Raw genomic sequence first — 57,671 nt, forward strand, 5'->3', positions numbered from 1 at the left:
ATTGGTCGTTGCGGACTAAAATGGAAAAAACTGGACGATTATAATGATGATAATAAATATCTTTTTCAAAATGTTTGAACGTTTTTGAGCGCTTGGTAATTCTTTACCTTACAAACTTTTGTTGCTACATTAAAGTACTGAAAATATTTGGCTAGACTCATGTCACTATATCAGCTCAAAACTCAGTTTCAAAATCAACTACGCCCGATGAGTAATGCGCTGGTTGAGCAAAATATTACTGCTAATCAAGTGACGGTATCCGCTGTTTTATTAAGTATCGGTACTGCCTATATTATTGCTAAACCAGCAGCTGAACAGCAGCGGCTATGGCTTTTATTACCATCATCATTGTTTGTACGTATGGCACTCAATGCTATCGATGGCATGATGGCGCGTGAGCATGGGCAGGCATCAAGGCTAGGAGCTGTGTTAAATGAAGTAGGTGATATAGTTGCTGATACGGTGCTATTAGCAAGTCTGACCCATCATATCAATGATAAAGAACAGCAAACGTTAATAGCCAACTTGCCAACGAATATATCAACTTCTCAGCATCATATCACTGCTCTGATCGCCCTTAGTATTGGCACCGAGCTGTTGGGCGTTACTAGTAATACCACGTTAGGTGTTCGTGCTAACCAAGGGCCTTTGGGCAAAAGCGACCGTGCCTTCTTATTAGGTATGCTTGGTGCCTTGATGGGTAGCAGAGCCAAAGTGCCAGTAAGTATTAAAGGACAGGTGGCTTCACCTGCTATCAGAATGAGTCAATTATTTATATTAACAGAGATAATGTTATTAAAGACCTGTCTCAATCGACTACGTTATATGACAGAGTTATACTTAATGCGTAACCCACCTGAGCTGCGATCCGTACTGGGTGAGTCAACAAACAACTCATTATCTCTTACTGTTGTTTTGCCAAATACTTCTACTGATAACGCTCGCCCATTGGAGTTCAAAGAAATGCCAACCACAACCGTTGATAGTCAAAAATTCGAAGAACAGGCCAGTGTTGGTTTTGACCTGCCTGCATCTAAAATCATCAATGGTGAAAGCTGCTATAACGCTTATGATGGTACGGCTATTTATTATCGCTATTGGCTAACGAGGGCTTTAGAAGATATTAAGCAAGCCAGTCAGCCGTCTCGCCAAGTTATCTTATTGCATCGAGGGCATGAGCATTCGGGGCGATTGGCAGAGCTAGGAGAGCAGTTTGCAACAGCTGGCTATCAAGTGTTTGCTTGGGATGCGCGCGGCAATGGGCGCTCAGGGGGCATTAAAGACCATGCTGAGAGCGTTACCGAGCTTGAGCGAGATTTAGAAGGTTTTGTACAACTGGTGATTGGGCAAACAGGCATTGCTATTGAAGATACATTGATTGTCGCTAGCAGTATTGGCGCGGTATTGGCAGCAGCATGGGTACACGATTATGCGCCTAATATTCGCGGCATGATACTTGGCACGCCTGCGCTCAGTATTCGTCTATATCTGCCCTTTGCTATACCATCGCTAAAGGTGGCACGTACGCTAGGTCTGATGTCACGTGTCAGCAGCTATGTTAAAGCACAAGTACTGACCCATGATAAAGACGCGCAGCAGGCTTACAATGCCGATCCATTGATATCGAATAGTATCTCGACTGATTTACTCATTGATACCCATGCAACGGGGCAGCGTCTACTCGATGATGCTGGTGCTATCACCGTACCGACGTTTGTCTTATGCGCGGGTAAGGATTATGTGGTCGATAAGCAGGCTGAGCGAACATTTTATGAAGCGATTAACACACCGATGAAACGCTGGCAGTTGTATCCAGACAGCTATCACGCAATCTTTCATGAGACCAATAAAGCCGATGTATTTGCCGACTGTATTGAGTTTGCTGAGGAAATATTTAGCACACCAGTCCAAGCCCCTGATTTGAGTACGGCTCACTTAAACAGTGCCAGTAAGGATAAAGTAGACCGTTTGGCGATTAAACCATTCAATCCAAACTTTGCAATTACCCGTTTTGCGATGCAGAAATTTGGTCATGTCAGCGATGCGATTGCCACAGGACTTGAGCATGGATTTGATTCAGGTCATTCACTGGATCATGTCTATTACAATAAGCCTAGCGGTCAGAATAAGTTTGGACAGGCGGTCGATAAGTTTTATTTAAATAATATCGGCTGGCAAGGTATTCGTATTCGCCGTGAGCACATATTGGAGTTGGCACGCGTAGCACTTGCAGATATCGAAGATAAAAATCAAAGCAGCAATAAACCATACCAACCAAAACTGTTAGATATCGCTAGTGGACATGGTTTTTATGCATTTGATCTGCTGACAGAGTTTGCAGATTTGTATGCTGAGCTGCGTGATTATGAGATGCATAATATACAGGCATTGCAAGCAAAGGCACAGCAGTTAGCCATGAGCAATCGAATAATGATCAGTCAAAAGGACGCCTTTTATCCTACTAGTTATATCGATGCAGATACGAATGACACTAGCACCGATACTAAAAAAGCAGATCTTGCTATTGCCTCTGGGTTATTTGAATTATTCTCTGATAATACGCTACCAGCGACGGCTTTGGCAGGTATTTATGACAGTTTAAAATCGGGCGGTTATCTGATTTATACCAATCAACCGTGGCACCCTGAACAGGAATTTATCAGTAAAACACTAAACAATCACCGTGGCAGTAGTTGGGTGATGCGTTGCCGTTCGCAGGCGGAAATGGATCAACTGGTTGAGCGGGCAGGCTTTAAGAAAGTCAAAATGCGTATCGATCGCTTTGGTATCTTTACCGTCTCGTTAGCGATTAAAACTGTATCAACTGATGACGAGTAATAGATGAGCAATGAGCAGGTTAAACCTTATGAGCGTGTTCAGATTTTCTCAGGGGGAGGGTCACGTTTTGGTTATTATTTGGGCAGTTATGCAGCACTAGCAGCGCATGATTTGACGCCAGACATTATCGTTGGTACTTGCGGTGGTAGTTTGTCTGCTTACTTAGTACAACTTGCGCCTGACCCTAAAGATTTGCAAGCGTTGATGTGCAGCCGTGAGTTGTATCGTGTCATCACTGCCATCAGACATGTCGCGCCAGATGAAGCCAATAAACGTCTAAAGCTGCGTTATATGACCCATGCACTCAAACGTTGGCGATTATCAAAGCAAAGGGATAACGGACAAGGACAATGGCAAGCAGACAGCTACGAGCGACTGTTAAATGAGCTACAGCAGTTGGCAATGTTTCGTATTGATAACGAGCAGTACTGGCTAGATGAGCTGTCGCAGTTTGCTGCTAGTGATAATGGTAGCGCTGTCGATAAAGCAACGCCAGAGATAGCTATCATTGCTAGCCGCCTGTATCAATCACCTACTGATGGCTTATGTAATAAAAAACCTGTACTGCAGGAGTTGTTATTTGCGCCGCCGCGCTTAGCAAATTTGTCAAACCTTGTATCAGGTCTGGCTGACGAGCAAATAACGTCACCAGCGCATATATTTGCAAACGGACGCATACACCCGTCTGTAAAGGTACAGACGCAATGGGATTTTTCCCCAGTGATTCGTGCGTCTATGGCTGATATGTACTATCTACCGCCAACACATATCACAGAGCTTGGCTGGTGTTTGGGAGGGGTGATCAATCTGACACCTATCGAACTAGCCTGTCAGTTGGGTGACAGCGTATTTGCAGAGACCAAGGCAGGTTATGATGCATGGCTTGCCGCCCCAGCGATTCAGCGCGTCTTTGGTTTCGATCCCAATGAGCGCTTGGCAGCAGTACACGGTTATCAACCAATCAGCGTGTCGCCTCGCACTGACACCGCTAATAAAAACCGTCAGCTACATTGGTTACCATTTGCCGATAATGAACAGCAGTTAGCAGGTCAAAATGTGCAAAAGCGGTTTAACCTAAAGCAAATGACTGTTGAGCTAATACACAGCGACTATGACGGCTTTGTGCAGCAAATGCAGACGCAATGGCAATATGGCTATCAGCGTACGGTCGACTATATACAGCAGCATAAATTATGAAAAACCTTACAAAAGATACCACTGGAAACCATACACCGCATATTATTATCGTTGGTGGTACGAGCGGCATTGGCTTAGCTTTGGCGTTGCATCATCAGACGCTTGGCTGGCAAGTAAGCGTTGTCGGAAGTAGCGCAGCAAAGATAGCCGATATCAACAGCCATTATCCTGCTATTGTGACTTATGTATGCGACTTAACTGAACCAAATCAAATGCGAACGTTATTAGACAATTTGTCAGGTATTCCATTTCAAAGACTGATCTATAGTGCTGGTAGCTATACCAATGAGCGTATCCATCACTTAAATCAAACAGATAGCGACCAAATGCTAGCGATCAATTTACAGGCGTTTGAGCAAGCTTTTAGATGGGCAAGCAGTCAGTTAAAGCAGCAGTTAAAAAAGCAATATCAGTCATTGGACGTTAGCAAAGGCGATAGACCAAGCCTTGTCTGTATTGCCTCTATCGCAGGCACGATAGATTATCCTTATGCCAGCCTTTATGCAAAAAGCAAGCGCGCAATGATTGCGATTGCCAGCGCTTATCGGGCAGCACTTGTACCTTATGATATCCAAGTGAACTGTATTGCCTCGGGCTATATTGATACTCAAGCATTACGTGATTTAAACGATGGTGATGCTAGCCATAAGCCATTTATTATGAGCACGCAAGCGGCGGTTAATCATATTATGCAAGCGATTGACGATGATGTAGAACTGGCTATATTTCCACGCTCGATGCGCTATATCACGAGTGCTTTAAATCATTTACCAAAGCCTGTGCTCAATTGGATATTGCACAGTAAACTGGATAAAGCCAAATGACTCTGCTATCTGTGCTTTGATTGTATTTAGCCAAATAACCAGTAGAGTAGAGTAAATGCTGGCACTCCAATCAGTAAACTGTCTATCCGATCTAACACCCCACCATGACCAGCGAGCATCGTTCCAGTGTCTTTTACCCCGTGCTGGCGCTTAAAGGCTGATTCTAATAAGTCTCCAAATATACCGCTTACAGCCAAGCCATAGGCAGCTAATAGACAGATCCACCAATCAAAAGGGGTGAGCCAAAGACCTAATACTGCTGCCAACATTGCCGCAACTAAACTGCCAAAGATAGCACCTTCAATGCTTTTATTCGGGCTAATAGTCGGCGCTAGACCTCGTTTAAACAGCTTGCGTCCAAGCAGTCGCCCACATAGATATTGGGCAATATCATTAAACTGACTGGCGAATAACACGAAGAGTAAAACGCCATATTGTTGTCGTTGCCAGGTCAATTGCTGTAAGACAATAAGGCTAATGATGAGTGAGAGGAAAGTAACACTCAGTAGCAGGTCTAAGTAATTAAGCCGCGTATAATGTTGTGTCGAGTTGAGAGAGTTCTTCGGTAGCAGGGGAGTACTTGGCTGTAAACTTTGCGCTTGGAGTTTATGAATGAGTACGGCTTTACTGCGTAAACACCATAGGCGTTTAATCTCGTAGCTGCCGCGTAGACCAATTAATATAAAAAATAAAATGAGCAGCCATTGATAGGGATATGCTTGCAAATGAGAACCTTGCGTATCGTTTGTTATTTTTGCAATCACATAGCAAGTGCAGAGCGCGGCGAGCATCAACCACCACGAGCGGGCTATCAGGTAGATTTTTGGCAAGCGTTTGCGCAGACGAGGTACGGCAAGTACACTCCAAGCCAAGCTGACGATTATCATCAGGGCAATCACAAACATAATATCAGAAGCCATACTATGGACACTCAAAGAAGAGGTAATATTTTAAGCCTATCCATAATGATAGCTTAAATGCTTCTTTAACTATAGTGTTAGATATCGTCCTTGATGGGTTTGGCTATTATCTGTCGTACGCTTAAATATGGTCAGTAATAGGTATCGGATAACGCTCGTTTTCTATAATGTGAGAAAAGGAGTTAAACGTAGTTTTTCTTAATGGCAAAATGATACTGGTTAAAGGTATTTCAGCTAAGTCAGGATAATCTTCACGGTAATGCCCACCGCGACTCTCAAAACGTTGATAAGCCGATTGAACAATCATCGTTGCTAACGCTAATTGCCTCACCAATTGAAAAATGGCAAGCTTACTGTAAGTAGTAGGGGCTTTACTGCTCATATCAGATAGCATGGTTTTATTATGTTCGATTGACTCTTGCCACTGCTCAATTTGTCGCAATGCTTGCTCTAATTGTTTGGCACTACGTGTGATGCCCATATTGGCTGTCAAAAGAGCTTTCAACGCTATAGTTATCTCTGCAATATCTACGTCAGAATGAAGCGCTTTATCGACCTTATAAGTTGGATACGATGACTGCTTAGAAGAGGGCAAGATGACAAATTGAGTGTTTTCTAATGTCGGATATTGCCAAATACCGGCAGCTAACTGATGCAGTTCATAGTAGGCAGTCGTATGTGGCTGTGGCATTTTTTCTAAAGCTTCAGCCGTTTTCTCTAAAGCTTCTAAGTTCTTTAAGCGATCCAATTTTGTTAAGTAACGTGGCAAATTAGCGGCAATGTTGCGACCAACCACCACACACTCCAACAATGAATTGCTTGCTAAACGATTGGCTCCATGCAGCCCTGTATAAGCAACTTCACCTGCTGCATACAGCCCTGCAATATCGGTCAATCCATTGGCATCAGTCACCACGCCGCCACAACTGTAGTGGGCAGTCGGAGCGACTGGAATAGGGTCTGTGGTCATATCGATGCCGAGTGCTAGCAGCGTCCGATAAATCTGCGGAAAATGTGCCTGTATAAATGCGGCTGGCAAGTGACTGACATCAAGGTGCACGTAGCCAAGTCCGTTACTACTAATCTGATTGGCTATTGCCCGAGCGACGATATCGCGTGGCGCCAATTCAGCGCGCTCATCAATATCTAACATAAAGCGCGTACCAGTCTTTGGGCAATACAGTCGTCCACCTTCACCGCGTAACGCTTCAGATATCAAAAAACTGCTGTCATCTAATGCCAGACCCGTTGGGTGAAATTGAATAAATTCCAAATTTGCCAAGTGGCAGCCTGCTTGCCATGCCATCATGACGCCATCACCAACACAGACATTAGGCGCGCTGGCACGCTTGAATAGTTGACCTAAGCCACCACTAGCGAGTACAACAGCCGCACTATGAATGGTGAGTTGGCGCTCATTGATATGATCAAAGACCAGCGCCCCTCGGCAATGTTTAATCTCGCTAGCGTCCATGCTAAAAGAAGAGCTGCTAATCATAGGTGGAGTCAGTAGCTCTAATGCTTCATGATAAGGCAAGATAGTGATATTGGTTGCAGTCTGTGCTTTGGTAATTAATGCATCCATCACGTGCCGACCCGTTGCATCATCCGCATGAGCCACACGTCTACAGCCATGACCGCCTTCTTTGGTCAAGTGTAAGTCACTGGTTTTTAAGACTGCAAAATCAGGTGCATTATCATTTTCTTTAGTTAAATTAGATTGAGTAAATGGCACACCTTGCTCGCATAGCCACTGCACCGCTTGCTGTCCTGCACCCAAGATATGGGCAGTATTGTCCGTCGCACACAATCCTGCACCAGCAATTAAGGTATCAGCGACATGATCAGTCACAGAGTCTGCTTTGTCTAAGCTAGCTGCGATACCACCTTGAGCGTAGTGACTTGAGCACACCTCAAGTGCCGCTTTGCTTAAAACAGTGATATTCAGCGATTTTGGCAGAGATAGCGCGGTGCTCAAACCTGCCAGACCAGCCCCAATGATAAGAACATCAGTTTTTATCATATTACTCATATCACTGCTGCTCCTATTATTTTTATAGCGAGTGGTGCTGGAACGATCAACTGAATGCGACGGACTCATGCTAGGCTGCCCCAACGTTAGCGAACAGCGCACGGTCTTTTACAACGTCGCCACTAGCGGTTACACGTTGCTTTTGTGCTTCAGCAAAATCAAGCATCCGTTGTAAAGGTTTCTTAGCTGCTACTGCTAGCTCAGGTGTCATTAGTACTTCACCGCTTTGATTGGTTAAGCACTGCTCAATACCTTTTAGACCGTTCATGGCCATCCAAGGACAAAACGCACAGCTCTTACAGCTTGCACTCTCACCAGCAGTTGGTGCGGCCAAGAATCGCTTGTTTGGCGAGCGTTTTTGCATCTCGTGCAATATGCCCAAGTCAGTAGCGACGATAAAGGTATCAGCATCCATCTCATACGTTGATTGCAAAAGCTTGCTAGTCGAGCCGACCACATCAGCGAGTGCCACCACACTATCAGGTGATTCAGGATGTACCAAGACTTTAGCCTCTGGGTGTTCCTCTTTCAGTTGCAGGAGTTCAGTGGCTTTAAATTCGTTGTGTACCAAACAAGACCCTTGCCAAAGCAGCATATCTGCGCCAGTCTCACGAGCAATGTATTTGCCCAAATGACGGTCAGGTCCCCAAATAATCGGCTCGCCTTGGGCGTGTAAGTGACGAACGATGTCTATACCGACAGATGAGGTGACCACCCAATCAGCTCTCGCTTTTACTGCGGCGCTGGTATTGGCATAGACGACCACAGTACGTTCAGGATGAGCATCACAAAATGCTGAAAAATCGTCAGCAGGGCAGCCCAAATCAAGCGAGCATTCGGCTTCCAAATCTGGCATTAGGACGGTCTTTTCCATGCTTAATATTTTTGCTGATTCACCCATGAAGCGCACACCAGCGACGACCAATGTTTGGGCGCTATGAGCTTGTCCAAACCGAGCCATTTCAAGTGAGTCACCGACACAGCCACCGGTTGCCAATGCCAAGTCTTGGATAAAAGGGTCGACATAGTAGTGTGCTACTAGTACGGCATTATTCTCTTTCAGTAGCTTCTTGATATTTTCTTCGACCACGATGCGTTCAGCGCGAGGCAAGTCTGCTGGCATTTTAGCCTTGGCATATTCAATATTCATCTGAGTGGCGATGCGATTGTCCGTACTCATGATAGGTGCGTCGTAAGGATATTTTTTCATAATGGCAGCCTTTTTTGGTGCGATAACGATAAATGTATGAGCTAAAAAATAGGTAATTGGACATAATAAATTTATAAGTTGTCTTAATTATGCTCATTTTGAGCATAATTACAAGTGGTTTTTTATACCTAAGAAGTCAAAAGATTAGGTTTTAGTGCCCAAAGTGATGTGCAGTTAAGTCGTACTAAGCTTAAGAATGGTGCGAATTTATGCCTCTTATGACTATTTATCGCCATTGATTTTTCATACTTACAACCACAGACTATGATAGTTTTAGATTCGAGCTATACTAAGCCATACAACGGCTATTAGTCCCAATAGCCTTTTACATTTAAGAGAAAAAGGATAATTCCCAAAGCCATGACGTTGTCTTATTCACATGCGCACCAGCAAGGTAGCGGCACGACAGAAGTGGTCGCCGTATTGGTCGCTATCACAGATCATATTGCGCGCGTTCTAACCGTTGACCAAGGCAAGCTGTTGCCAAATGGGCCACTTATGCCGCTACATCGCTCTCTACAAGCAGGCGTACGTCAGTGGGTAGAAGAGCAAACGCAGCAACCGCTTGGATATTTGGAGCAGTTATATACCTTTGTCGATACCAATAGACGCAACATCGACGGTCATGCGTTGGTGTATGTGAGTTATTTAGGTTTGGTGCAAGAGACGCAAACGCAGGCACTCCAAAGTAAAGCGCTCTGGCGAGATTGGTATGATTATTTCCCGTGGGAGAATCATCTGGACGGTATGCCTAGCATTATTATGGACTTTATCGTGCCTGCGCTACTTGAATGGGCCAATACTGCCAACGACTCAATCGTTCAACAGCGCAGGCGTCAGCGCATTGGCTTATGTTGGGGGCTGGACGAAGCGTTTTTAGCAAGTGGCACACTCACTGACAATCAATCCGTCAACGAACACGATAATGAAAGTAGAGAATGGATTGCAGAGCATGTATTACTACGTTATGAGATGCTTTATGAAGCAGGACTGATACCTGAAGCCCCTAATTATCCGCCCAATTATCAGGCTGTTGCTTTACCAGAAGACTGGTCACAACGCATAGGCGTCCCCATGTATTATGATCATCGTCGCGTGATTGCTACTGCTATCTCAAGACTGCGCGCGAAGATTGAGTATAGACCGCTTATTTTTGGGCTGATGCCAGACGTCTTTACCTTATCGCAGTTGCAGCAGAGTGTTGAAGCGTTATCAGGCGTGCGTTTGCACAAGCAAAACTTCCGTCGATTGCTTGATTCACAAAATCTAGTGATGGAGACAGGAGAGAGTAGCACTGCTCAGCGCGGTCGTCCTGCCAAGCTATATCGCTTTCGTCATGATATTGAATTACAGAGTTTACTGATGGATAGCAAACTTCCTAAGCGCAAATAGTCATTTCAAGCCAGTCCGTTTTATCTCTAAATCGGTTTGTAATACGAAAAATTTGTCACCTTTCCTTGCAGGGCCGCTAACTTTACGCTATATTTATGCTCATTTTGAGTTTAAATAACGAGAAGTTTCTATCAATATCATGCCTATATAAGGGTCAAAGATGACAATTGAACAAGAGCCAGCATTAGATGACGTATTGCTCAAGCCATTGGTTGAGAATGCACTAACTGAAGATTTGGGTAGGCGTGGTGATGTAACCTCACAAGCGACTATCCCAGCCGATATGCAAGCGCAGCTACAGATCAAGGCGCGCCAAGCAGGCGTAATATGTGGTATTGATTTGGCACGTTTGTCTTTTGCCTTAGTCGATGCACAAATTGGGTTTATTGCACAAGTACAGGATGGCGAAACAGTAGAGGCTGGCGCAGTGTTAGCGACCGTAAAAGGTAATGCGCGTCACTTATTGACAGCAGAACGCACGGCACTGAACTTTATGACCCATCTTAGCGGTATTGCGACAGCGACCCGTCAAATTGTCGATAGTGTGGCTCAATATCCTGCGCAAATTACTTGTACACGTAAGACCATTCCAGGCTTACGTATCGTACAAAAATACGCCGTACGCTGCGGCGGCGGACGCAATCATCGCTTAGGGTTGGATGATGCGATTTTAATTAAAGACAATCATATCGCCATTGCTGGTGATATAAAAACAGCCATTCAGCAAGCACAGAAATTTGCTGGGCATCTGATTCCTATTGAGGTCGAAGTCGATACGCTAGAGCAATTAGAGCAAGCGCTCGATGCAGGTGTGAGTTTAGTACTATTAGACAACATGTCGCCTGAAACATTGTCGCAAGCGGTTACTATGTGTCAGGGTCGCGCAAAGACTGAAGCTTCAGGTGGTATTACGCCTGAAACGGTACAAGCGGCAGCAAGTACAGGGGTTGATTTTATCGCGATGGGTTATTTGACGCACAGTACTACTGCTTTGGATATCGGGCTAGATTTTAGTGCATAAGTGCAGACGTAACAAAGGCTAATAGCACTACATGCGCTAGATTTTATGACAAGGGCTATCAACGAGTTAATAGAATGGCAATTTATACTGACAGCTTGTACTGATAATCGGTTAAATGCTTGTTTTTACACTGAAGCTTGACTAAGGTGACATGTAGGCGTAACGGCGCAAAGTTAATGATTTTATTAGCTTATCTGCCTATGCTACAATGCTATTTTTAGTTGCCTATTGGGTCATCGTTGCACTCGCACGATGACCTTATCTTTTTGCACAAGCGGTATCAATAGACAAGCGAGCGCTCAGTGAATACTGAAATTATCAAGATAATCCTAGCCTTTATGGTATTGATCAATCCATTTAGCGCATTGACGTTATTTTTAGATTTGACTCGCGGCTATTCGATGAACAATCGACGTAAGGTCGCGCGCGTTGCTTGTCTGACTATTTTTATCACTATCAGCTTTTTTACGATTGCAGGTGAGACACTACTAAAAACCCTTGGTATTTCTATCGGCTCGTTCCAATTGGCAGGCGGTATATTGGTGTTTTTAATTGCCCTAAATATGATGAATGGAGAGGGTAACCCGGTTAAACCTGATCAAGAGAACTTCGATGTTGATCATGTGAAAGATGCACCAGTCTCAATGGCAGCTGCCGTGGTTCCCCTCGCGATTCCAATGATGATTGGGCCTGGTGGTATCTCCACGGTTATCATTTATTCTTCACAAGTATCAGGTATTTTGCAGGTATCTGCCATCTTGATTGCTGGCTTATTTATCAGTCTGTTTTGCTATTTGGCATTGATGGCGGCAGGTCGTATTAGTCGCCTACTAGGCGATACTGGCTTGAACATCATGAGCCGAATCATGGGTATGCTATTGGCAGCCGTTTCTATCGAGATTATCGTTAATGGACTGCGTACGCTCTTTCCTAGCTTGATGTAGATGATCAATACAATATTATCGCTAACCACATATATTTATATACCGGTTAGCGGTTATCAACGTGTTTCGGTTTATCTAATACGTTGTTTACTTAATATTCAGTTTATTAAACACTCAGCTTATCTATCATTTCCTAGTTATATTTCTATCAGCTTTGATACAAATGCCAAGCCAGATACAGCATTAGCAACCCTACCGAAGCGTCCAGTATGTTCCATGCTTTAGGCTTCTCAAATAGAGGCCTGAGTAATCGCGCACCATACCCAAGCGCAAAGAAGAAAAAGAACGAAGCGCTAATTGCGCCTGCGGCAAACGTCAATTTACTGCTTGCACCCGTAGAGACCATGCCGACGAGTACCAATGTGTCTAGATAGACGTGCGGGTTTAACCAAGTAAAGCCAAAACATAGTAACAAGGCTTTTTTCAAACTCGTGACGACTTGTCCTTCAACAGTCAAAGCATGTGACACGCGTACACTGGCATACAAACTCTGCAAGCCGTAACCTAATAAAAATATAACGCCTGCTATTTTTGCGATATCTATAACGTGAGGATAGCGAGCCGTAACTGCACCAAAACCCCCAACACCTGCTGAGATTAAAAACGCATCGCTCACCGCACAAAACAAACAAACAAAAAATATGTGTTCGCGTTTGAGACCTTGTTTGAGTACAAAAGCGTTTTGGGAGCCAATAGCAATGATGAGAGATAGACCAAGTAGGAAACCAGAAATATAATCAGGAGCATTCATAATACGGCGCTTAACGGTTGAAGTGTAGGAATGGTGACATTTTGCTTACTGGCAGGTCAGCAAAAACCTGCTAAGATACGCTATTGAATGAATGTATGCAATATGCGCACAATGTGAGTGTAATAGACGAGGGGCAGAGCAAGTCATGGTAGTCAGTTTGACAAGAATGCTACAGTCATTTGGGCAAGCTCAAGATGACCTACCGACATTGGCAGCAAAGAATGCTCAGGAGATGAGCGTTAATCATGAACAGGATGCTGCTGCCGATAATGATAGCAATCACGCAGTACATGAGCGTTCTACACTAACTCCGCCTGAACGTGTAAACCGCATATGTGATGCGTTGGCACAAGTGAGTGATAGCCAATCATCCACGCCTTTGACCGATCGCTATCTGAGCAATCGTGCTCAAATGCGCCCAACCAATAGACCGCCTTTTGACCCAGATACTTTGTGGTATCTCAAACATGGACGTTGTCCGATTATGACTGAGCTTGTTGATGTGGTTGATGAGGCCACCCTAAATGCCATGCCTATTGAAGCCGTTGCGATATTAGATCGTATCAACGGTAAGCTAAAGCGTTATCGTGAGTGGAGTAGTGAGCTGAACGAACAGCAACAGCAGCAACATAACGAGCGTCAGTTCGTCATCGATAAATTAGTATCCGAAAGTATCCCTGAAGCATTACATCATTATGAGCAGCTACAACGCTTTAGTCCGCATCGTACCAAAAACAATATGGTGCAGGGTAAGATGACAGCCGGTGATATGCTGACAGATTTGTTTTTAGAGATTGATTATGAGCTTGACGAATTATTGGATGAATTGCATCAAACGGTTCTGAACCGCCTTGCCTCAACCCACCGCTATGTTAAGAGCCGTACGCAAAGTTAAATTTTCTTTGATTATGTTTTTTTGAACACTAGCAAAGGTTAAGTATTATCAAAAAACACAATCGACCCAGTGCATAACAATATAGGGCTTTAATAGAGCCTTATTTTTTTGTTTAATGATATTAACTATAAGAAATTAGTCACGACATTCTGATAAGTAATAAGGACAATATAATGACCCAAATGACTGCGATGTTCGTAATGTTTGTTTTGTATGGGCTGTTACCAGCGGCTGGGTTATATCTAGGTTATCGTGGCATTAAAAAAGTCACAGCGCCCAAAATGCTCGAATATAAGGCGATGCCGCAACTGGGTTATATACCTGAAAAAAGCCTACCCGTTGAAGTTAAAACCGCTTTGGAGCAAATTAATACAAAGGGTGAAAAGCTGCGTGTCATGTATGGCGATACCAATAATGATGGCAAGATTGATGATAAAGATACCGTCAACGAAACTTATATTATGATTCAAAACTTAATGGATAGGCATGTGCCACAAGCCGTCGCTGACTATCGCCGCTTACATGATTTAGATGTGACGGAGGACTCGCTTGCTGACACTACCAAAATCAAACATTCTAATGTCACGGGCAAAGAAGCCTTGTTAGATGTGCTTAAGACAATTAACACACAGTTCGATGACCTGCTCAACGCGTCATATCATCAAGACGGTCAAAAACTACTTGCAACCAATCGCTATCTCCAAAAACGTTTTGATAACCCTACTAGCAACACAGAGTTTCAAAAGCCCGATAGCAATGCCAGTGGTGATGTTATTAGTGATGTAAATACCCAAGCGATTGAAAGCCCAACTGGTGAAAATGTGAGTGTTAAAGACATTAAGCTGTAAATACAAAGTTGAATGGTGAAAGGGTAAAGAGCAAGCGTATATGAGTATCTTAATAGGCATCGGTATTGTAACGACCGTCACTACCTTTTATCTAGGTAGAAAAGGCTGGCAGGCTTTTCATAAAGCTGTCGGTATCTCACCTGGCGTGCTCACGTATCAGGATTATGATGCGCCCTTGTCATTAGCCACATTAAGCTTGCAGCAGCTAACGTTAAATAAACAGCACTTAAAAAACTTGTCAGAGCAGCAATTACGCCAGTTAAAACGCATCGATGAAAAAGTAAGCAGCTATCACGCTTATCAAGCAGCCATACATGCTCAACATAAGACACCAGCGATAACAGAAGCGCAGTTTGTATTAAATAAAATGCTGCAAACACGGTTACCCGAGATGCTAGCTACTCACTACCAATTAACAAATATAAATGCCAATAATGGGAATAACGATAAGAGGTTAGAGGCTAGTGAGTTATTGCAGAGTGTTCTAGATAACATCGAACAGCGTTTAGATAAACTACTGGCGCAAATAGACGAGGCGCAGCTACAAGAGCTGCGTGTCATGAAGCATTATATCAATAGCCACGATAGCTGAGCCGCTATCTTTATATTAAGCAACTATGATGCCTGTAAACTTTGAAGCCTGTAAAAAGACACAAAAAAAGCGGTCAATGACTATTTATCATTGACCGCTTTTTTATGTTTATTCTAAATCTATCAAAAACTTAGAATAATGTTAAACCAAATCAACTAGCGTTTATCATTGCGATCACGGGTGTTACGTGTGCCGCGGCTGGCAGGGCTAGCACTACTTTTAGGTTTCGCGCTGCTGTTGCGGTTATCGTTACGAGTGTCAGTGCGACGCGCTTTAAGCGGTTTGTTTCTGATACGTTCTTGCTTTTCTTTAGCTGCGCCATGTAGACCCGTGCCATAACGTGGACGCAAGCTGACCAAATCCGTCAACGTATTAATTTCTTTTTTATCAAGCTCTAAGAAACGGCCAGTACGTAGCTCTTTTGGTAGAACAATCGTGCCATAGCGTGTACGTAGTAGACGACTAACTTTTAGACCTTGTGACTCAAATAAACGACGTACTTCGCGGTTACGGCCTTCTTTTAGCTGGACATGATACCACTTGTTGACGCCTTCGCCGCCGCCTTCTTTGATGTCTTCAAATTTGGCAAGGCCATCTTCTAGCATGACACCAGCGGTCAATGCACGAGCGATATCAGGCGTTACTTCACCCAATACACGTACGGCATATTCACGCGTTACTTCACCAGATGGATGCATCAAGCGATGCGCCATTTCGCCATCGTTAGTAAATAACAATAGGCCAGTTGAGTTAATGTCCAAACGTCCAACCATTACCCAGCGGTCATGCGTCAGCTTTGGCAAACGTTCAAAGACAGTTGGGCGACCTTCTGGATCTTTAGCAGAGCAAACTTCGCCTTCAGGCTTGTAGTAAGCGATAACACGGCGACGTTTCTCGTTTTCAGAAGTGTATTTTATTTGACGGCCATCAACGCGAATCTCATCACCTTGCGAGACGCGATCACCGATGGTCGCAGGACCGTTATTAACCGTTACGCGGCCAGATTTGATGACTTCTTCCATTTGGCGGCGTGAACCAAGTCCCATACGGGCGAGTGCTTTCTGTAATTTTTCGTCTTTCATCATAATATCCTTGAGTCGGTGGGTTTACATTTCTCAATGTAAAAAATTGGATTGACTATTCTACGCTATTTTAACAAATTTAGCACGTAAACCAATACCTTACTGGTTATAAATGTTTCTATCCATGAATAAGCAATACTGTTTAATTAACTTATTATAAAAAATTATCAGTGTGCAGGCTTTATCTTACGCTAGGATTTTGTAGCGTACACAGGTACAATATTACTCTTAGTCAAAGATTGACGAAGCAAAGGACAGGCATGCAAAGTATTTGCGCGCGCTGTCTTTATTTTTTTATATCGTACCCTCTATTGGAGTTACTATGTCTACTGCCCAAGAATCCGCCACCGTTTTGGACGGCAAAGCACTTGCCAAACAAATAGAACAGGATCTGCGCACGCGCGTAGATACGATTAAGGAAAAGACTGGCCGCACCCCAAGCTTAGCGACGATATTGGTTGGTGACGATCCAGCCTCTGCTACTTATGTTCGTATGAAAGGAAACGCGTGTAAGCGTGTTGGCATGGACTCTATACGCGTTGAGATGCCAAGTGTCACGACCACTGAGCAGCTCATGGCAAAGATAGATGAGTTAAATAGTAATCCAGATGTACATGGTATTTTGCTACAGCATCCGGTTCCTGAGCATATCGATGAGCGTGCTTGTTTTGAGCAGATTGACTTAGCAAAAGATGTCGATGGTGTGACTTGTCTTGGTTTTGGTCGTATGGCGATGCAGCAGTCAGCTTATGGTTCATGCACACCGCAAGGCATTATGCATTTGTTAGAGCATCATAATATCGAGCTATCAGGTAAAGAAGCAGTGGTCGTAGGGCGTAGTGCTATCTTAGGTAAGCCAATGGCGATGATGTTATTGAATGCTAACTGTACAGTGACTATCTGCCATTCAAGAACTCAAGATTTGGCAGCGCATATTAAGCGTGCAGATATCGTAGTTGGTGCAGTAGGCGTACCTGAGCTTATTAAAGCGGAGTGGATCAAAAAAGGTGCGGTAGTCGTTGATGCTGGTTTCCATCCAACAGATGATGGCGGTGTTGGTGATATCGAAATGAAAGGCATGGAAAACATTGCCAGCGCTTATACGCCAGTACCAGGCGGCGTTGGACCGATGACTATCAACACGCTTATTCGCCAAACGGTCGATGCTGCTGAAAAATCAGCGGGTTTGAATAAAGGCTAAAAAAATAGTCATACGAATACTGATTGCCGATATATAAGGGGCCTGAGGCAACATAAACTCAGGCTAAATCAACCACATTTCAGTTGATAGGACCTAAACATGGCTAAAAAAAACGTAGGTGTTCATGAGCGACTACAAAGTATTGGTAGAGAGTTTGTCGATGTCTGTCATTACGTTATTTTATTTCTAATCAGTGTGGTTGTCGTTTGGACAGCTGGGAAAGAGTTTATTTATATTGTCCAAAAGGGTTCAGCGGATCTAAAAGACATATTGATGTTATTTATTTACCTTGAGCTACTGGCTATGATAGGTATCTACTTTAAAACCCACCGACTGCCAGTACAGTTTTTGATATTTATTGCCATAACAGCATTGTCACGACATTTGGTGGTTGATGTGCAGGCTGTTTCAGACTATTTCCATTTATGGCTGCTAGCGACAATTTCCGTGGCCATCATGCTACTGAGCGGTTCTATTGTAATCCTGACTTGGACGGCCAAAACATTTGGTCGCCCAGAGGATAATCTTGATAAGCAGCATGCAAACCTAACGGTTAAAGCGCTATTGCCTGATAATGCTCAAGCACCCGATAGCCATACCAAGCATCGCCGTGAATAATTAGATAGCAATACAAAAAGATAGCAACATAAAAAAAGAGCGACCAGTGGTTGCTCTTTTTTTATGCCTAGCGTTTGGTATTACAACCATTTCAATCTTTTGAAGTTATAGTACAGATAGCTACATAAGGCGATAATTATGGCCATAATAACAAGGTAAGAGTATTTCCAATGCAGCTCAGGCATAAAATCAAAGTTCATGCCATAGATACCAGCGATAGCTGTCGGTACTGCCAGAATACCTGCCCATGCAGCGAGCTTACGCACCACTTCATTCTGACCCATATTGACCATCGCCATATAGGTGTTCATCACCACGCTCAGCATTTCATTGAGACCATTAATAGCATCTAGTGAGTGTAAGAGGTGATCGTTAACATCGCGAAAGTAAGGCTTAGCGGCTTGAGAAAATCCAGAGACAATCTCACTTTTTTTATGATTGATAAAAAAGCTACAGATATCTTGCACAGGTAAGATAATGGCGCGCATATGTACCAATTGCGATTTGAGCTCATAGAGGTTTTTTAGCGTGCCTTTATCAAACTCAGAAGTAAATACGTAGCGTTCTTGCTCGCGCAAGTAACGGCCCAATCGATCGGTAATCGGCATATAGTTATCAACGATAAAGTCGAGGATAGCGTGCAGTACAAAGATAGGGCCCATACGCAACTTTTCAGGACGTCGATGGCAGTGCTCACGGACTGGCGCATAAGAGTTTGACGGGCCATTGCGAATCGTAATAAGGTAGTTTTTACCCATAAATATCGCAGTAGTACCATAACGAATGACATTATCTTCGAGCTTGGCCGTACGTAGCACCACAAAGACCATGTCATTATCATAGTTTTCGACTTTGGCACGTTGATGATCAGCAAAGGCATCTTCAATCGCAAGCTCATGCAGGTCAAAGGCTTCTTTTACTTTGACCATGGTTTCTAAACTTGGATCATATAGCCCAAGCCAAATAAATTGACCGTTGTTCCCTAGCGTACGACTCACATCATTGAGCGCCACTCTATTAAGATTCTCACCTGTTTTACGTGAGTAAGCGTAGCAATTGACCACTTCGCCTGCGCTTGATGAATCAATATCTTCATAGCGTTCAGAGTCAGGATCGTAGACCGTCATGGTCTCAATAGTATCTTCAGTGGTGGCGTCCACATCACCATAGATATAGCTATCATCATCGTCCAAATAGAGATGCTTGTCATTCATATTGGCGTAGATATGATTCATATTGGAATCAGGCGCAATATGAGCCGTTTTTTTGATCAATTGATTATTATCATTTTCCATATACTTTCCTGTCATATAATAAAAAACTTCAATAATCCAAATATACTGTGAACGCTGCTACGGTTTTATCGTGTACCAATACTATCTATAGGGCATAGATTTCTATAGGGCATAGCTTTTTAGCGTATCGATATCTACTAATGCTAGCAGGCTTTCGTGACACGCTTCTAACTTGATTTGTGGTGCGATATCGAAGTCCAATGCTTCAACCCAACGTAGCGCGCAGATGCACCAGTAGTCGCCAGGTTTGAGACCAGGAAAGTTGTATTCAGGTAGTGGGGTAATCAAGTCGTTACCGCGACTGGCAGAGAAGTTCAAAAACTCGCTAGTCATCTTGGCGCAGACGGTATGTTGACCGACATCATGGTTGCCAGTATGACAAAAACCATTGCGATAATAGCCAGTGATTGGATCGAAACAACAGCTGGCAAGGGCGGTGCCTAAGACATTGGTTTGGTTGATGGCAGGGTTTGGGTGGTAATCAGATGACATAAGGCTTCCGAGATAAAAATATGTGTTAGTGTATCATGAGTCTGTGCCGAAGACGCTGCCGTAATCGCGCTCATTATCTTATGGTTAACAAAAAATAAACCTCTCGGCTATTCGCCCAATATTGAGTCAAACACATCAATGATGACTGTTACATCTGCTAAGCTTATAAGCGGCAATTGAACTGTAATTAGATAGTGATTGTGGCTAATTGTCACTAGGCGAACCTTGAGTGCTATGCTAAACTAAAGCATAAAGTGCCTTGATTATTTGTCGCAATTTTTTAGCGCATAAAGATACTCGTCTTATCATTCTAAATTATACTTATTATTCACCCTTTTGCGGTTACCTGGTTTGTTTATAAATAATTGGGTCAATGATGTTGCGCGTTAAAAATAAATACACACAGCGTCAATACCCGGCAAATCACCTTTTAAGTACCGCATCAGTACCGCGTTTTTGGTAAGCGATACGCCAAACAAGGATTTATTGTGTCTGTTAGTTCTGATTCTGCAAAACCTGCCCAGCCAAATTCTACCAATGAAACAGTGTCTCAGCCTGCCGAAAACAGTGCTGCACCCAATCGTATGCCATATTTGAGTAACTTTGGCAGTGATGTTGCCAATAGTTGGCTATTGCCTGATGGGGTGGTTGATGTACTGTTTGAAGATGCGCATAAGCAAGAAGTGCTTAGACATCAGTTAATCGAGCAGCTTATTACTCATGGTTATCAGCTGGTTTGTCCGCCGATGATCGAGTTTACTGAGTCTTTGCTAAGTGATGCGTCAGAAGATTTGAAACGCCAAACCTTTAAGATTATCGATCAGTTGACGGGTCGCCTAATGGGCGTCCGCGCTGATATTACCCCGCAGATTTTGCGTATAGATGCGCATCATGGTGGTACGGGTATTGCGCGTTATTGCTACGTTGGTGATGTGATTCATACCTTGCCATCAGGACTGTTTGGCTCTCGTACGCCGCTACAGTTGGGTGCTGAGATATTTGGTTGTGCGTCACTAGCGGCAGATATTGAGCTGATAGACGTGCTATTTACGATGGTAAACAAACTCAATATGAGTGCAGCGCTTCATATCGATTTGGGTCACGTAGCGATATTCAAACGTTTGGCTGAATTGGCTGAATTGTCAGACAGTGATACTGAGCAATTGATGTACTTATATGCCAATAAAAACCTACCAGAGCTTAAGCGTGTTTGCCGCGCTTTGCCAATGGGTGATGATTTTTATGTGTTGGCACGCTTTGGTCACGATATCGCAAACCTATTAGCCAAATTATCAGATGCGGCGCAGCAAGACAGCCAAATCGCAACGGCGATCGATGAGCTACAGCGTTTGAAAAACTATCTACAAGACCAATGGCAGTGCCCAGTCAGTATTGATGTGACTGAACTATCAGGTTATCACTATCACACTGGCATCGTCTTCAATGGTTATATCAATAGTGAAACGCAGCCACTAGTACGTGGTGGTCGTTTTGATGGTATGCAAAGTCAGACGCAAGTGTTACGTGCGGCCACAGGCTTTAGTATGGATGTTAGCCGATTGCTGGCTCATACACAGTTAGATGCGCCAACCGTTGTCTTGGTTGATTTTGCCGCTTTGTCTAATGCAAATACAGATGAGATGCAGACGCTACTGCAACAAGTAGAGAGTCTACGTCAGCAAGGCTATCGCGTCACTATGCCGTTAGATGCACAGGACAGTCCAGATGATGTTACGCATCGTTTGAGCATATCTGATGACAGTCAATGGCAGCTACAGACTGTTTAACTGTCTGATAGTAGGCTATTGAATGGCGCACGCGGCGCACGCCGCCAAAATTATTCAGTACACATTATGAGAACGCAAAATTATTCGTTAGATATCTCAGTGTTTCTATTTCATAAATCACTGAGATAAAAAGATATAGCTAAGAAAATCATTTTAATTTTTCAGCTTTTATTGCACACACCTCAATACATAAAGGTAAGGATTGATCATGGGTAAGAATGTTGTAGTTTTGGGTAGCCAATGGGGCGACGAAGGTAAGGGTAAAATCGTTGATTTACTTACCGAAAAAGCCTCAGCAGTAGCCCGTTTCCAAGGCGGTCATAATGCTGGTCACACGTTGGTTGTCGATGGCAAAACCACTGTCTTGCATTTGATTCCATCAGGTATCTTGCGTGAAGGCGTCACTTGCTTTATCGGTAATGGCGTGGTGTTAGCACCTGATGCACTACTAAAGGAAATGAAAGAGCTAGAAGACAACAACGTACCAGTACGTGAGCGTTTACGCATCTCTCCTAATTGCCCACTTATCATGCCTTATCACGTGGCACTTGATCAAGCTCGTGAAGCCAAGCGTGGGTCTGGTAAAATCGGTACAACAGGTCGCGGCATTGGTCCTGCATACGAAGACAAAGTAGCACGCCGTGCGATTAAACTTGCTGATTTGTTCCGTGAAGATCTAGAAGAAAAACTACGTAACCTAATCGAATATCACAACTTCCAACTGACTGAATACTATAAAGTTGAAGCGATTGATTTTGATGAGACACTTAAGCTTTGTAAAGAGTGGAAAGAAGAGATTAAAGGTATGGTTACGGATGTAACTGAAGACCTAAATCAATTACGTCTGGCTGGCAAAAACCTAATGTTTGAAGGTGCTCAGGGCACGCTACTTGATATCGACCATGGTACTTATCCGTTTGTAACCAGCTCAAGTGTAACCGCTGGCGGTGTATCAACGGGTACAGGTATCGGTCCATTGTATTTAGACTATGTACTTGGTATCACCAAAGCGTACACTACGCGCGTTGGTAGTGGTCCGTTCCCAACTGAATTGTTCGATGATGTTGGTGCTCACTTAGCCAAAGTCGGTCATGAATTTGGTGCAACGACTGGCCGTGCCCGTCGCTGTGGTTGGTTCGATGCAGAAGCATTACGCCGCGCAGTAGTACTTAACTCTATGTCAGGTATTTGCTTGACCAAGCTTGACGTACTAGATGGTCTTGAAGAATTGCTAATCGGTGTGGGTTATAACCTACCTGAGACTGAGTGTGCAGGCGCGCATGATGCTGAATTCTATGAGTCAGTTACACCTAAGTATGAAACGATGCAAGGCTGGAGCGAGTCTACCGTTGGTATCACTAACTATGATGAGCTTCCAGAAAACGCTAAAAAATACATCAAACGTATCGAAGCGCTGATTGGTTGCCCAGTTGATATTATCTCGACTGGTCCTGATCGCGAAGAAACGATCGTACTGCGTGATCCGTACGACGCTTAGTTTTTACTATAAACTTAATTAAATAGTTTTTAGTATTAATAAAAAACCCCAATGCTGAGCGTTGGGGTTTTTGCTTTTGTTAGAACTTATAGCATTATCAACGACTAATGCACAATAAATTTACTTTTATGCAAGGTATGGTCATAAATTAACCCTATCATTTATGGCCTTAATCATTATAATAGGCAGCAATCCGATGTTGGCGCTTATGGTTATACACTGATATACCATGAGTTGTGTAAAACAGTCCAAGTCAACATTGTGGCTAAAGCTAAAACAACGCATTAATTTTTCATATTTTATTGAATTTATCATTTATTAGGAGCTTCTCATGGCTAATGAACGTACTTTATCTATCATCAAACCTGACGCAGTTGCTGGCAACCACATCGGCGCTATCTATAGCCGTTTCGAACAAGCTGGTCTAAAAATCGTTGCAGCTAAAATGCTACAACTTGATGATGAAAAAGCAGGCGGTTTTTATGCTGAGCACGCTGAGCGTCCATTCTACAACGATCTAAAATCTTTCATGATGTCAGGTCCAGTATTGGTATCAGTACTAGAAGGCGAAAACGCTATCGCTCAGCATCGTGAAATCATGGGTGCAACTAACCCAAAAGAAGCTGCTGAAGGCACTATCCGTGCTGATTTCGCTAGCAGCATCGACGAAAACGCAGTACATGGTTCAGATTCAGCTGAATCAGCAGCACGTGAAATCAGCTACTTCTTCAGCGATGATGAAGTTTGTGCACGTACACGCTAATATAGTAAATAAACTATAAGCTTTTACGGCGTTCGATTTGTTTGAGGTAACTGCTATAATAAGACAGCTACGATTTAGACTGATCTTACCTGTATGAGTTTTATACTTGATTGACTATAGACGAATTATTTACAACATTGATTGTTTATAGTTGGTTTGCGAGACGGCTTATATCTTATGGGTATAGGCCGTTTTAGCTATTATAATAATCCTATAATCAAGGAATTACTAAACTGCTAGGGCATTACCCTCCTTAGATGTACTACTTGTACAATCTGCAGTTGGCTGCCTTGTATCCGCTTTAGGGTTCTGTAATTATATTATTCATTGAAATTCTTAATGACTTGCCTCATTATTAATTTTACTTAGCGTTATCAATCCCTTATCAGCATGTTTTTGTCAATTCGAAAAACTGCGCTCATAGCGGATTGCTCATGCACCCATGTATGTATGGCAAAGCCCATATAAATAATTGCACCGCTTATCTAAGCTCATGCAAAAAGGTTACCTATTATGTCAACTGTTCAAACACCTACTCAGCACGTACCTGCTAAGATTACTGATAGCATTAAGCTGGTAGATGAGGCACATGCCAAAACCAATCTATTGGGTATGACGCAAGCGCAACTGGCTGATTACTTTAAGAGTATTGGCGAAAAACCATTCCGCTCAACTCAGGTGATTAAGTGGATTTATCAGCATGGCGTAACAGATTTTGAGCAAATGACCAATTTGAGTAAGTCATTACGGGACAAGTTATCGCTTAATGCTTGTGTGGTACCGCCCAAAGTGATTCATCGTCAATATAGTGATGATGGTACGCGTAAGTGGGTGTTTGAAGTCACTGGTGGCTCATTGGTTGAGACGGTGCTTATCCCTGCAGATGATAGCAAGTTAAATGGCCGTAAGACATTATGCGTGTCTTCGCAAGTAGGCTGTGCACTAGACTGTAGCTTCTGTAGTACAGGTAAGCAAGGGTTTGAGCGTGACTTAAGTGCAGCTGAAATTATCGGTCAGTTATGGGTCGCTAATGCGTCATATATGACAGATGAAAATGAAAGTTTAGAAAACGTTGATCATAGCCTATGGGAAAATAATGTCACCAACGTGGTGATGATGGGCATGGGTGAGCCGCTATTGAACTACAAGCCTGTGGTAGGCTCAATGGAGTTGATGCTAAGCGATCATGCTTATGGACTGTCAAAGCGTCGCGTCACGTTATCGACTTCTGGTGTCGTCCCGAAAATGTATCAGTTAGCGCAAGACATTGATGTGGCATTGGCTATTTCACTGCATGCACCAAATGATGAGCTGCGTAATGAGTTAGTACCAATTAACAAGAAATATCCGTTAGAAGAGCTGATTGCAGCGGCAAAAAACTATGTCTATGATGTCAATCCACGTCACAAGAAACACGTTACAATCGAGTATGTGATGCTTGATGGGGTCAATGATAGCAATGAGCATGCCCATCAGTTGGTTGCGCTATTAGAAGGGTTACCAAGTAAGATTAACCTTATTCCGTTCAACCCATTCCCACATGCACCCTATGACAAATCAAGCAACAATCGTATTCATGCGTTTGGCAATATACTGAGCGAAGCGGGTTTTGTTTGTACGATTCGTCAAACACGTGGTGATGACATCGATGCCGCCTGTGGTCAGTTGGTTGGACAAGTTGCCGATCGTACTAGACGCTCAGCCGCATGGCAGCAGAGCATCAAAGATCGTGAAAGCGTGTAATACGTTCTTTAGAGGATAAGCGCGATATCTGACTGGTATAGCGTTTTAGCTGTCTTTTGTCTATCGCAATGGTAAGAAAATGTAGCAATGACTGTCAAGATTGCAGAACGTGGCAATTAATAACAACTAAATTGTACTTATAGGGGTTAAATCTATTAAACTGAGGCCTCGAAGATCGAACGCATTGAATCCCAGTTTTATGATGGCGGCTATGATGACTTCTAAAAATTCTTGTCAGTTCAAATATCAAAAATCATTTTCTAAATTTTATAAGCAGTCGAGTATCAGTGCTGCCCAAACCGCTTTGCCAAAGCGTGCAGTACTGTCGGCAGTATTTGGCGTCCTTGTATTAAGTGGCTGTCAGACCACACCGACCAATGATTTGCTAGGTAACTCTCCTTATCAAACATCTACGCGCGCTAGCAATGATCGAAATTTAGATCAGCAGGAAATCGCCCGTGTGCGTACTTCGCTTGCCGCGCAATACATCCGAAAAAATGAGCTAGATACCGCGCAGCAGCAGCTCGAAAAAGCCTTTGCTGCCGATAGCCGTTATGCGCCAGCCTATGATATGATGGGCGTTTTGTTGCAGCAAGAAGGCAGCCGTATCAACCTAGCCAAAGCTGATGAATACTTCAAAAAAGCAATCGCACTAGATAAAGACTTTGTACAAGCACACAATAATTATGGCGTGTATCTGTCACAGACAAAGCGCTACCGTGAAGCAGCAGAACAGTTTGAGATTGCAGGGGCGACGCTAGGCTATGAAGGCCGTATTGGCGCGCTAGAAAACCTAGGCCGTACTTATCTGCAGTTAGGCGATAATAGTGCCGCTTCAAAAGCATTTTTACGGGCACTTGATGGCAATCGTAATAGCATCATTGCTCATATCGAACTGGTAGATTTGCTGCTCGACCAACAGCGTGTACCGCAGGCACAGAGACTGTATGATGAGACGCTGATATTGGTGCAGGGGCAGGGTGTTAGCCCGCGCTTGCTCTTACAAGGTATCAAGCTTGCAGCAGCACAAAATAATATAACAACGCGCCAGCAATTGGCACAGCAGCTTTTATCCGCTTATCCGCTAAGTGATGAAGCAAAACAACTTAAGACTTGGCTTAACAATCCAGAGGCTCCATGGAAATGATCACCCCATCATCTAACACTCAATCTAACGCTCAGGGATCATTTGGTGCCGTGTTGCAGCAAGCCCGTAAAAATAAGCAAGTAACTTTAGACGCAGCCGCGGCTGAGCTGTTTATTCTAAAGCGTCATCTAGAAGCGCTAGAAAGCGAAAACTTCGCTGAGCTACCACAGGCTGCGTTTGCTCGTGGTTTTGCGATTAACTATGCCAAATATCTGGGCTTAGATTCAGCAAAAATCGCTAGTAGCTTCGATGCCGCTTATCCCAATGAGCTAAAGGCCAAATCAGCCAGCAATATCGATACGCCACTGCGCCCAATGGGGACTTTGCAGCGTGATACTCACAACCGCATCCGCTTTAACCCGCTATTGATCATAGGCGTTATCGGATTGATTATCTTGGCGGTGTTCCTATTCCGTATGGTGAGTAACGCTAGCAAAGAAAACACCCAAGAGCCTGTATCAGCTGTTGAAGACATGTCAGCGATAGAGCAAGCCCAAGGTGCCGCCATCAATAGTGACGCGAGTGGCGTTGGTGCTTCTGGCTCTGCATTGAATCTAGGTGATGCTGCAGCAACGGCTAACCTAAACCTTGTATTGACAAGCGACGCTGTGGTTAGTATCACGGATGCTTCTGGAAACAGTCTGATAAATGGTTCTCAGTCTGCAGGTAACTATGACTTGTCAGGTATGCCACCGTTTAATGTGCAAATTGATAATATCGATAATGTTAGCTTGATGCTCAATCAACAACCAGTTGCGTTAGATACGTATGCAACAGATAAGCAAGCTACTTTTGAATTGACACCATAGTCAGTTGCATAAGCACCAAATTTGAATAAAGCACTCATATGTTTGGATGAAGCAGCCATGTGTTTGAATAAAGCGAATATGTGTTTGTCGATTTAGCTGGTTTATATTATATGTACAAAGGCCTAGGGCTTTTCTATTTTTGATTCAAGGATTTATGTATGTCAATGCCATCGCCTATTAATCGTCGTCTGACCAAAAAAATCTATGTCGGTGATGTCGCGGTTGGTGGTGATGCACCAATTAGCGTACAGAGCATGACCAACACTGACACCTGTGATGTAGCAGCGACTGTTGCCCAAATCGAGCGTTGTGTCGAAGCAGGTGCTGATTTGATGCGCGTATCAACGCCAACAATGGATACTGTCAAAGCTTTTGGCGAAATTCGTAAACTGGTAAGCGTGCCTTTGATCGCTGATGTGCATTTTGATCATAAAATCGCTTTGGCAGTCGCTGAAGCGGGCGCTGACTGTTTACGTATCAATCCTGGTAACATTGGTAGCGATGCCAAAGTACGTGAAGTGGTCGCTTGTGCCAAATATCATAACATCCCGATTCGTATTGGCGTCAACGCTGGCTCTTTAGAAAAAGACATCCAGCGTAAGTATACTGAGCCAACTGGCGAGGCAATGCTAGAGTCGGCAATGCGCCATATTGATATTTTAGAGCGTCTTAATTTTGACCAATATAAAGTATCTGTCAAAGCCAGCAACGTGTTTTTGACATTGGATGCTTATCGTTTAATATCAGCGCAAATTGATAATCCATTACATTTGGGCGTGACGGAAGCGGGTGTCTACCGTACGGGCGCTGTTAAATCTGCTATTGCGCTAGGTGGATTATTGCTAGATGGTATTGGCGATACTATTCGTATCTCGTTAGCCGCTGAGCCTGAAGAAGAGATTAAGATTGGTTTTGATATCTTAAAATCGCTTAATATTCGTTCGAATGGCGTAAACTTTATCGCCTGTCCAAGCTGCTCGCGTCAAGAGTTTGATGTAATTAAAGTAATGACAGCGTTAGAGTCGCGCCTAGAAGATATTCGTGAACCGATGAATCTATCTGTGATTGGGTGCAAGGTGAATGGTCCAGGAGAAGCAAAAGAGGCCGATATCGGTATCGTTGGTGCTGCCCCTAGATCATTGGTCTATCGTATGGGTGAAAAAAGCCACCTTATCGATACAGGCAATCTGGTCGATGAAATAGAAGGTATGGTTCGCGCCCATGCAGAAGACTTGGCAAAAAAACGTGAGAATGAAATCATTCGCGTAAAATAAGCCATAGAATAGATTAATACTTTAGGCTATACCGTCGCAGTGTCAATTAGATACGACGCTTATTTGAATATATAGATAACAATAATAGAATACCTGTTAAACATTTAAGGATACGACCGTACCATGATCAAAGCTATCAAAGGTTTTAATGATATTTTGCCTGACCAATCAGGAAAGTGGCTGCATTTAGAAGCGATATTGGCTGATGTACTTGGTAGGTACGGTTACGAGCATATTCGCTTGCCTATCGTTGAACAAACAGATCTTTTTGCCCGTGCTATTGGCGGCGCGACTGACATCGTCGAAAAAGAAATGTACAGCTTTACTGATAAATCTGAGCCACCAACGCCATTAGCGTTGCGTCCTGAAGGCACGGCTGGAGCAGTACGCGCAGTCATCGAGCATAACTTGCTACGCGGTGACACGCCCAAGCTTTGGTACATCGGTCCGATGTTCCGCTACGAGCGCCCGCAAAAAGGCCGCTATCGCCAGTTTCATCAGTTAGGTGTCGAGAGCTTCGGTAGTGCACTACCAGATGCTGATGCTGAGCTGATTGCGATGACTCATCTGATGTGGCAAGAGTTAGGCCTCAACAATGAGATGCGTTTGCAACTAAACAGTTTGGGTGAGCTGGATGAGCGCTATGCTTATCGCGAAGCATTGGTTACTTATTTGACTGATAAAAAAGACCAGCTAGACGAAGACAGCAAACGTCGCCTAACGACTAACCCTTTACGTATCTTGGATAGTAAAGAGGCGAGCACGCAAGCAGTATTGGCAGATGCGCCAAAGCTTGCTGACTTCTTGGGTGAAGAGAGTGTGGCGCATTTTGAGCAGGTCAAAGCCTATCTGACTGCGCTTAATATCGATTTTGAAATCAATCCGCACTTAGTACGTGGCCTTGATTATTACAATAAAACGGTATTTGAGTGGGTAACAGATAAGCTTGGAAGCCAAGCTACCGTTTGTGCTGGTGGTCGTTATGACGGGCTAGTAGGGCAATTAAAATCAATCGGTACAGATGGCAGTAAACCAGTAAAATCTGAGCCTGGTGTTGGTTTTGCGATGGGGCTTGAGCGTTTATTGCTACTCATAGAAGCGGTTGCGCCGATTGCTGACATACCTGCTTGTGATGTATTCGTGGTGGCCCATCCTGAGGTATATAGTGCTGGTATAAGCTATGCACAGAACTTGCGTCACAGTCGTCCAGATGTACGAGTAAAGATGGCCAGTGCCACGAGTCTAAAAGCGCAAATGAAAAAGGCGGACAAGTCAGGCGCGGCATTGACAGTCATCATCGCACAGCAAGAGTTGGATGATAATACGATTAGTATTAAAGATATGCAGACAGGTGAGCAAAAGACGGTCGCACAAGATTGGCTATCAAATAAAGATAACTTCTCTCGTCGCTAATCGACTTTGACTAATCAGATTTGTTTGTCGCACCAGCAATTTAATGTAAATTTTATCAGGTAAATATATATGGCTCTGACACCTAATTCGCCGAATGCAGATAACTCCATGCAAGCGCTAAAGCAATATGGTAGTTATATCGTCACTGCGATTTTGTTAGCACTGGCCGCTTACTTTGGTTGGACATACTGGCAAAACAACCATGCGCGAGTAGATACCGTTGCCGCCGATCAATATGCTGATATTCAGCAGCTAAATGAAGAGGTTAAATTGGCCTCGCAAAACCCAGATTTAGAGGCAGAGGCTCAAGAAGCACTTACCCAAAGTCGTGGCCAGCTAGACAAAGATATTGATACTTTGGTCAGCACGCACGGTGAGTCGGTTTATGCATGGCAAGCGCTAATGATAAAAGCACGTCAACAAGTAGACAATGATGACTTTGCAGCAGCGACTGAGACATTCAAAAAAGCATTGGCCATTGATTTGGGTGATGCTGGTCTAGAAGCGATTACTCGTTTACGCTATGCAAAAACATTATTGGCCGCAGGTGATACAGATGCTGCACTATCAGAAGCAAATAATGATATGCCAAGCTCGTTTGAAGCAAGTCAGCAGGAGCTACTAGGGGATATTTACTTAGCGCAAGACAATAAAGATTCAGCAATTAAATCTTATAGCAATGCGTGGGAGCTATTACGTAGCCGTCAAGAAACGCGTGCAGTATTGGCATTAAAGATGGAAAGCTTAGGTATCACGGCTGAGCCGATTGCTGAGCAAACCAGTCTTATTCAAGAGCCATCTGCTCCTGAGCCGTCGCTAGTGATGGATACCTCGAATGAAGTCACTGTCGAAGCAGGGCAGTAAGTCAGTAGGATAGTATTGAAAGTTGGTAATCATCCAAAGCTCTTTTTTAATATAACCTAATGATTACTAATTTGCTGTTGGCCAATTTACCAATTAATAATAATTTATCTGTAGTGAGAACATACAATGACTCAATCTATTCGCTCTAGCAAAATGTTAAACACCAAGACTATCAAAAAGACAGTTATGCATGTGGCCGTACTGGCAGTAATGAGCACGGCAGTGATTGGATGTAATCGCGGTATTAAGCCGGTCGTTAATGACCCGGTAAAATTGGTACAAATCGCTCAGCCGATTATCGTACTACAACCCGTATTTAGTACCGATGTTGGCAACAAAAAAGCCAGCAAAAAGGATCCGTTAGATTTGCAAGTTGGCTATGCTAATGGTCAAATCGTTACTGCATCACGCGGTGGTGAGCTGTCAGGGTTTAATAGTGCAGGCGAGCGTGTATGGTCAATCAATGTTGACGACCAAATCACCGGCGGTGTTGCAGTAGACGCATTAAGTCAGACAGCTATTGTTAGTACTCGTGGTGGCAAGGTCATGGCGTTTGATAGCACGACTGGTGCAAAGCGTTGGCAGCAGCAGTTGTCAGGTTCGGTGTTGACACCAGCACTGATTACTAATAATCGTGTGGTATTATCAGCGAATGATGGTTTCTTACATGGTCTGTCGCTGCAAACTGGACAGTCAGTATGGCAGTTCGCAACTCAAGTACCTGTTATCAGCGTTCGCGGTAGCGCTGCGCCAACTTTATTAGACAATGAGACGGCACTTTTGGCGACAGCTGATGGTCGTTTGCATGCAATTACTGTTGATAACGGTCTTCCGCTATGGTCAAGACGTGTTGGCGTAGGCGCTGGTAGTAGTGAAGTTGAGCGTATGAGCGATGTCGATGGCAAACCTATCGTAGATAAAAATCAGTTATTTGCGATCAGCTATAGTGGTCAGCTATTAGGTATTGATTTGGCCTCACGTCAGGTGATGTTCGTCAATGAAATTGCGAGTCTCAAATCACTGGCGGTAAATCCTCAGCAAGTCATTGCTACCAGTCTAGATGGCAAAGTAGTTGCTTATGATCGCAACAGTGGCGAGACGCTATGGGAAAGTGACGAACTGGCTTATCGTGATCTTACCAATCCTGTGATGATTGGCAACTATATCGCCATTGGTGATTTCGATGGCGTAGTGCATTTGTTTGATCCTGCTACGGGTAGCATCGTTAGTCGTGTAGAGACAAAAGGTGCGTTGACCAACTTGCAAGTTCAAGGTAGCCGTTTAATGACTCAAAGTACGTCAGGACAAGTTGCTATCTGGCAGTTATTACGCTAATAGCTATACGGATAGGTGCTTATCGGTGATTAACGAAGTGTAATATTTCACTATAGCCCTTAAGCCTATTCTTGATTATCATTTATAAAACACAAACGCTGCTTAGTCAGCGTTTAGTGCCTTGTGTAAATTGCTTGTTTAAACACAGGCTTTCGCGTACTCTATGCGACCGATGTGCTATCCATATATACTACTTATTTATGTATAATAGGTATAATGAAGCCATCCTATATACTATTTTTAATCGTAAAATAGCCATCTATTATTTTTGCTATTGTTCTATCATTCATTTTAATTCACGGTCAATTGCAGCATATCTATTACTATTGTTATGTCACTGGTTATAAGAATAACTGTACTGCCCGTCATTGTGCCTTTCACTGAGAGTAACCCATGAGTATCAAGCCTGTGGTCGCCTTAATTGGTCGTCCAAACGTCGGTAAATCCACCTTATTTAATCAGTTCACAAAAAGTCGGCAGGCATTGGTCGCTGACCTTTCAGGATTGACTCGTGACCGTCAGTACGGTGATGCAACTTATGAAGACAAATCCTTTATCGTTGTAGATACGGGTGGTATCGGTGAAGCTGATGACGGTAGCGGTAATATTGATGACTATATGTCTGAGCAGTCGCATACAGCAATCCATGAAGCAGATATCATCGTATTCGTCGTTGACGCTCGTGCCGGCATGATTGGCGCTGACGCTGAAATTGGTAAATTTTTGCATACGTTAGGCAAGCCTGTCTATGTTGTTGCCAATAAAGTCGACGGTGTACATGATGCAGCACCTGCTGAGTTTTATGCACTAGGATTGGGCGAGCCGTATCCGATGGCAGCCAGTCATGGTCGCGGTGTGGGCAATTTGCTTGAAGTGCTAACGGCTGATATGCCTGAGCAAGAAAACATAGTAGAGCCAAGAGGCTTGAAGCTTGCCATTATTGGTCGTCCAAACGTGGGTAAATCGACGCTCGTCAACCGCCTGCTTGGCGAAGACCGAGTAGTGGTGTTCGATATGCCAGGCACAACGCGTGATAGTATTTATATTCCTTATCAGCGTGAAGGTCGCGACTATGTTTTGATCGACACTGCTGGTGTACGTCGCCGCGGTAAAATCGATGAAAAAGTAGAAAAATTCTCTGTCATTAAGACCTTGCAAGCGATTGAAGATTCTAACGTAACTGTGATTGTTATTGATGCTCACGAAGGTATCGTGGATCAAGATTTGCATATGATTGGTTATGCGCTTGACGCTGGACGAGCGTTAGTCGTTGCGATCAACAAATGGGATGGTCTAACACAAGATCAAAGAGACTATATCAAGCTTGAAATGGATCGCCGTTTTAGCTTTATTCCTTATGTAAAAATACATTTGATTTCAGCACTGCATGGTACAGGTGTCGGTAATTTATATCCGTCTATTTTACGTGCGTATAAATCTTCGATGTTTGAAGTATCGACCAACCGTTTGACTCAGATTTTACAAGATGCGGTAACGGCCAATCCGCCACCGACCGTTGCCGGTCGTCGTATCAAGTTACGTTATGCGCATATTGGTGGCCACAATCCACCCGTTATTGTTATTCATGGTAACCAAACCAGTGCGCTTCCTAAGAGCTATCAACGTTATCTAGAGAACCAATTCCGTCAAGTGTTTAAGCTAGAAGGCACACCGCTTAACGTTATCTTGAAGCAAAACGACAATCCATATGCGAATAAGAGCGACACACCGACTAAGGCAAAAGCTCAGCAATTGCGCCAGCGTGAGCGTAATCGATCACAGAAATTTACTACCAAAGATAAAAAGCCTCGTTAATCCTCGTATTTTAGGCTTTATATCTTTAGCTTTATGATTAATGTCATCGCGTTCGATAGCGCGATGACATTTTTCTATTAATACGCTATAGTTTGGGCCTATAAATAGCTGTCTCAATGCTTCAAAAATACTCAAATGTTTTACTTATCACATCTTTAAAATACCTGTACTATAAATGAAAGCTGCCCGCGACTCAGTAGAGTGATATGAACAACCGTTCGTTTCAAACCATACCCGTACTTATCTGGCGTTCTGTCATACAAGCTGTCGTATTGGCAGTGCTGGCAGGTTTTTTATTGCCTTTTCTTTATGGTTTAGTGCATCACTATCAAGAAAAAGAACAGCATATTCAACAATTGGCATCGCTACTAACGACTAGCGCATCGACCGCAGATGGCGCAGATGTCGTAGCCGAACAAGTTAATATCTTGTTAGAAAATGAGCCGACTATTCAAAGTATTGTTTTCTATTCCACTTCTGAGCCAATTGAGGATATAGACCAGTCGCTTGCTGATTGGAAAAATGCTTTATTTGCGCATACGGTCAGTTTCAACTATCCGGTGATTAGTAAAGACCTCGATGCCAGTATTGTGGCGTTCAATAAGTCCGATTCTAATCAACAGTTAGCACTGACTTTATCAAACATTATGAGCGAATCGTCAGCGCCAGATAAGGCGACTGATACAGTTACCGAAAATAGCACATTGATTGGTTATATTAATATTACGATGGACGTAGAATTGCTACGTTTACATTGGTTCCAAAATATCCTGTGGTTATGGCTAACAACAGTGGTACTGATTGTTATGTTTGCCTTATACATTTTTAGGAAGCTTAATTGGCCAGTCAGAGATATCGAAACATTGACCGATGTTTGTGACATTGTCATAGACAACGCAAATCTAGAGCAACTGCCAGTCATCCCGCAACAATTCAATTTCCAAGAACTGACCCAAATCAAAAAAGCATTAATTGTGTTATTTAATCGTTTACAAGAAGCGAGGCAAGGTTATGAAACCCTTGCGGCCTTTGAACAGCAATTACACAATAAAGATGTATCACTTGATGTGCAATTGCATAATTTTCAAAGCATGATTTCTCATGAATTAAAAACGTCGTTGAATGCAATTGTAGGTGGTTTACAACTATTAGATCATGAGGCTCTAAACAGAGAGCAAAAAGACGCGGTAGAGATTATCAGTAGTGGTAGTGATAAATTGGTATTGTCGTTAGATCATATTATACAGCTGAACCAGATCCAAAAAGGCCAGATAAGAATTCATAAAAATGAGTTTAACCCATTACAGCTAATCGCTGATCTGCTAGCTAAGTTTGAAAATACGGCTACTCAAAAAGGGCTAGAGCTGGTTAGTAATATTCATCATATAGACTATAGCCTATACGGTGACTCAGAGAAGATACATCAGATACTATCGATACTGCTTAATAATGCGATTAAGTTCACGCCTGTTGGAAAAGTTACGATTACGTCGCAACTGACACATTTTAATAAGAGTAATCGCTGGCAGATTAGTGTGAAAGATACGGGCATTGGTATCGATAATGAGCACCTAGACGATATATTTAACCCATTCTTTCAGGTGGATTCGTCGCAAACTCGCCAGTATGAAGGCTCAGGGGTTGGCTTGCCAATCGTTAGACAAATGGCGCAGCTTATGGGTGCTACTATAGATGTGGATAGTGTGCTTGGCGTAGGTACACAGTTTACGCTGACCATAGCGATGCCCAATCAACAGCAATCAAAACAGCAGCGCTTATTGTCTGGCCTAACGATTATTTATTATTACTATCACGAGACAGGCTCCTTGTTAGAGGAACTGGAATACCTAGGGGCTACGATTATTTGTCGCCAAGGTAACCAGCTTGTCGTAGAGGAGATGCGTAAGCAGAAAGTTGACATGGTAATGTTTGCTGAAGATGTTTTCCCAGAAAAAGCTGAGATGCTGGCCAAACGCATTCGTCAGTATGAAAGCGATGTGGGCAGTAAGAGCGAGCATCGGGCGTTATTGGTATATTGGTATCCGCAGCATCGGGCGCGCTATGTAGACAGTTTTGAGTATGGTTTAAAAGCAGCTGGCATTGACTATTGTCATATTGCTACTTATAAAGACAAAGCGTTAAGCGACCTATTAAAACAATGGTTGGTTTAGACGTAGTACGGTTCTATTAAATCCGTGTTCCTAGTTAGGTTTATTTTACTAGGTAGCATTTTTCATATTTTTTACTATCGAAGCACTGTTGAATTAAAGTAAGCATAAAAAGAAAAAAGACGCCCATTTTGAGGCGTCTTTTTTTTAAACAGTTTTTAGCTAGAATTGCTTTTTAAAGGTTTCTCTTAGAGAAGATTCTTTACCCAGCGCACGATATGTTCCCACGTACGGCTCATAAAGCCAGACTGTTCGATATCATTGGTTGCGATAATTGGAACTGAGGCTACCGCTTTACCATCGATTACAGCCATCATTTTACCAACTTCTTGACCTTTCTTGATCGGTGCTTCTAAGCTCTCAGGAATGTCGACCACTGTGGTGATTTTGTTTTTCTGTGTTTTGCTGGTTAGAATTTGCAAGTTGTCGCCAGTTGCCAGTTCTACCTCTTCAGCTTCTCCAAACCATACTGGAAGCTTACTAACGAACTGTCCAGTAGGTGCTTTAGTAACCGTTGTAAAGTGACCGAAACCCCAGTTAAGTAGTTCGCGTGACTGATCGGCGCGAGCCTGTTGGCTCTTGGTACCCATAATGACAGAGATTAGGCGCATGCCTTCGCGGTTGCTTGATGCTACTAAGCAGTAGCCTGCCGCATCAGTGTGGCCCGTTTTTAGGCCATCAACGGTTGGGTCAGTAATCAGCAGAGCATTACGGTTACCTTGGGTAATACCGTTATAAGTAAACTCTTTTTCTGCGTAGATACTATAGTAGTCGCCGCTGTTTTTGATAATAGCGCGCGCAAGTTTAGACAAATCCAAAGCAGATGCTAAATGACCTTCATCAGGCATACCAGTAGCATTGACAAAGTTAGAGTTCTCCATGCCAATTTTTTGCGCTTGTTCGTTCATCAAGATCGCAAACGAGGCTTCGCTGCCAGCAATATGTTCAGCCATGGCTTTTGATGCATCATTACCTGATTGAATGATAATACCGCGTAGCATATCGATGACGCTGGCGGTTTTGTTCACAGGTACATACATACAAGATTGGCTGCTGCTACCACGGCACCACGCGTTTGGGCTCATCAACACCTGTTCATCTTCTTTCAGGTCGCCTGATGCTAAGCGTTGCTCAATGATATAACTGGTCATCATCTTAGTCAGAGATGCTGGCGGCAGTGCCTCATTGGCGTTCTTTTGAGCCAAAATTTCGCCAGTGTTATAGTCCATCAACACATAGGCAGTATTGTCCATTTCAGGTGGTTGAATGGCTGCGTTTGCCACTACTGCACTCATCGAGATACTTACACCAACTACCAGCTGTATCAGCTGATTTTTTACACGCTTTACTGTCATATATCATTACACCGCATCATGGAACCAAATGTATCTATCGCTTATGTTTTGTACCTATTTCCATACATTATTTCAAGCAGCATGTCTTAAATGCAGTGTTTAAAATAATGTATCGACGAAAATAGTAACGCCTACACAATAGACATAAAATTAACGCCTTATCTTAGCAAAATGACTACCGATGGGGAATCAATAAATACAAAAATAAGGCAAGTTTGAAAAGAAAAATGAAGGCCTATCATATATTTGTTCTGACTATCATCTGACCAGTCTCTGTAATAAAAATTCAACGCTCACAAAAAAGCCTGCTGCACTGCTTGTGAATAACAAGTAAAGTGACAGCAAGCTTTGATGCTACAGATATCTAAACAATCAGTTGATAAACTTTGCTTAACCGATGTTATAAAGAGTACATAGCTTTTATTTTATTATCATTAATAGCAATATTATTAACACATTAAGCAGGTGACGCTAGTCATTGAATTAAACTAGCTAGTTGTCTAATAATCTGCGTTTGCCAAATCTTCACATAGTGCTTTGTTTTCTTGCTTTGAGAATCCCATCGTCCAACTACGAATACCTTGTAGTATCTGGCGATAGTCTTGCTGTGTAGATAAGTATTGAATAGCTGCTTTTGGATCTTCTAGAGAAGGCATTAGCTCATGCAGCTGCACAGTGTACGACTTATAGAACCGCTGTTTTTGCTTACCATTTAGCATTGGTGGGCATATCTCTGATAGTACCTGCATCACCGCAATTTCGTGCTTAGTAATGTTAATGCCAGACATGTCTAGCGGAATGGTAGTGCCAGAGTTATTCGCAGCATTAGAAGCTTGAGACAGCATAGCAACAGACGTTATCAGTCCTGCAATCCCAACTTTTGAGGCAGTATTTGCTATCACAGAAGCTATAGATAATATCGATTGTTTATTCATTCAGTATTACACTCGCTCGTCTTTATTTAATGGTCATATGTTAATCGGTAAAAAAACAAAAGTCACATAAAATATTGATTTATGTGTAGATATCTTGTGAGCCAAAACCATTTTTTAGCAACATATCAGTAGCATACCCTAATGACGTTACTTCAGTATCAGTACATCGGTTTGTATTGTTGTGGGGTGTTGCTTATTGTAACGCGATGCTTAATCTACTGGTTGTCATCCGTTCTATAAAAATATTTGTCACGCTATTTTCCTCATATAATCATTAGTATAAGAAGAACATGATACTTTGCTAACGACAGGGTTCGTGTCTTTATATTATTCAGTTATAATCGCCCAGCTATCAAAATGATACTTTTTCACTAGACTGAGGCGTCATGTCGTTGGAGAATTAGAGTATCATGTTTTCATTTTAGATATGGGCATCGTATTTTTATGCCATATCTTGAACAGATATGCCACGATAGCAGAATTACTGAATAGAGATGTAGAAAGACAGATAATAAAATATTAACCACATACTGAGCAGAAATGAGATTTTTAATTAGTAATGATGACGGTGTGTATGCGCCAGGATTATTGGCACTATTTCAGGCGTTAACGACTATCGGCGAAGTGGTGGTCGTCGCTCCCAACGATGAACAAAGCGGCTATGCCAGCGCGCTGAGTGTCTCAAGACCACTGCACACGCATCAGTTGCCTTCTGGATTTGTAGCGGTAAATGGTTCACCAGCTGATTGTGTTTATCTAGCAATCCATGAGTTGTATCGTGATACTGACTTTGACTGCGTGATTACAGGCATTAATTCAGGGGCTAACTTGGGACAAGATGTGATGTTCTCTGGTACGTTCGGTGCTGCATTGACTGCGCAACTATCTGGTATCCCTGCTATAGCAACGTCTTTGGTAGGCGGAGGTGTCAAAAACGGCGGGCAAGAATCAGCCAGTGATTATCAAGTGGCCGCACATGAAATCGTCAAACTGCTTACTGAGACTTCGATTTTAGAGATGCTCAAAAGTTTGCCCTATCATGTATTAAACGTTAATATTCCTGATGTGCAGCATGCTGATGATATCAAGGGTCGAAAAATAACCTCGCTAGGCCATAAGCAGGCTGCTCAGCCAGTACGCCATATGATAGATCCACGCGGCCGAGATGCATATTGGTTGTCTCTACGAAAAGGTAAAAATGAGCGACCACTAGAGACATCAATCGATGCGGTACAAGCGAAGCAGGATGTGATGACCGATTATCAAGCCGTAGCGGCAGGGTATGTCAGTTTATCACCAGTACGCCTACATCATACGCCAATGGCATTGGTGGATAGATTATCAACACTCGCGCTATAAATTCTATAAGATATAATCCATACCGGCTTATTAAACACTGACGTGTTATGAGAATATCAGAAGACTCTTGTATGACATTAAGATGTATGGCATTAAGATCTTTTGAATGATTAAACAATGAATGAGCAACACAAAGAATAGGAACCTTGTATGAAAAAAATCATAGCTGGATCGCACCTTGTCAAAGCCGCTTTGATTGGCACTATGGCAGTCGCTACTCTATCTGTCGTCGGCTGTGCAACGAAGCCTACCTATCAATCAGCAAATCAAGCAGGTCCTAAGATTATTACTAACGCGCAAGGCGTCCCTAACTATCACCGTGTACAACGCGGCGATACGGTCAGCCAGATTGCAGCGCGCTATCGTCTGAACTACCGCCAAATCGGAGCGATGAACAATCTAGATAGTAAATACACCATCTATAGTGGGCAATGGCTCAAGCTATGGCAAGGCAATGCGGCAACCACTGCAAGTAACAATAGCTACAGTGCCCCAGTTCAATCACAGCCAACTTATACGCCACCTGTGACCCAATCTCAAATACCAGCTTATGAAGCCACTGCCAACTCGACCTCTGGTTATGATTATCCTACGCGCAACCCAGTAACTCGTAACATTGACCCTGCTGCAGGCAATATGGGAATGTGGTTTGCAGGCAAGATTGGTGATCCAGTACTTGCCAGCCAATCAGGAACTGTGCTTTACTCAGGCAACGGTCTGCCAGAGTATGGCAATCTAATTATGATTCGTCATAGTGATAACTATATTACAGCCTACGCGCACAATAGCCAATTATTGGTGCAAGAGGGTGATACAGTACAGCGTGGTCAACGTATTGCCAGTATGGGCAGCAGTGGTCAGACCAATGAGGTAGGCTTAGAGTTTCAAGTTCGCTTAAATGGTAATCCTATTGACCCACGTAGCGTACTTGGGCGTTAGACTTAAATAATAGCTACGGATAGCTTGGCCACTGTGCGCCATTTTATTTATTCATGTTTGAGATTTTTTATGAGATTAAAAAAGCAATACCTCACCTTTGTGCCAGCATTAGTGATGGTCGGGTGTACAAGCCAGCAGGCAATGCAAAGTAAGCCTGTTCGTCAAGGCGGCGTTGAGATTACTCAAACTCAAACCGTTCAGGTCAAACCAACACCTGCGCCAGTCGTAAAACCGCAGCCTGCGCCAAAGCCTAGCTACAGTAGCTTTTCTGATTGGAAGTCAGACTTTTCTATGCGTGCAATATCATCAGGCTATGATGCCCAAGTGATTGGTCGATTGCTTGACTCTGCTTATCTAAATCAGCAAGTCATCTCATTAGATTCAGGTCAGCCCGAGTTTTCTAAGATGCCATGGGAATACGTAGATTCTGCGGTATCAAGTGGACGCGTCAGTGTAGGTAAACGCAAATTTGCTGAGCAGCGTGCTTATTTGTCTCAGCTAGAGTCTCAGTATGGAGTTAATGCAGAGATTATCGCTGCGATATGGGGTATGGAGTCATCGTACGGTGCTGTAACCGGCAATAGCGATTTACCAAGTTCGCTTGCCAGCCTTGCCTATGATGGTCGTCGTCAAGAATTCGCTGAAACGCAGTTGCTATCGTTAGCGACCTTGCTACAACGCGGTGACGTATCATGGTCACAGCTGGATGGTTCTTGGGCAGGCGGTATGGGACAAACCCAGTTTATCCCTGAGACTTGGCTCAAACAAGGGGTTGATGGTGATGGTAATGGACATCGTAATCCTTGGGCGACTGGTGATGCGCTAGCCTCGACGGCCAACTATCTTAGTAACTCAGGTTGGGTTCGTGGCTTAGCACCGTTTTATGAAGCAACTGTGCCAGCCTCGTTTGATTACTCAGTGGTTGGTAGTAAGCAACCTGCCGCTAGATGGGCTGCGATGGGTGTCGATACGATAGCTGACGTTTACTTAGATGCCAATACTCAGATGGAGCTATGGTTACCCGCTGGTAAAGACGGTCCAGTATTATTGCTAAGTCCAAACTTTGATGTGATTAAAGTCTATAACAACTCATCAAGCTATGCGCTGGGTGTTAGTCTGCTAGGCAAAACGATTAATGGACAAAGCGGTTTGCAAAAGTCTTGGCCTCGTTATGAGCGTCCATTATCGACCACGCAAGTGACTAACTTACAACGTCGCTTGACTAGTATGGGTTACGATACCAAAGGCGCTGATGGTATCGTGGGCACCAATACTCGCACGGCATTCCAGCGCTGGCAAGCAGATAACGGCCAAACGCCAGACGGATTCATTACTCAAAACAGTGCGTCTTCATTGGCTGGATGGTGAGGTAAACTGACGGTGTTTATACACTGTATAAAAGTGGCTCTTTTTAATCGTACTTAGCCATTATGAATTAGCCATTAGCCAACAAACGATAACTTACTTTGTTCTACAAAAAGCACCTTGCCAAGGTGCTTTTTTTGTCTCAATCTATGTCTGATTTTGCTGACATCTTTAACACCACGGACAATGCAATAAATATCAAATATTAAGACCAGTGTAATCTGGCTTTATTCAAAACTTATCAGGACAAGGTTAATACAAGAAAGTTGATACTTTGAATGATAGACTCTAGATAATGTATTTTTTAAAGATGACTTTGACTCATAGTGTTTAGTGACATTTTTTAACGACCATTTTTAATAACAGTTTCGATTATAAATAATTAGAACGACAGAAAGAGCGTGACCTTATGATTACCATGGAAGAATTACAAGCTGCGATACAGCAACGGATAGATAGTTATCATATTACTGACTTTCCGCTACAAAAAAGAGCTGTCAACACTCTAGAGTTGTTAGACAGCCTAAACCATATATTGGCTCAAGATATTGCTTCACCCTTTGATGTGCCGCGACAAAACCTGTCTGCAATGGATGGCTATGCGATTGTCAAAGGTAGTGAGTTATCAGAAAACAGTACTATCGAAATTATTGGCGAGTCGCAAGCTGGCAATGCTTATACTGGTGAGACAGCGTCAGGGCAAGGGGTGCGGATTTTTACTGGTGCAGTCGTGCCAGATTGCTGTGATACGGTCATTATGCAAGAGAATACAAATTTTGCAGATATCAAAGCGACCGTTGATAAATCTCGACCTTACGACATCAAGCTTACACAAACGGCCAAAGTTGACAGTAATATCCGCTCACAAGGCGAAGAGATTGAGTCTGGCGAAGCCGTATTAAAAATCGGTAAACGCCTTAATCCTGCAGATATTAGCTTACTTGCCAACCTTGGTATTAGCCAAGTGAACGTGTTCCAACCGCTCGTTGTAGGCGTGTTGGCAACAGGTGATGAGCTCGTGGCTATTGGTAATGAGTTACAAAGCCTAGCCCAAATATATAACTCGAATACCCCAACGCTCAAAAGCCTACTGTCAGATTTGCCTATCACTATTCGTGATTATGGCATTATCCCTGATAACCTAGAGCAGACAACTATCGCAGTTAATGAGGCTATGCAGGACTGTGATGTACTGATATCGACTGCAGGTGTCTCTGTTGGTGACTATGATTTTTTGACCACTGTGATCGAAACATTAGGTCAGATTAACCATTATAAAGTGGCGATGAAGCCTGGTAAGCCTTTTGTATTTGGTGAATTGAATAAAAATCTCGATAAGCCAGTACTGTATTTTGGCCTACCGGGCAATCCGCTCTCTACGGTTGTGGGTACGTTACAGTTTGTGATACCTGCATTGTGGCAAATGTCAGGTGCTAGCGTGTCAGAGCAGCCGATGCCGCTAACGATCAAAGCCAAACTTATCAGTGATATCAGAAAATCTCCCGGCCGCAAAGACTTTCAGCGTGGCGTATTGTCACGAGACGATACAGGTCATTATCAAGTTGAGTGTTTCTCAAGACAGCAGTCACATAGAATCAAACAGTTGAGCCGCGCCAATTGCTTTATTGTATTGGACAAAGACAGTGGGAACGTAGCAGCTGGTAATGACGTCGTTGTACAACCGTTTCCTTGGCTACATCGCTAATTCATCGTTTGCCAATTTATTGTAAGGTTGTCATACAATGCTAGAGAGTAACCTTACACTGGTATGCTAAACACGAATAACAAAGTAGTGCTTATAGTAAGCAGTACTGATGGCAGTAACATATGATTGATGACAACATAGATGACAAACACAAAATAGACAGCCCGCAACTGTATTCACCGAGCTTGGCACCGGCATTATCTGATGGCTGCATAGAGCCTTCGTTAGTTGTGCCTACTGAGCAGATGAGTGACTATCAACAGCCGCTAACCGATGGGTTTGCACGGCGTCTGACATACTTGCGTCTGTCTATTACTGACTTTTGTAATTTTCGCTGTGAGTATTGCCTGCCAAATGGCTATCAAGGTAAACGCCCTGATGATGAGCTGAGTATCTCTGAAATTGCCACCTTGGTACGCGGCTTTGCTCAAGTAGGTACTAAAAAAGTTAGAATTACAGGTGGTGAGCCTTCTATTCGTCGTGATGTTGTCGAAATCATCGAAACGATTAAGCAGACTGACGGTATCGAGACGGTCGCGATGACCAGCAACGGTTATAAATTGGGTAAACATATAGCCAACTGGCAAGCTGCTGGACTTGATCAGCTCAATATCAGTATGGACAGTTTTGATGCTGCTACCTTTCATAAAATGACAGGCTTTGATACCTTGCCGCAGATATTGGCTGACATGGATACATTGTTAGAAACGACTGATATCAAACTCAAAATAAATAGTGTCTTGATGGCAGAGACTGCTTTTGAGAACTTAATCACGGCGATCGACTATGTCAAAGACAGACAAGTGACCTATCGCTTTATCGAATTTATGCAGACCAGTGATAATAGCGATTTGTTTTTTGCTCAGCATGCCCAGTCTGATATTATCACCGATTACTTGTTAGAAAATGGCTGGCAGCCGCATGAGCGCGGTAGTGCCGATGGTCCAGCAGTAGAGTACAGTCACCCTGAGTATATCGGTCGTATCGGTATGATTGCCCCATATGCGGCGCACTTCTGTGATACCTGTAACCGCTTGCGTGTAAGCAGCCAAGGCAAGGTGCATTTGTGTCTGTTTGATCAAGGCAACTATGATATCCGTCCATACCTACAGCAAGACGATATCCAAGGACTGGTTAACACTTTACATAGTTTTATGCCAATCAAGCCTGAGCATCATCATCTGCATGACTCTAACAGTGGCATCATGCACAATCTATCGATAATCGGTGGTTAAGATATTCCAAGTCTGCAATCATGACGCTGATAGAGACTGTTTTCCAACGCAATCGTTTTTAACATAGCTTTTTTGATACAACGGATCTTTAATACAATTATAAAATGACATCTATAAAGGATTATTTATGAGTAAGCCTGCTGCACAATTTACACCACTTAATATTGCTGTATTGACTGTTTCCGATAGCCGTACGCTGGCAGAAGATACGTCAGGCCAGTACTTAGTAGATAGCTTGACCGAAGCAGGGCATCATTTAGCAGATCGTCAGTTAATTACCGACGATATTTACCAAATTCGCGCAGTCATTAGTGGCTGGATTGCTAGCCCAGACGTTCATGCGGTTATTACCACTGGCGGCACAGGGTTCTTTATTAGAGATAGCATGCCAGAAGCTGTGAGTGTACTGTTTGATAAATCAATCGATGGTTTTGGTGAAATGTTCCGTTTAATCTCAAAAGATGAAATCGGTATGTCTACCGTACAATCGCGAGCAGTTGCTGGTATGGCCAATGGTACGGGTATATTCTGTCTACCAGGCTCTTCTGGTGCTTGCCGTACGGGTTGGGAAAATATCTTAAAAGATCAGTTTGACAGTCGTACTCGTCCGTGCAATTTTGTGCCGCATTTTTTGGCACAAAACCCTAGTCATGATTGAGTTATAAATAATTGAGCTATGAGCGATATACAATCAAATCTGAAAGATAATAGCGTAGTAACAGATTGCTCAAATAATCTGGATGGTTTGGCAGGTGTGGTTATCTTGGCAGGCGGTGCATCTAGACGTATGGGAACGGCTAAGGCTATGTTGACGCTACCGTCAGGTGAGCAGCTGTTAAACTATCATGTTCGTCATGCGAACAAGTTACAAGTTCCTATATTGATTGCAGATAATGGTCGCGGCTTTCAGACTGGTTTAGATGTCCATTTAGAAAAACCCAATGCGCCTATTATTCATATTGCTGATTATGGTACTGATGTTGACTCTAATAAGCATGATGAGCTGATTAAAACTGGCGGCGCACTGGTGGCTATCGAATCAGCCTTACAAACATTGAGCGATTTGAATGATTCAGGCGTATCAAAAAACGTACAACCATCGTGGTTACTGGTTATTAGCTGCGATAGCTTAATACCAGCAACTGACTTGTGGCAGAAATTACAGTGTGAAATAAGCCTTGCTGCTGATAAGAATGTGATTTGCTTAAAAGATGACAGTCACCTATATCCATTGTTAGGCCTGTATCAGCTAAGTATCGAGCCTGATTTGAAGGCCTATATAGATAGCGGACAGCGTAGAGTGATGCAGTTTATTCAGCCATTGGTGCAAGCTGTACGATTTAGCAAAGAGTGGCAAAAGCTGACTAACTTCAATACGCTCGAAGATTTTAAGCAGGCATGTGCTGCTCTATCAAAATAATAAAAATATCACATAGAAAAGGTTATATAAATGAGTGACAGCGTTCAGATAAATCAGCAATCTACTTTATCTCACTTAGATAGTGATGGTGATATTACCATGGTCGATGTCAGTGGTAAGACAGCAACGACGCGAGAAGCCAATGCCACTGGTCAGGTACGCTTTCCCAGTGAGATTTATGCGCAGATTAAAGCGGCTGATGGTATGACCAAAAAAGGCAGCATCACGCAAACGGCTCATATCGCTGGTATCATGGCAGCCAAACGCACTCATGATCTGATACCACTTTGCCATCCACTACCGCTAGACAAGATAGGCTTAAGCTTTGAGTATAACGACGCGCTCAGCAGCATCACGGTCAGGGCGGTGGTCAAGGTCACGCATAAGACAGGGGTGGAGATGGAAGCGCTAACAGCGGTTAGCGTTGCCTGTTTGACTATCTACGATATGACCAAAGCGCTATCGCATGACATCGTTATAGATGATATTCATTTGGTTAAAAAGACAGGTGGCAAGTCAGATTATAGTCATGCTTAAAATGACGAAATTGCAGAGTACGTCATCAATTAATCAACCAATCAATTAATAAAAATATGCTAAGTGCCAAGCAAGGAAGCTTGCATAAGATGGAGAGGTTTATGAGTGCTATCGATATGACAGCTAATATCGAATCAACGATGAAAATTAATGTCATGTATTTTGCCAGTTTGGCTGACGAGGCCAATTGTCAGCAAGAGACAGTAAGCGTACAGCAGGATACGTCACTAACTGAACTATACGAACAGCTTAACCAAAAGCATCGCTTTAGTCGTCCGCAGTCAGAGCTTCGCGTTGCAGTAAATGACTACTTTGCTAAATGGACTGACCAGATAAATGATGGTGATAGCGTGGTTTTCATCACGCCAGTGGCTGGTGGTTAGACAAGCATTTACTAGTGTCCATTTTGTCAGTGGCTATTCAGTGTCAGTGGCTATTCAGTGTCAGTGGCTATTCAGTTGCGATAAAGAAAAAATAATAAATAGAGAAGAAAAATGACCGACAACGTCCACGATCATTCAATGAGCATCAAACGTAGTGCTGACGAAGCTTACCTTATCGCTGAGCGTGATGGTTTTGCGCTACTAGATATTGCTATAGACGAAGATAGGCTAAAAAGTACGTTAGATAATGACAGCTGCGGCGCGTTTGTTTGTTTTGAAGGGCGCGTGCGCAACCATAATAATGCCACGAGCGTTGATAGCCTTACCTATTATGGTTATGAAGATTTGGCAATCAATCAAGGCCGCGCCATTATAGAAGAAGCCAAAAAGCGTTTTGAAATTACGCATGCTATTGCGATACATCGAATTGGAGCGCTAGAGATTAGTGATGTAGCTGTGTGGGTTGGGGTAGTGTCAGCGCACCGTTATCCAGCATTTGATGCGTGTCGCTGGATATTAGATACTATCAAAGCGGACATTCCTGTGTGGAAGCAAGAATACTACGAAGACGACTCGTCTAAATGGCTCAGTAATAATGGTTAAGTCATTAGCTACTGTTTGTATATCTGCTTGTCTGCTATTGTCACTAAATGCTTGTACGCAAGACACAGACGCTGATAAGGCGCTTGCTGATACCTCTGAGCAATCTCACACATTGCGTATTGCTGCAGCTGCTAACTTATCTGATGTACTCCCTCATATCATTGATAGCTATCAGGCTGATAACAGCTCATCTGCCCAAAATGTTTCAAGTATCTCAGATATTGAAGTTACTTATGCCTCTTCTGGCAAGTTATATGCGCAAATCAAAGCAGGAGCACCGTATGATATATTCTTGTCTGCCAATCAAGATTTCCCTGCTAAATTGGCTGATGAAAATTCAGCTGATGCTATTAACGAAGATAATAAGCTAACCAAGCCTTTTACGTATACCAGAGGTCAATTAGCGCTCTATAGTGTCACAAAACCTTTGAATGACTTTACGCCAGCATCTCTTATTGACGCGTTTACAAATGCTAGTTTCACAGATGATAGCAAGATTTCCATTGCCAATCCTGAACTTGCCCCTTATGGTGCGTCTGCAAAAGCCTATCTGCAATCACAAAAGATGTATGACAAATTAAGCGCTCAAAAAAGTTTGATACAGTCAGAGAATATCGGTCAAGCATTTCAATATGCGCATACGGGTAGTGTGGACTATAGTTTTGTAGCACAGTCTCAGCTTGTTGCGATTAAAGCCAAGCCTGAGCAGTTTATCACTTTGCTGCCAGCGTCTTATCCAGCTATCTTACAAGATGGGATAATCGTTAATAACACTGACCAAGCAGCAGACTTCACCGACTACCTGCGCTCAAAAGCAGGGCAGCAGCACTTCTTACAAGCAGGCTATCTGGCCGTCCAGTAATACGTTAGACTAACCCCTCTCATCATAGAACGAGCAGTGACATCATATGATCGACCAGTCTCTTATGTCAGATATGCTCAGTCCATTTTGGGTGAGCATCAAGCTCGCTTGCGTGACCACTTTATGTCTATTACTATTTGCAACGCCTATCGCTTACTGGTTGGCTAAGCCGAACCGTATAAAAGCAATAGGACGTCTTAAGGTACTGCTCATGGGCATCATTGCGATGCCTCTGGTGCTACCACCTACCGTGATTGGTTTTTATCTACTGTTACTGCTCAGTCCTAGTGTAGGTATCGGTAAATGGTTGAGCGAACATAATATTAGCCCGCTAATTTTTACCTTTGAGGGTCTGGTCATTGGTTCTATTATTTACTCATTGCCTTTTTATATACAGCCTGTCTATGCACAGTTTTTGCGTATTCCACAAAGTGTCACAGAAGTTGCTCATCTCTTAGAACCAAGTCGTATGCGACGGTTTATGAAAGTAGCCTTACCGCAAGCGCGGGTGGGTATTATTTTGGGTAGTTTGGTAAGCTTTGCTCATACCATTGGAGAGTTTGGGGTTGTACTGATGATAGGCGGCAGCATCTCAGGTGAGACTAAGGTGGTATCGATTGCGATATATGAGCAAGTAGAGGCGCTCAACTATGAGGCGGCGCATATGATGTCTGGTATTCTAATTATCATGGGTGTAGTGATGGTAGCGTTAATCGCTAGTGTGAGCCGAATAAGTCAACGTCCATAGTACTGAAATATTTGCATGCGAGTTAAGTGTTAGGTAGCGCAGCAGCTATATAAACAATGTCTAAGCAAAATATACAGACACAAAAAAACCTCAAACAATCTAATGCTTGAGGCGAAACTTGCTTAAACTCGAAAGTCTAAATTCGTTTTAAATATGGCGCAGCGGACGGGACTCGAACCCGCGACCCCCGGCGTGACAGGCCGGTATTCTAACCAACTGAACTACCGCTGCTTAGGTCTCTTAGCTTGTTTAGCCACTTACTAAGAAGTGGTGGGTGATGACGGATTCGAACCGCCGACATTCTGCGTGTAAGGCAGACGCTCTACCAACTGAGCTAATCACCCTTCGAACAATTGCTAGGCAATTTATTCAACATCAACTGAGCCCTTAAGTTTGTCACTAAGCTCCGTTGCTGTGGGTGTGTATTATATAGATTTACTGTTGGGTGTCAAATATTATTTTAATGTTTTTAGAAAATAATTATAAATCGCACTTTTAATCTATCAAAAATAGCACTCAAAGCCATGTATTATATAGCATTTCTAAAAATACACTTATTATCATTATTTGTTGTTTGGCGGTGAAAAGCTACTATACTATGGATGCTTTATTCGTTGAACACGGTTAATGGAGGCCAATATAAACACTTTTACTATTAAAGATACTTTTACCAGCTGGACTTGGGGAGACTTAGCGGGTCTGGGTTTGGTGCTGCATATTGTACTTATGATAGTAATGACGCTGCGCGTGGTTTCTGTGCAGCGCAATATTGGCGTGTCTATCGCTTGGGTGGCTGTGCTTTATACATTGCCAGTATTTGGTTTTGTGGCTTACATTCTGCTCGGTGAGCCGATGATTGGACGGCGCTATCGTGAACGCGTGGATCAAGCCAGCATCTTGATGAATGATATGGCAAAACGTGAGCATCTGATTTTTGATAAAGGGCAGGACTTATTACCAACCAACTACCGCGGTGTTAGTCAAATAGGAACGCGCTGGACTGGGTTTGGTGTATTTCCCAATCATCAAATGCAGCTGTTGACTGATCCTGCTTCTATTTTTCAGCGTCTGATTGAAGATATCCATGCCGCCCAGCGTATTGTCCTTATGGAATTTTATATTGTCTATCCAAAAGGACAGGTGCTAGAAGTCATAGAAGCGCTATCCGTCGCGGCTCAGCGCGGCGTAGAGTGTCATATATTGGCCGATAGTGTGGGCAGCTTTAGCTTTATTAATAGTAGCGTGCACCGTAAATTAGAAAAAGCAGGGGTTTATGTCCATCAGTCATTGCCAGTAGGGTTGTTTAAGACGCTATTTAAACGTTCTGATTTGCGCAATCATCGCAAAATGGTGGTTATCGATGAACATATCGGCTATATCGGTAGCTTCAATTTGGTTGATCCAAGGTTTTTTAAACAGAATAAAAATGTTGGTCAATGGATTGATGTGGCGCTACGAACGACTAGCCAGCACTCAATTAGTATCAATACAGCCATGGCCAAGGTAATTGTTACCGATATTGGTGCTGAAAGTAATGACAATCTTGCTGAGTTGCATCAGCGGGTTAATAACTACACCCGTAAGTTATATGTGATGCATCCGACCATCAATGATCTAAATAGCCGAGTGAAGGTGTTGGCGGATACGGTTGATAGTCATGAGCAGCCAGATATAGGCGCCACCTCGATTGTCGTACCAAAGATGCCTGTCGTGGACAAAGTCTTGGCGCAGCTAATACCTTCAGCACCGCAGCTAACGGCTCATGTGATTTACAATACGTTAGTTACCGTGATTCATCGTGCCAATAAGCGCATCCGTATTACCACACCTTACTTTGTCCCTGATGAGTCCCTATCGGGTGCGCTGACGATAGCGGCTAAGCGCGGCGTTGATGTGACGATTATTGTTCCTGAAAAGGTGGATTCATTTCTGGTACAACATGCTTCTCAAGCTTATTATCAAGAGTTGTTGGATGCAGGGGTAACGATTGCATTGTTTAGAGGAGGTTTTCTACACGCAAAAACAGTGGTTATCGATGATGACTACTGTCTATTTGGCACCGTTAATATTGATATGCGCAGTTTTTATCTAAATATGGAAGTCAGTTTGGCGATTTATACGCCAGAAATGGTTGCCCAAGTAGCGGACTGTCAGGAAGTCTATTTAGAAAACTGCCGAATCTTGGATAGTGATGAGTGGCAACAGCGTCACGGATCAAAACGCTTGTTTGATAATGTCGTGCGCTTGTTCAGTCCTTTATTGTAGCACTCGGATTTTTAGGGTAAGGTAATCTACCAGTACCGTTCTATTATTTTAGTCGTAGCAATCTTATAGCCTATGATTTTTTGTTTTACCTATCTGCAAAGAGGTCACGTCCGTCTATGTCTGCATCACCTTTAACGCCACTGGACTATATTGCAGAAGGCTACTGGCAAGATTTCTTAGCTGGGCGTCCTATTGCAGGCGGTATCGCCTACGAAACTGAGCTGCGCGCTTGTATACTAGATGAGTCGCTTGAGAGTTTACAGCGTATCGATACGCTATTGTCCCAAGTGCGCCGAGATATGATCAAGAGCAGTATATGGAAAGAGGCGACGCTACTGGTCGATGAACGCTATCGTAATTTTATGGTGTTTTTGGCGTTTTATGCCGGTCGTGTATTGGCACAGCAGTGGCAAAGCAAGCCACATTGGTATGGTCAGTTTGAGCTGCGTAAACGTTACCCTGAGCTAACGTTGATCACCGATGATTTTTATCAGCATATGGCGGTTGGTTACGATGATAGCGGGGTTAAAGAGCGCTTATTTTTTGCACTAGAGCCAATAGGGCTGCGTCTGTTTGGTCATATTGATCGGCAGTTTGACGCAGTACAAGGCGGGCAAGTAGAGAGTGGGTTATATCAAGCGGTTAGCCTTAGACTACCAACTATTTTAAGTAACGACGTTCATTCAGTGTCCGAATTAACAGCGAATAAAGTAGCAACAAACAAAGCAACAATACATAAAGTAACCACTCATCAAGTCACTGATAGTGGTAATCCGAGCGCAGATTCAAATACGCATGTCGGTACTAGCCAATTAAATGCTCCTCTTAACAAGCCAGAGGAAGTATCGATAGGAGCTGAGCATAACCTAGCTAATGTAGTTGTAACTGATAGTGAGAGTCGCGCAATTCAGCCTGCTATGCCTGATACTGTAACTGAGTTGCAAACAAGCGTAGTGCCTCCTGAGTCTGGAAATCCAATAAAGCCTGAGCTGACTAAAGTAGTGCAACCAATAGCTAGGCCTACGTCGTCTGTAAAGAATACATCAACGCCAGAGATGTTTACGCAGCTGCTCGTAGAGTTAGATGAGATAGCGGTGCCACAACCAACTGGTGATGTTCAATATCAGCAAGCGCGCAAAGTACTGGATCAGTTCGAGCAGCATATTGCCAAGCAGGACAAGCCTCGTCGCCAAGTTATATTTTCAGATGATCATATCGCAGCAAAAAACAAAGCGTTGCTATTACTACAAGCGGCTGCTAAAGATGGTAATACAGCTGCTATGCTACGTTTGGCCATGTATGAATTATTAGATGAAGGTTTGACAGCAGGCAGTGATAACCAAAAAAAATCTGGCGTAGAATGGGTCAATCAAGCCGCTAGCAAAAACGACAGCCGTGCTCAGCGTCTACTCAGTAAAATGTATTATCAAGGAGTAGGGGTATCCCAAGATATAGGTAGCGGTAGATACTGGTTAGAGCAAGCAGCAGATAATGGTCATGCGGAAGCGGCCAACTTAGTTCAGCAATGGCAGCAAGCAGAAATGCTGCTGACCACACAGAAGCAAGAGCAGCATAGCACCAAGCGTTATCAGCTGTTAATTGGCGCAATCATCGCAGTCGCTTTATTGATAATAATCATTATCTAACAATCGTTATCTAATAACTATTTACTCAGTAACTTTTTAAAAGCTTATTGTTACAGCTTAAATTCAGGTAGAATTGGCGCGCTCTACATTTACCCTTTTATTGTTTGATTCATAACTAATTTGGGCTGCTCCATGCCATCATCTAATACCCCGTCTGACCACTCTGCAAATCCAATTGACCCTGTATCATCGCCTAGTCGTGTGGTACACGAGACACCTTTATATTATCAGTCTCTTATTGGGCTGCTAAAGCCACTATATCGTCTGCAAGTATGGCGTCGATCTCATAAAAACGACAACTACCAGCAGGAAATCGATCAGCGTTTTGGTAAGCAATATCCACCGTGTCCAGTGGTCAGTGCTGATAGCGATAAAGGGGTGATTTGGTGCCATGCAGTCTCATTGGGCGAGACCAATACGGTTGCGCCTTTACTAGATATGTTATTGGCAAATGGCTATCAGATATGGTTGACCAATACGACTCAGACAGGTTTTGCCCGTGGTGCCAGTCGTTTTGCAGAAAAGATAGCTCAGGGTCAGATGAGTCACAGCTATGTGCCAGTCGACAGCCCTGCTGTGATCGAGACTTTTTTGACGCATGTGCAGCCGAGCGCTGCACTGTTTGTAGAAACAGAGCTGTGGGCAAATATCTTGACCAAATTATCGCAGCATCGTATCCCAAGTATTCTGGTCAATGGCAGGTTATCGGCTTCTTCTTTTCAGAGTTATCAAAAAATTGGTGCAGTCAGCGCCAGTATGATGAAAAACCTCTCCTTAATTATTGCGCAAGACGGCGACTCTGCTAAACGCTTTCGGCAACTAGGGGCTAGTAGCGCCCAAATTCGCGTGGCAGGCTCATTAAAGTGGGTAATCAATGCGTCCAAAACTGATAATAAAGCGATAGAAGATAATAGTATTTATAATAAGAAAGCTGATCTGCGAGCAGGGTTTGGTATAGCAGATCGTCCTGTGTGGGTAGCTGCAAGTACTCATGATGGCGAAGAGGCAGCAGCGTTGTCATTGCAGCAGCAACTACTGTCTCAAGTGACATTAGCAGATACGTTGCTTGTTATTGTCCCTAGGCATCCTGAGCGTTTTGATGCAGTAGCAGATCTCATTCAAAAAACTGGGTTAAATATGGCTCGGCGCAGTGATGGAGATATGATTGGTGCAGATACGCAAGTCTATCTAGCAGATAGCATGGGTGAGATGATGACTTGGTATACATTGGCAAATGTAGCATTTGTGGGCGGCTCACTGGTAGATATTGGCGGGCATAATCCAGTAGAGCCTGCAAGTGTGGCAACGCCTGTACTGATGGGTCGTTACACTCAGTCGTGCCAAAGCGTGATAGACAAACTGGCTAGCGTAGGCGCTTTATATCAGCCAAGTAATGACTTCTATCGTCCAATCGAGTCAAATAACTCAAGTAGTTCGAATGCGCAGATTGCCAGTAATGACCAGTTAAAGGCGAACAAAAAATCCTCTCGTAAGAAAACAGCTTATAACCGTGAAGACGCTGTGAGTATTTATACGCAGCTAGAGACTTGGCTGCGCAATTTGCCATTGGCCGCGCAGGCAGGACAAGCTGGCGAGCAAATGACGATACAGCAGCAAGCGGTACTGACTCGCCAATTTACGATGATTGAAGACGCAATCGAGCTGTCTTCTAACCAAGATAATTTATGAACTGTATATTATTGCCTGCTGAAAATTTCTCATCAGACACAGCAAAAATCGATGCCTTGTCTCAAGTCATCCATGTGACTAAAGTGCTGGGCGCGAAAGTCGGTGATACGCTTAAAATTGGCCAGATCGGCGGCAATCTTGGTACGGCTGTTATTGAAGGTATTACCGCTGACAGTATTCGGTTAAGCAACGTCCAGCTGAATACTGCACCGCCAGCCAAATTGGATTTAACTGTCATTTTGGCGTTACCACGTCCTAAAGTGCTACGGCGTTTAATCATGGATATGACGGCGCTTGGTGTACGCGATATCATTCTTATCAATAGCTACCGTACTCAAAAAAGCTATTGGCAAAGCCCAATGCTTGAGCGGATTGACGAGTTTGTATTAGAAGGCCTACAGCAAAGCATCGATACGATTGTTCCTAGTATTACGCTACAAAAACGTTTTAAGCCATTTGTTGAAGACACACTTGCAAGCCTAATGAACAGTCGAGCGATTGTCGCGCATCCTTATAGTCAGCAGTCTTTTTCTGAGTTTTTACAACTACAACCATCACGAGAGCTACCGAGTATAGTTTGCATAGGCGCTGAAGGTGGCTGGATCGACTATGAGATAGAACTGCTGACAGCGCAGGGTTGCACGCCTGTACATATAGGCTCTCGTATTTTGCGAACAGAAGCTGCGGTCAATGCAATCTTAGGGCAATGGTTGCTTTAGATGGACACTAAAACGCGTCGTTAGACCAAATTATTGAAAGAGCTGGTAAAAAATAGTTCTTAAAAATCAATGCTAAAGACTAATCATAGGTATATTTACCAGTTAAACAAATGTATTGATAATTAATCTCACTTCCATTAGTATGTTGATTTGATATATTATGGCCTGATTACTGCTAGCGATTAGCAAGTCATCGTTATAATTACTGTTATTTTGTCTCACCATTCGTCTTACTTTTTTTATAGCATTACTATGGGGAAAACCATGTCATTGAACGCTATCAGCGCTAATCTAACCTCTACGAAGCTTATCCTACCTGCAGCCGTATTTGGCATGATGTTGGGTTTGGCGGGTTGTAGTAATTCTTCAACCACAGAAGAGAATGTAGAAGTAGAATCAACAGAGACAGGTGCTGAGCAGCAAGCAGCAACTGACGAAGCTACGACTGCTGATGGTCAGACAATTACTATCTACTCATCACGTAATGAGCAGCTGATTAAACCATTGCTAGATCGCTATACTGAGCAAACAGGCGTAAAAGTTGAACTGGTTACAGACCAAACTGGGCCTTTGATGGCGCGTCTAAAAGCTGAAGGTCAGAATACTCCTGCTGATATGATATTGACCGTTGATGCTGGTAACTTATGGCAGGCTGCAGAGCAAGGCCTATTACAGCCAGTATCGTCTACTGTATTGGAAGCTAACGTCCCTGCAAAATACCGTGATCCAAAAGGTCAGTGGACTGGTTTGTCACTACGTGCACGTACTATCTTTTATGACCCAAGTAAAGTCACTGCTGACCAGTTATCTACTTATGCAGATTTGGCCGATCCAAAATGGAAAGGCAAACTATGCTTACGTACCTCTAAAAAGGTCTATAACCAATCGCTTGTTGCTAGCATGATGGAGCATTTGGGCGAAGAAAAAACCGAAGCGGTTATCAAAGGGTGGGTTGATAACCTAGCGACTGACGTGTTCAGTGATGACGTTGCGATGCTAGAAGCTATCGCTGCTGGTCAGTGTGAAGTGGGTATCGCCAATAGTTACTACTATGGTCGTCTATTGGACGAAAAACCAAACTTCCCTGTGAAGATATTCTGGGCAAACCAAGATACGACTGGCACGCACGTAAACATCT

At 43.3% G+C, this 57,671-nt stretch carries 49 protein-coding genes and 2 tRNA genes (1 of these 51 only partly in view); 40 read left to right on the plus strand and 11 right to left on the minus strand.

From position 1 onward, the window contains the following. Window positions 1-159 precede the first annotated feature (159 nt). The 3 genes from ABFV72_RS00235 to ABFV72_RS00245 are packed head-to-tail and all read left to right on the plus strand — an operon-like array spanning window position 160 to window position 4,859. Window positions 160-2,838, plus strand: coding sequence for an alpha/beta fold hydrolase (locus ABFV72_RS00235; RefSeq protein WP_347161712.1), 2,679 nt, complete (start codon window positions 160-162; stop codon window positions 2,836-2,838). 3 nt (window positions 2,839-2,841) lie between these two features. Then, complete coding sequence (locus ABFV72_RS00240) at window positions 2,842-4,035, plus strand: patatin-like phospholipase family protein (protein WP_347161713.1); 1,194 nt, start codon at window positions 2,842-2,844, stop codon at window positions 4,033-4,035. After that, on the plus strand, window positions 4,032-4,859 hold the full coding sequence (locus ABFV72_RS00245) for an SDR family NAD(P)-dependent oxidoreductase (protein ID WP_347161715.1): 828 nt from the start codon (window positions 4,032-4,034) through the stop codon (window positions 4,857-4,859). The genes ABFV72_RS00240 and ABFV72_RS00245 overlap by 4 nt, the downstream gene beginning before the upstream one ends. 26 nt (window positions 4,860-4,885) lie before the next feature. On the opposite strand, the gene ABFV72_RS00250 is transcribed toward ABFV72_RS00245, so the two are convergent. The 3 genes from ABFV72_RS00250 to nadA all read right to left on the minus strand — a co-directional run bounded on the left by ABFV72_RS00250 (window position 4,886) and on the right by nadA (window position 9,021). Then, complete coding sequence (locus ABFV72_RS00250; RefSeq protein ID WP_347161716.1) at window positions 4,886-5,779, minus strand: phosphatidate cytidylyltransferase; 894 nt, start codon at window positions 5,777-5,779, stop codon at window positions 4,886-4,888. Window positions 5,780-5,900: 121 nt separating this feature from the next. Beyond that, on the minus strand, window positions 5,901-7,811 hold the full coding sequence (nadB, locus tag ABFV72_RS00255; RefSeq protein WP_347161718.1) for an L-aspartate oxidase: 1,911 nt from the start codon (window positions 7,809-7,811) through the stop codon (window positions 5,901-5,903). Between the two features lie 70 nt (window positions 7,812-7,881). After that, window positions 7,882-9,021 (minus strand): quinolinate synthase NadA, encoded by a 1,140-nt coding sequence (nadA, locus tag ABFV72_RS00260; protein WP_347161720.1) that lies wholly within the window; start codon window positions 9,019-9,021, stop codon window positions 7,882-7,884. Between the two features lie 360 nt (window positions 9,022-9,381). On the opposite strand from nadA, the gene ABFV72_RS00265 reads away from it, so the two are divergent. The 3 genes from ABFV72_RS00265 to ABFV72_RS00275 all read left to right on the plus strand — a co-directional run bounded on the left by ABFV72_RS00265 (window position 9,382) and on the right by ABFV72_RS00275 (window position 12,378). After that, window positions 9,382-10,413 carry an NUDIX hydrolase gene (locus ABFV72_RS00265; RefSeq protein WP_347161722.1) on the plus strand — a complete coding sequence of 344 codons (1,032 nt, stop codon included), beginning with the start codon at window positions 9,382-9,384 and terminating at the stop codon, window positions 10,411-10,413. 160 nt (window positions 10,414-10,573) lie between these two features. Then, entirely contained in the window at window positions 10,574-11,434 is an 861-nt protein-coding gene (gene nadC / locus ABFV72_RS00270; RefSeq protein ID WP_347161724.1) for a carboxylating nicotinate-nucleotide diphosphorylase, read from the plus strand. Window positions 11,435-11,736: 302 nt separating this feature from the next. Continuing rightward, window positions 11,737-12,378, plus strand: coding sequence for a MarC family protein (locus tag ABFV72_RS00275; RefSeq protein ID WP_082624565.1), 642 nt, complete (start codon window positions 11,737-11,739; stop codon window positions 12,376-12,378). A gap of 148 nt (window positions 12,379-12,526) precedes the next feature. On the opposite strand, the gene ABFV72_RS00280 is transcribed toward ABFV72_RS00275, so the two are convergent. Then, window positions 12,527-13,129, minus strand: coding sequence for a LysE/ArgO family amino acid transporter (locus ABFV72_RS00280; protein ID WP_347161726.1), 603 nt, complete (start codon window positions 13,127-13,129; stop codon window positions 12,527-12,529). A gap of 166 nt (window positions 13,130-13,295) precedes the next feature. Between ABFV72_RS00280 and ABFV72_RS00285 the strand changes: the two genes are divergently transcribed. The 3 genes from ABFV72_RS00285 to ABFV72_RS00295 all read left to right on the plus strand — a co-directional run bounded on the left by ABFV72_RS00285 (window position 13,296) and on the right by ABFV72_RS00295 (window position 15,464). Then, window positions 13,296-14,024, plus strand: coding sequence for a hypothetical protein (locus tag ABFV72_RS00285; RefSeq protein WP_347162390.1), 729 nt, complete (start codon window positions 13,296-13,298; stop codon window positions 14,022-14,024). A 173-nt stretch (window positions 14,025-14,197) separates the two neighbouring features. After that, complete coding sequence (locus tag ABFV72_RS00290; RefSeq protein WP_347161728.1) at window positions 14,198-14,872, plus strand: hypothetical protein; 675 nt, start codon at window positions 14,198-14,200, stop codon at window positions 14,870-14,872. 40 nt (window positions 14,873-14,912) lie between these two features. Continuing rightward, window positions 14,913-15,464, plus strand: coding sequence for a hypothetical protein (locus tag ABFV72_RS00295; RefSeq protein ID WP_347161730.1), 552 nt, complete (start codon window positions 14,913-14,915; stop codon window positions 15,462-15,464). 155 nt (window positions 15,465-15,619) lie between these two features. Here ABFV72_RS00295 and rluB read toward each other — a convergent pair whose 3' ends face one another. Continuing rightward, a complete protein-coding gene (rluB, locus tag ABFV72_RS00300) occupies window positions 15,620-16,546 on the minus strand; it encodes a 23S rRNA pseudouridine(2605) synthase RluB (protein ID WP_057758992.1) in 927 nt (308 codons plus the stop codon). Between the two features lie 322 nt (window positions 16,547-16,868). On the opposite strand from rluB, the gene folD reads away from it, so the two are divergent. Further along, window positions 16,869-17,747 carry a bifunctional methylenetetrahydrofolate dehydrogenase/methenyltetrahydrofolate cyclohydrolase FolD gene (folD, locus tag ABFV72_RS00305; RefSeq protein ID WP_347161732.1) on the plus strand — a complete coding sequence of 293 codons (879 nt, stop codon included), beginning with the start codon at window positions 16,869-16,871 and terminating at the stop codon, window positions 17,745-17,747. A gap of 99 nt (window positions 17,748-17,846) precedes the next feature. Then, window positions 17,847-18,365, plus strand: a complete 519-nt coding sequence (locus ABFV72_RS00310; RefSeq protein WP_057759021.1) for a phosphate-starvation-inducible protein PsiE — start codon at window positions 17,847-17,849, stop codon at window positions 18,363-18,365. A gap of 80 nt (window positions 18,366-18,445) precedes the next feature. Here the strand turns inward: ABFV72_RS00310 and corA are convergent, their stop codons facing one another. Together corA and ABFV72_RS00320 are read right to left on the minus strand one after the other, a co-directional pair. Next, window positions 18,446-19,600, minus strand: a complete 1,155-nt coding sequence (corA, locus tag ABFV72_RS00315; RefSeq protein WP_371546973.1) for a magnesium/cobalt transporter CorA — start codon at window positions 19,598-19,600, stop codon at window positions 18,446-18,448. Between the two features lie 162 nt (window positions 19,601-19,762). Next, window positions 19,763-20,152: a DUF2237 family protein gene (locus ABFV72_RS00320; protein WP_057759025.1), complete on the minus strand. Its 390-nt coding sequence runs from the start codon at window positions 20,150-20,152 to the stop codon at window positions 19,763-19,765. A 488-nt stretch (window positions 20,153-20,640) separates the two neighbouring features. On the opposite strand from ABFV72_RS00320, the gene ABFV72_RS00325 reads away from it, so the two are divergent. The 12 genes from ABFV72_RS00325 (at window position 20,641) to ABFV72_RS00380 (ending at window position 36,771) form a co-directional block, all read left to right on the plus strand. Further along, window positions 20,641-21,939: an ATP phosphoribosyltransferase regulatory subunit gene (locus tag ABFV72_RS00325; RefSeq protein ID WP_347161736.1), complete on the plus strand. Its 1,299-nt coding sequence runs from the start codon at window positions 20,641-20,643 to the stop codon at window positions 21,937-21,939. Between the two features lie 208 nt (window positions 21,940-22,147). Continuing rightward, complete coding sequence (locus ABFV72_RS00330) at window positions 22,148-23,437, plus strand: adenylosuccinate synthase (protein WP_057759029.1); 1,290 nt, start codon at window positions 22,148-22,150, stop codon at window positions 23,435-23,437. Window positions 23,438-23,768: 331 nt separating this feature from the next. Beyond that, window positions 23,769-24,200: a nucleoside-diphosphate kinase gene (ndk, locus tag ABFV72_RS00335; RefSeq protein WP_057759031.1), complete on the plus strand. Its 432-nt coding sequence runs from the start codon at window positions 23,769-23,771 to the stop codon at window positions 24,198-24,200. Window positions 24,201-24,713: 513 nt separating this feature from the next. After that, window positions 24,714-25,943: a 23S rRNA (adenine(2503)-C(2))-methyltransferase RlmN gene (gene rlmN / locus ABFV72_RS00340; protein ID WP_347161739.1), complete on the plus strand. Its 1,230-nt coding sequence runs from the start codon at window positions 24,714-24,716 to the stop codon at window positions 25,941-25,943. Window positions 25,944-26,154: 211 nt separating this feature from the next. Next, entirely contained in the window at window positions 26,155-27,090 is a 936-nt protein-coding gene (gene pilW / locus ABFV72_RS00345; RefSeq protein ID WP_347161741.1) for a type IV pilus biogenesis/stability protein PilW, read from the plus strand. Continuing rightward, window positions 27,087-27,899: a helix-turn-helix domain-containing protein gene (locus ABFV72_RS00350; protein WP_102092029.1), complete on the plus strand. Its 813-nt coding sequence runs from the start codon at window positions 27,087-27,089 to the stop codon at window positions 27,897-27,899. The genes pilW and ABFV72_RS00350 overlap by 4 nt, the downstream gene beginning before the upstream one ends. Before the next feature lie 158 nt (window positions 27,900-28,057). Continuing rightward, window positions 28,058-29,173 carry a flavodoxin-dependent (E)-4-hydroxy-3-methylbut-2-enyl-diphosphate synthase gene (ispG, locus tag ABFV72_RS00355; protein ID WP_057759039.1) on the plus strand — a complete coding sequence of 372 codons (1,116 nt, stop codon included), beginning with the start codon at window positions 28,058-28,060 and terminating at the stop codon, window positions 29,171-29,173. 123 nt (window positions 29,174-29,296) lie between these two features. After that, window positions 29,297-30,586, plus strand: a complete 1,290-nt coding sequence (gene hisS, locus ABFV72_RS00360; protein ID WP_347161743.1) for a histidine--tRNA ligase — start codon at window positions 29,297-29,299, stop codon at window positions 30,584-30,586. A gap of 69 nt (window positions 30,587-30,655) precedes the next feature. Beyond that, window positions 30,656-31,450 (plus strand): YfgM family protein, encoded by a 795-nt coding sequence (locus ABFV72_RS00365; protein WP_347161745.1) that lies wholly within the window; start codon window positions 30,656-30,658, stop codon window positions 31,448-31,450. A 126-nt stretch (window positions 31,451-31,576) separates the two neighbouring features. Continuing rightward, a complete protein-coding gene (gene bamB / locus ABFV72_RS00370; protein WP_347161746.1) occupies window positions 31,577-32,785 on the plus strand; it encodes an outer membrane protein assembly factor BamB in 1,209 nt (402 codons plus the stop codon). Between the two features lie 393 nt (window positions 32,786-33,178). After that, window positions 33,179-34,600, plus strand: a complete 1,422-nt coding sequence (gene der / locus ABFV72_RS00375) for a ribosome biogenesis GTPase Der (protein ID WP_057759046.1) — start codon at window positions 33,179-33,181, stop codon at window positions 34,598-34,600. Between the two features lie 206 nt (window positions 34,601-34,806). Further along, window positions 34,807-36,771, plus strand: coding sequence for a sensor histidine kinase (locus ABFV72_RS00380; RefSeq protein WP_347161748.1), 1,965 nt, complete (start codon window positions 34,807-34,809; stop codon window positions 36,769-36,771). 185 nt (window positions 36,772-36,956) lie between these two features. On the opposite strand, the gene ABFV72_RS00385 is transcribed toward ABFV72_RS00380, so the two are convergent. Continuing rightward, entirely contained in the window at window positions 36,957-38,123 is a 1,167-nt protein-coding gene (locus ABFV72_RS00385) for a D-alanyl-D-alanine carboxypeptidase family protein (RefSeq protein WP_347161750.1), read from the minus strand. Window positions 38,124-38,623: 500 nt separating this feature from the next. Further along, window positions 38,624-39,058 carry an MCR_0457 family protein gene (locus ABFV72_RS00390; RefSeq protein WP_057759051.1) on the minus strand — a complete coding sequence of 145 codons (435 nt, stop codon included), beginning with the start codon at window positions 39,056-39,058 and terminating at the stop codon, window positions 38,624-38,626. A gap of 540 nt (window positions 39,059-39,598) precedes the next feature. Between ABFV72_RS00390 and surE the strand changes: the two genes are divergently transcribed. The 12 genes from surE (at window position 39,599) to modB (ending at window position 50,214) form a co-directional block, all read left to right on the plus strand. Further along, window positions 39,599-40,417: a 5'/3'-nucleotidase SurE gene (gene surE, locus ABFV72_RS00395; RefSeq protein ID WP_347161752.1), complete on the plus strand. Its 819-nt coding sequence runs from the start codon at window positions 39,599-39,601 to the stop codon at window positions 40,415-40,417. 150 nt (window positions 40,418-40,567) lie between these two features. Further along, a complete protein-coding gene (locus ABFV72_RS00400) occupies window positions 40,568-41,356 on the plus strand; it encodes a peptidoglycan DD-metalloendopeptidase family protein (protein ID WP_347161754.1) in 789 nt (262 codons plus the stop codon). Window positions 41,357-41,425: 69 nt separating this feature from the next. Then, on the plus strand, window positions 41,426-42,724 hold the full coding sequence (locus tag ABFV72_RS00405; RefSeq protein ID WP_347161755.1) for a lytic murein transglycosylase: 1,299 nt from the start codon (window positions 41,426-41,428) through the stop codon (window positions 42,722-42,724). Between the two features lie 406 nt (window positions 42,725-43,130). Further along, window positions 43,131-44,426: a molybdopterin molybdotransferase MoeA gene (locus ABFV72_RS00410; RefSeq protein ID WP_347161757.1), complete on the plus strand. Its 1,296-nt coding sequence runs from the start codon at window positions 43,131-43,133 to the stop codon at window positions 44,424-44,426. A 122-nt stretch (window positions 44,427-44,548) separates the two neighbouring features. Then, window positions 44,549-45,661: a GTP 3',8-cyclase MoaA gene (gene moaA / locus ABFV72_RS00415; protein WP_347161759.1), complete on the plus strand. Its 1,113-nt coding sequence runs from the start codon at window positions 44,549-44,551 to the stop codon at window positions 45,659-45,661. A 127-nt stretch (window positions 45,662-45,788) separates the two neighbouring features. Further along, the gene (moaB, locus tag ABFV72_RS00420) at window positions 45,789-46,319 is read left to right on the plus strand and encodes a molybdenum cofactor biosynthesis protein B (protein WP_102078147.1); all 531 of its coding nucleotides are present in this window, start codon (window positions 45,789-45,791) and stop codon (window positions 46,317-46,319) included. 18 nt (window positions 46,320-46,337) lie between these two features. Beyond that, complete coding sequence (mobA, locus tag ABFV72_RS00425) at window positions 46,338-47,081, plus strand: molybdenum cofactor guanylyltransferase (RefSeq protein WP_347161761.1); 744 nt, start codon at window positions 46,338-46,340, stop codon at window positions 47,079-47,081. A gap of 30 nt (window positions 47,082-47,111) precedes the next feature. After that, the gene (moaC, locus tag ABFV72_RS00430) at window positions 47,112-47,618 is read left to right on the plus strand and encodes a cyclic pyranopterin monophosphate synthase MoaC (RefSeq protein ID WP_347161763.1); all 507 of its coding nucleotides are present in this window, start codon (window positions 47,112-47,114) and stop codon (window positions 47,616-47,618) included. Window positions 47,619-47,719: 101 nt separating this feature from the next. Beyond that, window positions 47,720-48,001 (plus strand): MoaD/ThiS family protein, encoded by a 282-nt coding sequence (locus ABFV72_RS00435; RefSeq protein WP_347161765.1) that lies wholly within the window; start codon window positions 47,720-47,722, stop codon window positions 47,999-48,001. A gap of 111 nt (window positions 48,002-48,112) precedes the next feature. Further along, the gene (locus ABFV72_RS00440) at window positions 48,113-48,604 is read left to right on the plus strand and encodes a molybdenum cofactor biosynthesis protein MoaE (RefSeq protein WP_347161767.1); all 492 of its coding nucleotides are present in this window, start codon (window positions 48,113-48,115) and stop codon (window positions 48,602-48,604) included. Next, entirely contained in the window at window positions 48,597-49,466 is an 870-nt protein-coding gene (gene modA / locus ABFV72_RS00445) for a molybdate ABC transporter substrate-binding protein (protein WP_347161769.1), read from the plus strand. The genes ABFV72_RS00440 and modA overlap by 8 nt, the downstream gene beginning before the upstream one ends. Before the next feature lie 46 nt (window positions 49,467-49,512). After that, the gene (gene modB, locus ABFV72_RS00450) at window positions 49,513-50,214 is read left to right on the plus strand and encodes a molybdate ABC transporter permease subunit (RefSeq protein WP_347161771.1); all 702 of its coding nucleotides are present in this window, start codon (window positions 49,513-49,515) and stop codon (window positions 50,212-50,214) included. A gap of 154 nt (window positions 50,215-50,368) precedes the next feature. Here the strand turns inward: modB and ABFV72_RS00455 are convergent. Together ABFV72_RS00455 and ABFV72_RS00460 are read right to left on the minus strand one after the other, a co-directional pair. Next, window positions 50,369-50,445 (minus strand) — tRNA-Asp (locus ABFV72_RS00455). A 37-nt stretch (window positions 50,446-50,482) separates the two neighbouring features. Beyond that, a tRNA-Val gene (locus tag ABFV72_RS00460) sits at window positions 50,483-50,558 on the minus strand. 283 nt (window positions 50,559-50,841) lie between these two features. Between ABFV72_RS00460 and ABFV72_RS00465 the strand changes: the two genes are divergently transcribed. The 5 genes from ABFV72_RS00465 to ABFV72_RS00485 all read left to right on the plus strand — a co-directional run. After that, on the plus strand, window positions 50,842-52,479 hold the full coding sequence (locus tag ABFV72_RS00465) for a cardiolipin synthase (RefSeq protein WP_347161773.1): 1,638 nt from the start codon (window positions 50,842-50,844) through the stop codon (window positions 52,477-52,479). A 116-nt stretch (window positions 52,480-52,595) separates the two neighbouring features. Beyond that, window positions 52,596-54,125: a tetratricopeptide repeat protein gene (locus ABFV72_RS00470; RefSeq protein ID WP_347161775.1), complete on the plus strand. Its 1,530-nt coding sequence runs from the start codon at window positions 52,596-52,598 to the stop codon at window positions 54,123-54,125. Between the two features lie 132 nt (window positions 54,126-54,257). Next, window positions 54,258-55,814 carry a 3-deoxy-D-manno-octulosonic acid transferase gene (locus tag ABFV72_RS00475; protein WP_347161777.1) on the plus strand — a complete coding sequence of 519 codons (1,557 nt, stop codon included), beginning with the start codon at window positions 54,258-54,260 and terminating at the stop codon, window positions 55,812-55,814. Beyond that, the gene (locus ABFV72_RS00480; protein ID WP_347161779.1) at window positions 55,811-56,533 is read left to right on the plus strand and encodes a 16S rRNA (uracil(1498)-N(3))-methyltransferase; all 723 of its coding nucleotides are present in this window, start codon (window positions 55,811-55,813) and stop codon (window positions 56,531-56,533) included. The genes ABFV72_RS00475 and ABFV72_RS00480 overlap by 4 nt, the downstream gene beginning before the upstream one ends. A 264-nt stretch (window positions 56,534-56,797) precedes the next feature. After that, window positions 56,798-57,671 carry the 5' portion of an extracellular solute-binding protein gene (locus ABFV72_RS00485; protein ID WP_347161781.1) on the plus strand. Its footprint extends 251 nt past the window's final position, so the window shows 874 of its 1,125 coding nt (coding positions 1-874); it begins with the start codon at window positions 56,798-56,800; its stop codon lies beyond the right edge, outside the window.

Source organism: Psychrobacter proteolyticus (assembly GCF_039762275.1).
In the GTDB taxonomy this organism is placed as follows: domain Bacteria; phylum Pseudomonadota; class Gammaproteobacteria; order Pseudomonadales; family Moraxellaceae; genus Psychrobacter; species Psychrobacter proteolyticus_C.

Coding starts and splice junctions, on each gene's coding strand:
- ABFV72_RS00235 (WP_347161712.1), top strand. CDS start 160: ATGTCACTATATCAGCTCAAAACTCAGTTTCAAAATCAACTACGCCCG.
- ABFV72_RS00240 (WP_347161713.1), top strand. CDS start 2,842: ATGAGCAATGAGCAGGTTAAACCTTATGAGCGTGTTCAGATTTTCTCA.
- ABFV72_RS00245 (WP_347161715.1), top strand. CDS start 4,032: ATGAAAAACCTTACAAAAGATACCACTGGAAACCATACACCGCATATT.
- ABFV72_RS00250 (WP_347161716.1), bottom strand. CDS start 5,779: ATGGCTTCTGATATTATGTTTGTGATTGCCCTGATGATAATCGTCAGC.
- nadB (WP_347161718.1), bottom strand. CDS start 7,811: ATGAGTAATATGATAAAAACTGATGTTCTTATCATTGGGGCTGGTCTG.
- nadA (WP_347161720.1), bottom strand. CDS start 9,021: ATGAAAAAATATCCTTACGACGCACCTATCATGAGTACGGACAATCGC.
- ABFV72_RS00265 (WP_347161722.1), top strand. CDS start 9,382: ATGACGTTGTCTTATTCACATGCGCACCAGCAAGGTAGCGGCACGACA.
- nadC (WP_347161724.1), top strand. CDS start 10,574: ATGACAATTGAACAAGAGCCAGCATTAGATGACGTATTGCTCAAGCCA.
- ABFV72_RS00280 (WP_347161726.1), bottom strand. CDS start 13,129: ATGAATGCTCCTGATTATATTTCTGGTTTCCTACTTGGTCTATCTCTC.
- ABFV72_RS00285 (WP_347162390.1), top strand. CDS start 13,296: ATGCTACAGTCATTTGGGCAAGCTCAAGATGACCTACCGACATTGGCA.
- ABFV72_RS00290 (WP_347161728.1), top strand. CDS start 14,198: ATGACCCAAATGACTGCGATGTTCGTAATGTTTGTTTTGTATGGGCTG.
- ABFV72_RS00295 (WP_347161730.1), top strand. CDS start 14,913: ATGAGTATCTTAATAGGCATCGGTATTGTAACGACCGTCACTACCTTT.
- rluB (WP_057758992.1), bottom strand. CDS start 16,546: ATGAAAGACGAAAAATTACAGAAAGCACTCGCCCGTATGGGACTTGGT.
- folD (WP_347161732.1), top strand. CDS start 16,869: ATGTCTACTGCCCAAGAATCCGCCACCGTTTTGGACGGCAAAGCACTT.
- ABFV72_RS00310 (WP_057759021.1), top strand. CDS start 17,847: ATGGCTAAAAAAAACGTAGGTGTTCATGAGCGACTACAAAGTATTGGT.
- corA (WP_371546973.1), bottom strand. CDS start 19,600: ATGAATCATATCTACGCCAATATGAATGACAAGCATCTCTATTTGGAC.
- ABFV72_RS00320 (WP_057759025.1), bottom strand. CDS start 20,152: ATGTCATCTGATTACCACCCAAACCCTGCCATCAACCAAACCAATGTC.
- ABFV72_RS00330 (WP_057759029.1), top strand. CDS start 22,148: ATGGGTAAGAATGTTGTAGTTTTGGGTAGCCAATGGGGCGACGAAGGT.
- ndk (WP_057759031.1), top strand. CDS start 23,769: ATGGCTAATGAACGTACTTTATCTATCATCAAACCTGACGCAGTTGCT.
- rlmN (WP_347161739.1), top strand. CDS start 24,714: ATGTCAACTGTTCAAACACCTACTCAGCACGTACCTGCTAAGATTACT.
- pilW (WP_347161741.1), top strand. CDS start 26,155: ATGATGACTTCTAAAAATTCTTGTCAGTTCAAATATCAAAAATCATTT.
- ABFV72_RS00350 (WP_102092029.1), top strand. CDS start 27,087: ATGATCACCCCATCATCTAACACTCAATCTAACGCTCAGGGATCATTT.
- ispG (WP_057759039.1), top strand. CDS start 28,058: ATGTCAATGCCATCGCCTATTAATCGTCGTCTGACCAAAAAAATCTAT.
- hisS (WP_347161743.1), top strand. CDS start 29,297: ATGATCAAAGCTATCAAAGGTTTTAATGATATTTTGCCTGACCAATCA.
- ABFV72_RS00365 (WP_347161745.1), top strand. CDS start 30,656: ATGGCTCTGACACCTAATTCGCCGAATGCAGATAACTCCATGCAAGCG.
- bamB (WP_347161746.1), top strand. CDS start 31,577: ATGACTCAATCTATTCGCTCTAGCAAAATGTTAAACACCAAGACTATC.
- der (WP_057759046.1), top strand. CDS start 33,179: ATGAGTATCAAGCCTGTGGTCGCCTTAATTGGTCGTCCAAACGTCGGT.
- ABFV72_RS00380 (WP_347161748.1), top strand. CDS start 34,807: ATGAACAACCGTTCGTTTCAAACCATACCCGTACTTATCTGGCGTTCT.
- ABFV72_RS00385 (WP_347161750.1), bottom strand. CDS start 38,123: ATGACAGTAAAGCGTGTAAAAAATCAGCTGATACAGCTGGTAGTTGGT.
- ABFV72_RS00390 (WP_057759051.1), bottom strand. CDS start 39,058: ATGAATAAACAATCGATATTATCTATAGCTTCTGTGATAGCAAATACT.
- surE (WP_347161752.1), top strand. CDS start 39,599: ATGAGATTTTTAATTAGTAATGATGACGGTGTGTATGCGCCAGGATTA.
- ABFV72_RS00400 (WP_347161754.1), top strand. CDS start 40,568: ATGAAAAAAATCATAGCTGGATCGCACCTTGTCAAAGCCGCTTTGATT.
- ABFV72_RS00405 (WP_347161755.1), top strand. CDS start 41,426: ATGAGATTAAAAAAGCAATACCTCACCTTTGTGCCAGCATTAGTGATG.
- ABFV72_RS00410 (WP_347161757.1), top strand. CDS start 43,131: ATGATTACCATGGAAGAATTACAAGCTGCGATACAGCAACGGATAGAT.
- moaA (WP_347161759.1), top strand. CDS start 44,549: ATGATTGATGACAACATAGATGACAAACACAAAATAGACAGCCCGCAA.
- moaB (WP_102078147.1), top strand. CDS start 45,789: ATGAGTAAGCCTGCTGCACAATTTACACCACTTAATATTGCTGTATTG.
- mobA (WP_347161761.1), top strand. CDS start 46,338: ATGAGCGATATACAATCAAATCTGAAAGATAATAGCGTAGTAACAGAT.
- moaC (WP_347161763.1), top strand. CDS start 47,112: ATGAGTGACAGCGTTCAGATAAATCAGCAATCTACTTTATCTCACTTA.
- ABFV72_RS00435 (WP_347161765.1), top strand. CDS start 47,720: ATGAGTGCTATCGATATGACAGCTAATATCGAATCAACGATGAAAATT.
- ABFV72_RS00440 (WP_347161767.1), top strand. CDS start 48,113: ATGACCGACAACGTCCACGATCATTCAATGAGCATCAAACGTAGTGCT.
- modA (WP_347161769.1), top strand. CDS start 48,597: ATGGTTAAGTCATTAGCTACTGTTTGTATATCTGCTTGTCTGCTATTG.
- modB (WP_347161771.1), top strand. CDS start 49,513: ATGATCGACCAGTCTCTTATGTCAGATATGCTCAGTCCATTTTGGGTG.
- ABFV72_RS00465 (WP_347161773.1), top strand. CDS start 50,842: ATGGAGGCCAATATAAACACTTTTACTATTAAAGATACTTTTACCAGC.
- ABFV72_RS00470 (WP_347161775.1), top strand. CDS start 52,596: ATGTCTGCATCACCTTTAACGCCACTGGACTATATTGCAGAAGGCTAC.
- ABFV72_RS00475 (WP_347161777.1), top strand. CDS start 54,258: ATGCCATCATCTAATACCCCGTCTGACCACTCTGCAAATCCAATTGAC.
- ABFV72_RS00480 (WP_347161779.1), top strand. CDS start 55,811: ATGAACTGTATATTATTGCCTGCTGAAAATTTCTCATCAGACACAGCA.